40 protein-coding genes (1 of these 40 running past the window's edge) are annotated in these 44,039 nt (G+C 39.2%); 19 read left to right on the top strand and 21 right to left on the bottom strand.

The genetic code is table 11. The features are described 5' to 3' along the window. The first annotated feature begins 411 nt into the window (after positions 1-411). Positions 412-3,813 carry a gliding motility-associated C-terminal domain-containing protein gene (locus tag DBR40_RS13265; protein ID WP_124560232.1) on the top strand — a complete coding sequence of 1,134 codons (3,402 nt, stop codon included), beginning with the start codon at positions 412-414 and terminating at the stop codon, positions 3,811-3,813. Positions 3,814-3,890: 77 nt separating this feature from the next. Here DBR40_RS13265 and DBR40_RS13260 read toward each other — a convergent pair whose 3' ends face one another. The 3 genes from DBR40_RS13260 to DBR40_RS13250 all read right to left on the bottom strand — a co-directional run bounded on the left by DBR40_RS13260 (position 3,891) and on the right by DBR40_RS13250 (position 7,013). Then, complete coding sequence (locus tag DBR40_RS13260) at positions 3,891-4,643, bottom strand: hypothetical protein (protein ID WP_124560231.1); 753 nt, start codon at positions 4,641-4,643, stop codon at positions 3,891-3,893. A 393-nt stretch (positions 4,644-5,036) separates the two neighbouring features. Beyond that, a complete protein-coding gene (locus DBR40_RS13255) occupies positions 5,037-5,906 on the bottom strand; it encodes a 1-aminocyclopropane-1-carboxylate deaminase/D-cysteine desulfhydrase (RefSeq protein ID WP_124560230.1) in 870 nt (289 codons plus the stop codon). A 78-nt stretch (positions 5,907-5,984) separates the two neighbouring features. Then, positions 5,985-7,013 carry a DUF6588 family protein gene (locus tag DBR40_RS13250; protein ID WP_124560229.1) on the bottom strand — a complete coding sequence of 343 codons (1,029 nt, stop codon included), beginning with the start codon at positions 7,011-7,013 and terminating at the stop codon, positions 5,985-5,987. A gap of 94 nt (positions 7,014-7,107) precedes the next feature. Here DBR40_RS13250 and DBR40_RS13245 point away from each other — a divergent pair, with 94 nt between their 5' ends. The 3 genes from DBR40_RS13245 (at position 7,108) to DBR40_RS13235 (ending at position 9,856) form a co-directional block, all read left to right on the top strand. After that, positions 7,108-8,136 (top strand): RluA family pseudouridine synthase, encoded by a 1,029-nt coding sequence (locus DBR40_RS13245; RefSeq protein ID WP_124560228.1) that lies wholly within the window; start codon positions 7,108-7,110, stop codon positions 8,134-8,136. A gap of 3 nt (positions 8,137-8,139) precedes the next feature. Beyond that, positions 8,140-8,979 carry an aminotransferase class IV gene (locus DBR40_RS13240; RefSeq protein ID WP_124560227.1) on the top strand — a complete coding sequence of 280 codons (840 nt, stop codon included), beginning with the start codon at positions 8,140-8,142 and terminating at the stop codon, positions 8,977-8,979. 130 nt (positions 8,980-9,109) lie between these two features. After that, positions 9,110-9,856: a hypothetical protein gene (locus tag DBR40_RS13235; protein ID WP_124560226.1), complete on the top strand. Its 747-nt coding sequence runs from the start codon at positions 9,110-9,112 to the stop codon at positions 9,854-9,856. A 74-nt stretch (positions 9,857-9,930) separates the two neighbouring features. Here the strand turns inward: DBR40_RS13235 and fmt are convergent, their stop codons facing one another. Next, a complete protein-coding gene (gene fmt / locus DBR40_RS13230) occupies positions 9,931-10,839 on the bottom strand; it encodes a methionyl-tRNA formyltransferase (protein ID WP_124560225.1) in 909 nt (302 codons plus the stop codon). 87 nt (positions 10,840-10,926) lie between these two features. On the opposite strand from fmt, the gene DBR40_RS13225 reads away from it, so the two are divergent. Together DBR40_RS13225 and DBR40_RS13220 are read left to right on the top strand one after the other, a co-directional pair. Then, on the top strand, positions 10,927-11,970 hold the full coding sequence (locus DBR40_RS13225; protein WP_124560224.1) for a DNA topoisomerase IB: 1,044 nt from the start codon (positions 10,927-10,929) through the stop codon (positions 11,968-11,970). A 32-nt stretch (positions 11,971-12,002) separates the two neighbouring features. Continuing rightward, positions 12,003-13,862, top strand: a complete 1,860-nt coding sequence (locus DBR40_RS13220) for an ATP-binding protein (RefSeq protein WP_124560223.1) — start codon at positions 12,003-12,005, stop codon at positions 13,860-13,862. Between the two features lie 27 nt (positions 13,863-13,889). Here DBR40_RS13220 and DBR40_RS13215 read toward each other — a convergent pair whose 3' ends face one another. Continuing rightward, positions 13,890-14,096, bottom strand: a complete 207-nt coding sequence (locus DBR40_RS13215; RefSeq protein WP_124560222.1) for a hypothetical protein — start codon at positions 14,094-14,096, stop codon at positions 13,890-13,892. Positions 14,097-14,313: 217 nt separating this feature from the next. Next, entirely contained in the window at positions 14,314-15,465 is a 1,152-nt protein-coding gene (locus tag DBR40_RS13210; protein ID WP_233603883.1) for an exo-beta-N-acetylmuramidase NamZ domain-containing protein, read from the bottom strand. A gap of 285 nt (positions 15,466-15,750) precedes the next feature. On the opposite strand from DBR40_RS13210, the gene DBR40_RS13205 reads away from it, so the two are divergent. Continuing rightward, positions 15,751-16,971, top strand: coding sequence for an ABC transporter permease (locus tag DBR40_RS13205; protein WP_124560220.1), 1,221 nt, complete (start codon positions 15,751-15,753; stop codon positions 16,969-16,971). A 78-nt stretch (positions 16,972-17,049) separates the two neighbouring features. Here the strand turns inward: DBR40_RS13205 and DBR40_RS13200 are convergent, their stop codons facing one another. Both DBR40_RS13200 and truA read right to left on the bottom strand, forming a co-directional pair. Continuing rightward, on the bottom strand, positions 17,050-17,493 hold the full coding sequence (locus tag DBR40_RS13200; RefSeq protein ID WP_124560219.1) for a hypothetical protein: 444 nt from the start codon (positions 17,491-17,493) through the stop codon (positions 17,050-17,052). 30 nt (positions 17,494-17,523) lie between these two features. Beyond that, positions 17,524-18,330, bottom strand: a complete 807-nt coding sequence (truA, locus tag DBR40_RS13195; RefSeq protein ID WP_124560218.1) for a tRNA pseudouridine(38-40) synthase TruA — start codon at positions 18,328-18,330, stop codon at positions 17,524-17,526. A gap of 76 nt (positions 18,331-18,406) precedes the next feature. Between truA and DBR40_RS13190 the strand changes: the two genes are divergently transcribed. Then, positions 18,407-18,790: a YchJ family protein gene (locus tag DBR40_RS13190; protein WP_124560217.1), complete on the top strand. Its 384-nt coding sequence runs from the start codon at positions 18,407-18,409 to the stop codon at positions 18,788-18,790. 102 nt (positions 18,791-18,892) lie between these two features. On the opposite strand, the gene mazG is transcribed toward DBR40_RS13190, so the two are convergent. From mazG to mnmD, 7 genes are all read right to left on the bottom strand, one after another. Continuing rightward, the gene (gene mazG / locus DBR40_RS13185; RefSeq protein ID WP_124560216.1) at positions 18,893-19,699 is read right to left on the bottom strand and encodes a nucleoside triphosphate pyrophosphohydrolase; all 807 of its coding nucleotides are present in this window, start codon (positions 19,697-19,699) and stop codon (positions 18,893-18,895) included. Between the two features lie 50 nt (positions 19,700-19,749). Next, positions 19,750-20,199 carry a hypothetical protein gene (locus DBR40_RS13180; RefSeq protein ID WP_124560215.1) on the bottom strand — a complete coding sequence of 150 codons (450 nt, stop codon included), beginning with the start codon at positions 20,197-20,199 and terminating at the stop codon, positions 19,750-19,752. A gap of 63 nt (positions 20,200-20,262) precedes the next feature. Continuing rightward, on the bottom strand, positions 20,263-20,559 hold the full coding sequence (locus DBR40_RS13175; protein ID WP_124560214.1) for a hypothetical protein: 297 nt from the start codon (positions 20,557-20,559) through the stop codon (positions 20,263-20,265). Between the two features lies 1 nt (position 20,560). Continuing rightward, a complete protein-coding gene (locus tag DBR40_RS13170; RefSeq protein WP_124560213.1) occupies positions 20,561-21,670 on the bottom strand; it encodes an AI-2E family transporter in 1,110 nt (369 codons plus the stop codon). Positions 21,671-21,769: 99 nt separating this feature from the next. Beyond that, positions 21,770-21,973 (bottom strand): hypothetical protein, encoded by a 204-nt coding sequence (locus tag DBR40_RS13165; protein ID WP_124560212.1) that lies wholly within the window; start codon positions 21,971-21,973, stop codon positions 21,770-21,772. Positions 21,974-22,150: 177 nt separating this feature from the next. Continuing rightward, entirely contained in the window at positions 22,151-23,098 is a 948-nt protein-coding gene (locus DBR40_RS13160; protein WP_124560211.1) for an aldo/keto reductase, read from the bottom strand. Between the two features lie 146 nt (positions 23,099-23,244). Then, entirely contained in the window at positions 23,245-23,910 is a 666-nt protein-coding gene (gene mnmD / locus DBR40_RS13155; protein ID WP_124560210.1) for a tRNA (5-methylaminomethyl-2-thiouridine)(34)-methyltransferase MnmD, read from the bottom strand. Positions 23,911-24,010: 100 nt separating this feature from the next. On the opposite strand from mnmD, the gene DBR40_RS13150 reads away from it, so the two are divergent. Continuing rightward, positions 24,011-24,349 (top strand): MmcQ/YjbR family DNA-binding protein, encoded by a 339-nt coding sequence (locus tag DBR40_RS13150; RefSeq protein ID WP_124560209.1) that lies wholly within the window; start codon positions 24,011-24,013, stop codon positions 24,347-24,349. 59 nt (positions 24,350-24,408) lie between these two features. On the opposite strand, the gene DBR40_RS13145 is transcribed toward DBR40_RS13150, so the two are convergent. Then, complete coding sequence (locus DBR40_RS13145) at positions 24,409-25,191, bottom strand: DUF2625 family protein (RefSeq protein ID WP_199748335.1); 783 nt, start codon at positions 25,189-25,191, stop codon at positions 24,409-24,411. A 189-nt stretch (positions 25,192-25,380) separates the two neighbouring features. Continuing rightward, positions 25,381-27,417 (bottom strand): M13 family metallopeptidase, encoded by a 2,037-nt coding sequence (locus DBR40_RS13140; RefSeq protein WP_124560208.1) that lies wholly within the window; start codon positions 27,415-27,417, stop codon positions 25,381-25,383. Between the two features lie 429 nt (positions 27,418-27,846). Between DBR40_RS13140 and DBR40_RS13135 the strand changes: the two genes are divergently transcribed. Further along, positions 27,847-29,832 carry a heavy metal translocating P-type ATPase gene (locus DBR40_RS13135; RefSeq protein WP_124560207.1) on the top strand — a complete coding sequence of 662 codons (1,986 nt, stop codon included), beginning with the start codon at positions 27,847-27,849 and terminating at the stop codon, positions 29,830-29,832. Between the two features lie 147 nt (positions 29,833-29,979). On the opposite strand, the gene DBR40_RS13130 is transcribed toward DBR40_RS13135, so the two are convergent. Beyond that, complete coding sequence (locus DBR40_RS13130; protein ID WP_124560206.1) at positions 29,980-30,387, bottom strand: DoxX family protein; 408 nt, start codon at positions 30,385-30,387, stop codon at positions 29,980-29,982. Positions 30,388-30,605: 218 nt separating this feature from the next. Between DBR40_RS13130 and DBR40_RS13125 the strand changes: the two genes are divergently transcribed. The 7 genes from DBR40_RS13125 to DBR40_RS13095 all read left to right on the top strand — a co-directional run bounded on the left by DBR40_RS13125 (position 30,606) and on the right by DBR40_RS13095 (position 40,440). Further along, on the top strand, positions 30,606-33,272 hold the full coding sequence (locus tag DBR40_RS13125; RefSeq protein WP_124560205.1) for a valine--tRNA ligase: 2,667 nt from the start codon (positions 30,606-30,608) through the stop codon (positions 33,270-33,272). A gap of 146 nt (positions 33,273-33,418) precedes the next feature. Continuing rightward, positions 33,419-34,381: a DUF2157 domain-containing protein gene (locus DBR40_RS13120; RefSeq protein WP_124560204.1), complete on the top strand. Its 963-nt coding sequence runs from the start codon at positions 33,419-33,421 to the stop codon at positions 34,379-34,381. After that, the gene (locus DBR40_RS13115) at positions 34,374-35,438 is read left to right on the top strand and encodes a DUF4401 domain-containing protein (protein WP_124560203.1); all 1,065 of its coding nucleotides are present in this window, start codon (positions 34,374-34,376) and stop codon (positions 35,436-35,438) included. Before DBR40_RS13120 ends, DBR40_RS13115 begins: the two co-directional genes overlap by 8 nt. Then, complete coding sequence (locus DBR40_RS13110; protein ID WP_124560202.1) at positions 35,425-35,922, top strand: GDYXXLXY domain-containing protein; 498 nt, start codon at positions 35,425-35,427, stop codon at positions 35,920-35,922. Before DBR40_RS13115 ends, DBR40_RS13110 begins: the two co-directional genes overlap by 14 nt. Before the next feature lie 377 nt (positions 35,923-36,299). Next, a complete protein-coding gene (locus DBR40_RS13105) occupies positions 36,300-37,655 on the top strand; it encodes a Gfo/Idh/MocA family protein (RefSeq protein WP_124560201.1) in 1,356 nt (451 codons plus the stop codon). A 16-nt stretch (positions 37,656-37,671) separates the two neighbouring features. Then, positions 37,672-39,039 (top strand): DUF1080 domain-containing protein, encoded by a 1,368-nt coding sequence (locus DBR40_RS13100; protein ID WP_124560200.1) that lies wholly within the window; start codon positions 37,672-37,674, stop codon positions 39,037-39,039. A gap of 207 nt (positions 39,040-39,246) precedes the next feature. Beyond that, positions 39,247-40,440, top strand: a complete 1,194-nt coding sequence (locus DBR40_RS13095; RefSeq protein WP_124560199.1) for a Gfo/Idh/MocA family protein — start codon at positions 39,247-39,249, stop codon at positions 40,438-40,440. A gap of 119 nt (positions 40,441-40,559) precedes the next feature. On the opposite strand, the gene DBR40_RS13090 is transcribed toward DBR40_RS13095, so the two are convergent. From DBR40_RS13090 to DBR40_RS13080, 3 genes are read right to left on the bottom strand one after another with little or no spacing between them, the layout of a single operon-like run. Continuing rightward, a complete protein-coding gene (locus DBR40_RS13090) occupies positions 40,560-41,018 on the bottom strand; it encodes a type I restriction enzyme HsdR N-terminal domain-containing protein (protein ID WP_124560240.1) in 459 nt (152 codons plus the stop codon). A 29-nt stretch (positions 41,019-41,047) separates the two neighbouring features. Then, positions 41,048-41,395, bottom strand: a complete 348-nt coding sequence (locus DBR40_RS13085) for a hypothetical protein (protein WP_124560198.1) — start codon at positions 41,393-41,395, stop codon at positions 41,048-41,050. A 36-nt stretch (positions 41,396-41,431) separates the two neighbouring features. Further along, complete coding sequence (locus DBR40_RS13080; RefSeq protein WP_124560197.1) at positions 41,432-42,112, bottom strand: formylglycine-generating enzyme family protein; 681 nt, start codon at positions 42,110-42,112, stop codon at positions 41,432-41,434. Positions 42,113-42,220: 108 nt separating this feature from the next. On the opposite strand from DBR40_RS13080, the gene holA reads away from it, so the two are divergent. Both holA and DBR40_RS13070 read left to right on the top strand, forming a co-directional pair. After that, positions 42,221-43,243: a DNA polymerase III subunit delta gene (gene holA, locus DBR40_RS13075; protein WP_124560196.1), complete on the top strand. Its 1,023-nt coding sequence runs from the start codon at positions 42,221-42,223 to the stop codon at positions 43,241-43,243. Between the two features lie 139 nt (positions 43,244-43,382). Continuing rightward, a protein-coding gene (locus tag DBR40_RS13070) for a glycosyl hydrolase family 95 catalytic domain-containing protein (RefSeq protein ID WP_124560195.1) crosses the window boundary here: on the top strand, positions 43,383-44,039 show its 5' portion. It continues 1,602 nt past the right edge of the window; 657 of the gene's 2,259 nt are visible here — the first part of the coding sequence; its start codon is at positions 43,383-43,385; the stop codon falls past the right edge of the window.

Raw genomic sequence — 44,039 nt, 5'->3', positions numbered from 1 at the left:
TAATTTCAGGACGAGACAGTTCAAAGGGAAAGGAACTATTTACGCTATAGCTCGGCAATCAAATTGGCGGCCAGTTTGGCCCGAAACGAGGTGGCCAGTTTCGTTGAAATACACAGTTAAAAATCACAATTATATTAAAATTATGTTTTGTTTAATGTTTTTAAAATCAGTTATTTGTGATTTTTATGTTTGGTTTTTTTGAGAGTCTTGTAAACTGTTTAAAGTATGTTTATAGACAAATTTGTGTTTTGGACTTCACAGATGTGGAAAACTTTTTCAGGAAAAGCTTCTTATAGACTTGAATTTAAATTTTCTTTCTAAGAATGGATGCTCATTGTAAACTCATCGCATTGCTGGTTATAAACTGATGAGGTTTTGATATATTTGTGTATCTAATTTTTCTTATTAAATATGCGAAAGATCATCGCTCTTGTATTTGTTTTTATTTTATGTTCGTATGTTGCAAGAGCTGCTATTTTTACAGTAAGTAGTAGTGCAGATAGTGGAATAGGCTCATTAAGAGAAGCGCTACAATTGGCTGCAGCTAATGGTAGCGCCGAAACAGACTATATTTATTTTAATATTACTAATCAGCCTGTTCTGATTAGCATAGTGAGTCCATTAATACTTTCTTCAAACTTGGTGATTGATGCCACAACTTTGCCCGGGCCTGCTTTGGGATTATCCAGTGCAAAGGTAACTCTGAAAACCAGCGTCTCTTATGTTTCCGATGTAACCCCTATTGGTTTCTCAGGCACGAGTTTAAAAAACCTGGAAATCTATGGTTTTTACTTTTCATTTTTTGCTAATGCGGCTTCAAGATCGTCTACACCCATTTCACTCAATAATTGTGAAAATATTATTATCGGGGCACCAAATAAAGGAAATGTATATGGTAACATCGATGTTAATCTTAGCATGTTTAAATGTAATAAGATCAAAGTTTCAAACAATTGGTTTGCCTTCAATCCGGAGCGTACGGAGCTACTGGGAACAGCTTTTGGCTCTATGTTAAGATTTTATCAGTGCGATAATATTTTAATTGGAGGAGATACCAAAGCCGAAGGCAATCAGTGTGGATATATTTATAGGGGTATGCTAATTACAGGTATTGATCCATCTACACAAAGTGTACAGCAAAGAGGAGAGATATGTGTTATTAAAAATAATGTTTTCGGGGATGAGTTACTTAAAGGGGGCTTATCAGATCCCCATATCATTCAAAATTTTAAAAAAGTAGAATTGCTTAATAATTTTACTTCCATGAGCGCCGGTTTCAGTTTTAAGGATATATCGGTGGGGATGTTAATTCAAGGAAACAGTTTTGGGGTTGGCGCATTAAATACTCAAGGATCTTACGCGCATTCTTTGCTTGATTTCGATGCTTGTAATAATGTATTGATAGGCGGTAAAGATGCAGGACAAGCCAATATTTTAGCTAATAATAAATATGGGGGTTTTGGGCCAGGTATTTATGCAACTAATTGTGGAGATATTCTCTTGCAGAGAAATTCGATTTATTGCACAGCACAAAGTATTGTTTACAAACCAGAAAATAGTAAAGTAGAACTTCCTGTGATAAATATCACAAATTACAGTAATGGTGTATTAACCGGAACGGCAACTCCAAATTCTGAAATTGAGGTATATACGGATGGCGAATGTATGCAGTGTGAAGCTAAAGCCTATGCAGCAAACACTATGGCAGATGCCTCGGGGAAATGGACCATTACTATCCCTTCTGATATAGGTTTCACCGCTTCAGCCAGTATAAACAACCGAACATCTAAATTCCTTGGGCTTAGCTTTCTGGCAGGAAATGTTTCTGTTAAAAATACTAGTTGCGGTCTAAACAATGGATATATTAAAGGTTTAAAGGTTATTGGGGCAACGCGTATAGAATGGAAAGATAGTAAGGGCAATTTAGTTGGGAATACAGAAGAATTAATAAATGTTAAACCAGATATTTATACCTTTCAGGCTTTTTTGGGGACCACCTGTAAAACGCAAACCTTATCCTATTCAGTGAAAGATGGCCAACCGCAACTATTTACAGGCATTATGCTCATTAGTCCGGAGAACTGTAACAAGGAAGATGGTGGGATTAAAAATCTTTTTATTTCTAATCAAAACGATTTTACTACAAAATCATTTAAATGGATAGATGAAAAAGGGGAAGTAAAGGGAAATAGTTTGATTCTTAGTAATGTAAAAAGTGGTAAATACACACTACAGTTAACAACTGCTGATGATTGTGTGGCAACATTTGGTCCTTTTGAAATTCCAGCCAAGGGTGTGCCTTTAATCGATAAAGTTAAGGTTAATATTACTAAAGCTGGTTGCGGTAGTTCAAATGGGAGTATTACGAATGTTATCGTTTCAGGTGTGGGTAAAATTAAATTGGTTTGGAAAGATGAACAAAAAAACATCATTAGTCAGGAAAGTGAACTGGTTAACGTTCCTGGTGGAAAGTATTTTCTTGAAGTAAGTGATGAGGGGATATGTGGCGCTGCGGTTTACGATTTTGAAATTCCCATATTAAATGCTATAACTATAGATGATCAAACAGCAGATATACAAAATGCGAGCTGTATTGCAGATAATGGTCATATTAAAAAGCTTAATATTACATCTGCATCAACTGGTTTTAGTTTCAAATGGATCAATGAATCAGGTATACAGGTAGGGGATAAACAAGACCTGGAAAATTTAGCTGCCGGAAAATATACTTTAATCGTTGATAATGGTTACTGCACGGCAAACCGTACTTTTAATATTATCCGTCAAAGCTCCATAACTTATCCTGACTTTCCATTTATGATTACACCTGCAACCTGCAATTTAAATAATGGCTCAGTTAAAATAAATACTGCAGATTATCATGAAAATATTGAGTTTAGGTGGCTAGATAGGGAAGGAAAAGAAATTGGCAACAGCAATGAAATTTTAAATTTAAGTGAAGGAGATTATCAACTTTATCTCCGGGATGAAAACAAATGTGAAATTCTCTACAAAACATACGTCATTGAAAGAATTACACCGCTTTCAATCGATCCTGAAAGTACGCACATTACAAATGATCGATGCGGCATGGGTGTAGGTTCTGTCGCAAACATTTCTATAAAAGGTGGTATTTTACCGTATCATTATACTTGGAGAAATACTGATGGTGAAATTATATCTACAAATATTGGATTGGATAATGTTAAGGAAGGTCTTTACTTTTTAACGATAACAGATAATAGTAATTCTACCTGCTCCGAGCAAAGCTTTAACTTTACAATTTCTAATTCAGGAGAAATCATTAGTCCACCTATCGTTTATCCATCTTTATTATGTGCAGAAGGCGAAGGTATTATTAGGGCTAATGCCAATACCTCGGGAATGTTTAATCTATATGATAAGGCTACAAATGGAAAGTTACTAGCCAGTAATGAAACCGGTTTTTTTAAATTGAATATATTAAAATCTTCTACTTTCTTTATGAGTTTAGCTAACGGAACCTGTGAAAGTGAAAGGGCTGTTGTACCAATTATATTTTCAGAAAAGGCAATAGAAATTCCGAATTCAATTAGCCCTAATGATGATGGAGTTAATGACACCTGGCGAATTTCGAACATTGATCAATACCCTAAGGCCAGTATAAAAATTTTTAACAGAAATGGTAATGTGATTTTTACCTCTGAGGGTTATCAAAAGGAATTTGATGGAAAGACGAATGGCAGAGTAATAGCAGCAGGAGTTTATTTTTATGTAATCAATTTGGCTCCTGACTGTAAACAGTATAGTGGTAGTCTTACGATTTTCCTATAATAATATTTTAAGCTGAAAGTTTAAATCTAAATTCATTAGAAACTGTCTAATAGTAAGTTTTTATCGAATGTACTGGTTTAAAATTTGATCGATAGTTTTTCCGATACCAGGGCGTTATCCTTATAATACTCAAAAAACCAGTTACCGTCTTTTTTTAAAACCACTCCATTGGTACTGGTATTGCTGGCGATATAGTAATCGGCCACAGTTGTTTTTAGCAAGGTGAGTACAATCTTAGGGGCCGAATCAATCAGTTGGTAGCCATTGTTAATGGGGTGTGCATATAAAAGCGCCTCTGATTGTTTAGTGGTAGCTACGGCAGGTTGAGTGACAGGGGTGGGTGCAACTGTTTTTACTTCCGGTGCTGGTGTAGTAGTTACTGTAAAATTTGCTGCAGGTGTGCTGCCAGCTTCGTAATGTATGTCGCCGAAAGAGCTAAAAGCATCTCTCATAGCAGCATTGTACGATTGCTTGTATTCTTTTTCCCGGCTTTTACCTTCTTTACTTTTCAGTACAACGTTTCCTTTACAATCTTTAAGCACAAAGGTAAGATTGGTTACAAACATGCTATTGTGTTCCTCCACATCAATTACTAAAGCCTTACACCTGTCGGTTGCAATTTCGGAAGGTATTTCGGTGTTATCGTAATATACGGTGAAACCCTTATCTTCAAAAAGTGCCTTTGCAAGGGTATTCAGATTATACTGGTTGGGTTGTTTGAGAAAACTGAATTTCTCAGGAACAATTAAATATTTATAATTAACAGTATTTGACTGACCTTTTGCTGCAAAAGAAAGTGCCAAAAGAATGTTAAAAATATATGTTTTCATAACGGATATTTCGGTGAGGGATAAGATTCATGTTGAAGTTATGCAATGAAACAGAGAAAATCAAATTTGATACAAGTTAGCTTATTTAAATCATCGCTTTTTTTGTCTGTTGGGCGGCTAATTTTAATGATTTTTTGTATGCTGGTGTAGAGGTCAAGATTCTGTAATCCACGACTTTATTAACATTTTTTCTGTAATGTGTATAAATATTCATACTACATCTATTAATTTATGGTGTTGGTCTATTTTTGTCGCATTAAACCATAATGAGTAATATATTTATATCAAGAATCAAATCAACGGGACGATTTAGAAATCTTATTTAGGCTCCACAGCAATGCGGAGCCTTTGTTGTTTATTCTCTTGACCATGCAGTGGTTAAATATCTCCTGCCTAAAATTTATCCCGCATGCCAAATAAGCCCATTAAGCCTCCGGTATGGATAGCCAAAATACGCTCGTCCCGGTGCAATTGACCACGTTTTTCTAAATCGCAAATGGCATAAAACATTTTTGCAGTATAAACAGGGTCTAAAAGTAGTCCGGTTTGTGCAGTAAAGGTTTTAATAAAATGAATCAGCTCTGGAGTAGTTTTGGCGTAGCCGCCGAAGTGATAGTCTAAATGCAGTTCTAATTGTTTATCTGTTGTAGTATATCGGGCGATTTCGTCTCCTATGAACGCGCCACCTTTCAAAACTGGTACAATATGAAGTTTGGTTGGTAGTTGCTGTTCTTGTAAGCCTTTGAGTAAGCCGGCAGCAGTAGTTCCGGTGCCTGCTGCACAAAAAATATGATCATAGGTTTCCGTTAATTCGCCAATTATTTCGGCACAGCCAAGAGTAGCTTCTACTGATGCACCACCTTCATCTACAAAACAGACTTCCGCATTATCTGCAAAGCGACTTTCAAAAAGCTTGTGCCTATCCCGGTAACTTTCACGGTCGGTAAAAATAAGTTCCATACCGAATAGGCTACACAGCAACAGCATTTCGTTTTTTACAGCTTCGCCACGCACAAAAGCTGTTGACTTTAAGCCCGATCTTGCTGCGGCAGCGGCGGTGGCCACCAAATGGTTAGAATAAGCTCCGCCAAAAGTAACCAAATGTGTTTTGTTTCCGGCTTTCGCTTTGGCCAGTATGTATTTCAGTTTACGCCATTTATTGCCCGAAATATAGGGGTCTATCAGGTCGTCGCGCTTTACCGATAAATGGTTAAATGGAGCAAAGCTTACTTTTTGTACCGGACTATAGATTTTTTTAAACACATGTAAAAATAAAAAACACCCGGGTATTTCGGGTGTTTTTTATTTAATAGCTCGGTTTGTAACCGGTGGGTTATGGTTTTACTTACCCATGCCGAATCCAAAACCTGCATTAACTACACTGTATTTGGCCTGAGTATAAGAGGTGTAAAATTTAAAGAAGCCGAATTTTAACTGGAAACCTAAACTTCCCCGCACACCATCTATATCGGTTTGTTTAACCGCTATCGGGTCAACGTAGGTGGCATTGGTTCCTCCGTCGGTAAACTGGTAGGTACCTAAAGCTTTTAAATTGGTGTTGGAGGTTTGGTAGCCTACGCTGGCAAAAGGGGTGAAGAATAAGATTTTCTTCGAAACAATGGCGTCAAAGTTCACTCCATTAAATTTCGCGTCAATGCGTTGGTTAGAATTACCCGTATTGTTGATGTCTAAAGGCAAATCATATTTGTACTGTGTAAAACCTCCTGCTATGGCAACATCTACCGGAAACAGTTTCTCGGTTGTTGAGCCCATAAACAAAGGTAAAAGTTCAACCTTTGCCCCAAAACCGATCATCGATAAACTTCCTAAATCGCTGCCCAGTTTTATTTTAGGCATGGCCCTTAAGGTAACATCGATGTTTTTAGGTAAGCCCAGTGTTGCCTGTATTTGCAGTGCAGGTACCACATGGAAACCCACACCTTGTGGCAGGTTGAAAAATTTACCCGTAGGAATACCATTGCTGGTGTAAATTTGCATTTTGCCGCCTTCGTGGTCATCGCCAAAAGCAGTTGGGCCAATTGAAGAAGCTCCGGGAGCAGGTTTAATGTTGCCCAAACCCAGGGTATTCACATCGTAACTTCTGCCCGCTTGTGGTACAAAGGAGGCTGATGCCGATACCCGCACATCAAACTTTAAAAATCCTTTCGATTTGGCGGTGTTTGTCCAGCCATCGGTTAAACCCAAGCCCAAACCTTTATACAAAGGATCGAAATAGGCATTAATTAATTTGGTAGCATCGGCAGGACCCGAAACAAATAAGCTTCCAACATCCTGTTGTGCACTTACTTTTTGAGCTGTTACCAATAAAAATAAGGCACATAATGCCTTTAAAGCGTAGCATTTTCTCATATATAATAATTTGATTTAGAGTAAAGATAGAGCTGTTTTTCGCAAAACTGTAATCATTAAATAATTCTTGCTGTTAAAAGTTTATTTTTGCACCATGGAAAATGTGGTCGAATTGCAGGAATCGGAAGAGCAGGAATTATATGAACATTTAAAAATTATTGTCGATAAAGGGCAGTCTTTGTTGCGCATTGATAAATTTTTGATGGTTCGTGTAGAAAATGCCTCACGAAACCGCATTCAGAATGCAATTGATGCAGGTAATGTGCTGGTTAACCAGAAGCAAATCAAATCGAGTTATAAGGTAAAGCCTTTTGATGAGATTTCGATTGTTTTACCACATCCGCCCCGCGATACCGAAGTTTACCCGGAAGATATTCCATTGGATATTATTTACGAAGACAGCGATTTGCTGGTGGTAAATAAATCTGCGGGTATGGTGGTGCATCCCGGTTTTAACAATTATACTGGCACATTGGTTAATGCTTTGGCTTTTCACTTTGAGCAGTTACCGCAGTTGCCGGGCAATGATGGCCGCCCCGGTTTGGTGCACCGCATTGATAAAGATACTTCGGGTTTGTTGCTCATCAGTAAAAACGAGAAATCGATTACGCATCTGGCCCGTCAGTTTTTCGATCACAGCATTACGCGTAGGTATATTGCATTGGTTTGGGGCGATATCGAAAATGATGGTACCGTAACGGGCTATATTGGCCGCAGTGCGAAAGATCGCCGTGTGATGGATATTTATGATGATGAAGAAAAAGGCAAATGGTCGGTAACCCACTATAAAGTTTTAAAGCGTTTAGGCTACGTTACGTTAATTAGCTGCGAACTCGAAACTGGCCGTACACATCAAATCAGGGCGCACATGCAGCACATTGGTCACCCGCTGTTTAGCGATGCCATGTACGGTGGCGATAAGATTTTAAAAGGAACTACGTTTAACAAGTACAAACAGTTTGTTGAAAACTGTTTTGAGTTATTGCCCCGACAGGCTTTACACGCACAGAGTTTAGGTTTTATACATCCAACAACGAAAGAATATATGTACTTTGAATCGCCTTTGCCAGACGATTTTAAAGCAGGTTTAACTAAATGGGAAAATTATATCGCTACATCATAAAATATGCTTCAACAGTACCTTTTATTTAATGATGAATTTCATGCGACAGATACTCCTGTTTTAAACGCTTCTAACCGTGCTTTCAAATTTGGTGATGGTTTGTTTGAAAGCATGCGGATGATTAATAATAAACTGCAGTTTGCAGATTTACATGCCGATAGGTTAACCGCAGGTATGAAAGCCCTGAAAATGGACGGGCATGCCTTAATGGATGATTATTTTTTACGTCAGAAAACTGCCGACCTGGCCAAAAAGAACAAGTGGAACGGTAATGTGCGCTTTCGCCTTTCGGTTTACAGGGAAGGGGCAGGCGTTTATACTCCCGAAATCAATAAAGCCGGATATGTTTTGGAAGGGCTTCCCTTAACTGCTTCAACATACGAATTAAACAGCAAAGGCCTCATTATTGACGTTTTCGACGAAATGACCAAGCCAATTAACAAGCTGTCTAATTTTAAAACCTCCAACGCACTGCTTTACGTAATGGCCGGACTTTTTAAAAGCCAGAACCGTTTGGATGAAGCCATGATTTTAAACCAACAGGGTTTTCTGTGCGAAAGCATTAGCGCCAATGTTTTTGTAGTGTATAACAAGCAGGTGTACACCCCTGCATTAACCGAAGGTTGCGTAAGTGGCGTTATGCGCACAGCCATTATGCAGTTGTGCAAAATGAACGATATTCCATTAATCGAAGCGCAGATTAATCCTGAAATATTAAAAGCAGCCGAGGAAGTTTTTATTACCAATGCCACTCAGGGCATACAATGGGTGATGGGCTACGGTCGTAAACGCTATTTTAACGAAGTTTCGAAGGTTTTAATCGATAAGCTGAACGCTTTATAGTCGTAATCAGTGATAAGTTTATGAGGCAAATTTCTTTTGCTTCGTTGATGTTACGTTTTATTTCTGCCGATTTGTGTTTGCCTGAACTATATTTTTAGTATTATTGGTTACACACACAAATTTAACCGAAATGAAAAAATTACTCATTCTCGTAATGGCTTGCTATGGCCTGAACGCCCGTTCACAACAGCTGAACGAATCCAGAAACTTTCTGTACTTCTATTCAGATTCTACAGTTTATGCAAAAAAGATCAGCTTACGCCCCGATTTTAGCGGCGGGTGGTCGCTCCGGGCCGATTCAAGGCGGGTGCCGATAGCGCAGGTCAAATTTTTTAACAATGAGGATGGTTTCTTTGCCAATACTCGGAAACTCAATCTTTTGGGGCAAGCTTCCTTTGCCGAGCGGATAATTGAAGGTAAAATCAATATTTATCAGGAAGTGGTTTACGATGATGTTCCCATTGAAGCGGAATATTACGGCTTTAGAGATTACAGGCGACAAGTGGTGAACAACCGAATGTTTATGAACAAAAGCTATACCGACCTGAAAAAAGTAAATTACCGGAATTTAAACGAGGCCATGGCCGATAACCCGAAGAGTTTAGCGCTGTTAAGGCGGTACAGAAACACTAAAATTACCAGCATTGCCATGTACGTAGCAGCTGGGGCTGCAGTTATTGCCAGTGGGATTACGCTGATGTCGGAGGGTAAACAAATAGGTACCTCATTCGGCGGTATGCCCAAATATGCTGACCGCAGTTATACAGGTAGTTTTGTTTTGCTGGGGCTTGGCGCCGCTTTTAGTATAGGTGGTTATTTTATCGGCGAATCTGGTAAAAAAAATATAGAGAGGGCTGTCGATAATTATAACCGCTAGTGTTTAAAATGATAACCAGACAGCGCCTAATTAAGCCTGTCTGGTTATTTTATTTCAAACTTTGTAAATTAGCTTTACAAGCGCATTCCCCTCAAAAAATCTTCAATCAACATCCGTTTTTTACCTTCGTACTGGATGTCTAATAGTTTAATAAAGCCATCTTTAGCAGCAAATTTTAAATAGGTTTTGCCATCTGTTAAAAAGCCTCCGGCAACAATGCCCGGCTCTTTATTTTCTAATTCAGCCTTAAATACCTTTAATGTTTTATCGTTTAAAAAAGTAAAGGCGGTAGGGTATGGGCTTAACCCACGAATTAAATTATAAATGGTTTGCGCCTGATTGTTCCAATCTATTTTACAGTCGTCTTTAAAAATTTTAGGCGCATGCTTTAAATCGCCGCTTTGTGGCTGTGGCTGCTCGCTTACCTCGTCTGCTTCAATTGCTTTAAGTGTTTTTACCAACAGGTTGGCGCCAATGTGCATCAATTTATCGTGTAGGTCGCCGGCGGTTTCATCATCGGCAATGGCAACACTGTCGCTAAGAATAATATTGCCTGTATCAATTTCATGGGTAAGGAAAAAGGTAGTTACACCACTTTCTTTTTCTCCGTTTATAATGGCGTGATTTATAGGAGCAGCCCCACGGTACTGTGGTAAAAGCGATCCGTGCAGGTTAATGGTTCCTTTAGGTGGCATGTTCCATACCACTTCGGGTAACATTCTAAAAGCCACTACCACCTGTAAATCGGCTTTGTAACTGGCTAAGGTTTCGAGAAATTCGGCGTTCTTTAGTTTTTCGGGTTGTAACACCGGAATATTCTTTTCAACCGCATATTTTTTTACCGCACTTTCGTTAAGCTTTTGCCCGCGGCCGGCCGGCCGGTCTGGTGCAGTTACTACCGCAACAACATCAAAATTTGCTTGTACCAGTGCATCTAACGAAGCTACCGCAAAATCGGGCGTGCCCATAAAAACTATTCTCATAAGAAAGTGTTGTGTTTTAAAATAACGTGGCTAGCCACTTAAAGTTTTGCAAAATAACTAAAAATAAACCCATACTTATAGGTAAAAATGGTACAAGGTAAAGATGTTGTAAAAGCAAGTGGACTGGTGTATGTAACCGACAGTATGCCTGGTATATATCGGAAGGGTAAACCCGGTAAATTTCATTATGTGGATAAAGACGGGGATAAAGTTACTGAAGATAAACATCTCGATCGGATTAAAGCCCTCGTAATTCCGCCTGCATGGCAAGACGTTTGGATTGCAAATAAACCTAACGCTTATTTGCAGGTTACAGGAATTGATGCGGCAGGGCGAAAACAGTACAAATATCACCAAAAATGGACCAGTCGGCGATCTGAAGATAAATATTTTCGCTTACTCGAATTTGGTAAAGCCCTGACCAGAGCCCGGAAAAACCTTCAAAAAGACCTGCGCAGAAAAGATTTCGACGAATGTAAGGTATTGGCCATTTCGGTTGATGTACTCCAAAAAACACTCATCAGGGTAGGGAACGAAAGTTATAAGCAGCTTTATGGTTCTTTTGGACTTACCACTCTGCGCGATAAGCACGTAAAAATACAAGGAAGTAAAATTACCATGGATTTTGTAGGTAAAAAAGGGGTACAGCAGAAAGTAGAACTGAACGACCGGACATTAGCCCGATTGGTTAAAAAATGCAGGGACATACCCGGGCAGGAGCTTTTTCAGTTTTACACCAATGGCAGCGAACATAAAAGCATCGATTCGGGAAAAATAAATGCCTATATTAAAGAAATTACCGGGGATGATTTTACCGCAAAAGATTTCAGGACCTGGGGAGGAACACTCGAAGCCATGCGGCAGTTTGCCCAGTGCCAGCTTAATGAAAATGCCGATTTAAACAGTAAAAAAACAATAGTTGCCGTTTTAGATTGTGTGGCTAAAAAACTAGGCAATACCCGGGCGGTGTGTAAGAGTTCTTACGTTTACCCGCTTTTGCTTACCGCTTACGAGAACAATGAGCTGGAAAAATACCTTAAAAAGATGAACAACAATTCGCTTAAGGGTAACATTAGTCTGGAGCACAACGAAAAAGTGTTATTATCTTTTTTAAAAGCTAACAGCAAGTAGAAAAACCGTTTATATTTGTTTTTTATCTTGTTATGCAAATCAATCTCGACGATAAAGCCAATATTTTTAATACGCTTATAGAAGAGTCTCCAATGCCAATAGCGCTTTATGTTGGCGAAAATATGGTTATTCAGGTAGCAAACAGAGCTATGCTTAAAGCCTGGGGCAGAGATGCATCAGTAATAGGTAAAGAACTGGCCGTAGCATTGCCTGAATTAAAAGACCAGCCCTTTCTGAATATACTTAATCAGGTAAGAACTACGGGCGTTGCTTACGAGGCCAAAGAAGATAAGGCTTTACTTTTAAACGATGATGTACTCCAAACTTTCTATTTCGATTTCATATACAAACCGCTAATGGATACCGACGGTAAGGTATGGGGTATTTTAAATAATGCTACCGACGTTACCGAACTGGTAAATGCGAAGTTTAAAGTTGAGCAAAGTGAAGCCCTGTTCAGGCAGATGATTTACGATGCGCCTGTGGCCATAGGCATTTTGAGGGGAAGGGATCTCGTTATTGAAGAGGCCAACGATGATTTGTTAAAAATATGGGGAAAAAGTAAAGCAGTAATCGGGTTAAACCTTTTAGCTGGATTGCCCGAAATTATTGGTCAGCCTTTTCCTGAACTTTTACAAGAGGTTTACGATAGCGGTGTTGCCCATTATGGCTACGAAACAATGGCTCGGTTGGAGCGTAATGGCATTTTAGGCGATTTCTATTTCAATTTTGTGTACGATCCGATATTTGGGCAGGATGGAGAGGTTTCTGGTATTATGGTGGTTGCAAACGAAGTTACCGCCCAGGTAATTTCAAAAATGGACGCGGCCAAAAGTGAAGAACGTTTTCGCAATTTTCTTTATGATATACCGATGGCTACCGCTTATTATGAAACCGAAAATATTGTTATCAGGCTGGCAAATGATGAAATGCTTCGTTTTTGGGGTAAGGATAAAAGTGTAATTGGTAAAACCGTTATAGAGGCGATACCCGAATTAAACGTGCAGCCTTTTGTAGGGATTTTAAAGGATGTTTACCGTACCGGAATTACTTATCATGCCGATCAGGAAGAAGCCAGGATGTTGGTTAACGGTAAGGAAGAAAAACGCTGGTTCAGTTTTACATATAAACCTCTTAAAGATTCGGATGGTGAGGTGTATGCTATTATTCATGCAGCGATGGATGTAACTAAGCAAGTGCAGTTGCAACAGCAAAAAGACGAGTTTTTGGGTATTGCGAGCCACGAATTAAAAACACCTGTAACCAGTATTAAAGCCTACGCACAGGTTCTTGAACGCATGATCAGGAATGAAGGCGACGAGAAAAAGGCAAATATGGTGCGTAAAATGGATCAGCAGTTAAACCGGTTGACAGGCTTGATTGGCGATTTGCTGGATGTAACCAAAATCCAGTCGGGTAAAATGACCTTTAATCCGGTAGAATTTGACTTTGATGCTGCGGTTGAAGAAATTGTAGAAGAAATGCAGCACATCAGTTCTAAGCACAAAATTATTTGCGGCTTGGCAGGTAATGCAATTGTTTTTGCAGATAAAGAGCGCATTGGGCAGGTAATTACCAATTTTCTATCTAATGCGATTAAATACTCAACAGATGCCAGTGAGATAGCTGTAGCAACTTTTATTGAGGATAGAGAAGTTATATTAAGTGTTAAAGATTACGGCATCGGAATTTCGGCAGATATGCAACACCTTGTGTTCGATCAGTTTTACCGCGTAGATGGAAATTTACAGCATACCTATCCAGGGCTAGGCTTAGGCCTTTACATCTCGGCCGAAATTATAAAAAGCGAGGGTGGCAGGATTTGGGTAGAAAGTACAGCCGGGCAAGGAGCTACTTTTTTCTTTGCGCTTAAAATAAAATCGTTCAGATGATACAGTTACTGCGACCTGAACGATTATTTATGCTTTCGGGGCTTTCTTGATCGGGTGCACCGGCTGCTCTTCATTTTCGCGCTGTTGAGCCGGATTATTCGTTCTAACAGGTTTATTGGGTAAACTGTCGTTTGCTTTTCTTACTGTTTTGTGATCAACAGGCTCTCTGCCTTTAGGTACCTCTTCCTGGTAATTACTTCCGGGCTTAGTACTTTTAACTTTTGGACCGCTCATTTTGGTAATAATTGAATGAATAAATTTTGAATATTTAAGCTGATAAGTTGAATGTTTTAAGGTTTTAATGTTGATAACACCCAACGAAGTACTCTATTTAATAACAATGCTTAATCTGTTAAGTTTGAAAAATTGTTTTATCATTCTTCCATTCAATCAATCAGTCATTCAATCATTCTCTCATATTCCATCCTCCAATCATTCCCTCATCCAATAGTTACGGATAAAGAAGGTACTTCTTACGCATGGTTTTGTAAGCGCTAAGGCCTGGTTCCCAGCTGGCCCTGATTTCGGCTTCACTTTTTCCATCAATAATCTGTTGCCTGAAATCACCAACACCCACCAATCTTTCAATGGTACCCATTTCTTTGCTCAGCTTAGAATTAAAGAAATCTTCTTTTTTAGGCGATGCCTGATATAATGAGATTAACCACGATATATTAACTTGTTTGTTTTTGCGCAGCTCGGCTGTATCGTAGGTTCTTAAATCCAGTCCATAACAAGCCTGATCCTGAAACAGTGGCGTTTCTGACATGCCTTTAATACTTTTAGGCGTAAAGCTGAAATCGAATTTACCTTTTAGATAGGGTGCACCAACTACTGTAAACGGGAATTGAGTACCCCGACCATGGTTTAAGTAAGTACCTTCAAATAAACAGGTAGATGGATAAAGCAAAATAGCTTGTTGTGTATTTAAGTTTGGAGAAGGTTTAACCGGTAAAGTGTACTCCATATCGTGGTTATAATTGGCATTTTGGATAACTGTAATCTTACATTTCACCTTATCCTTTAACCAGCCCTCGCCGTTTAACATTTGTGCATATTCGCCAACGGTTAAACCGTGTGCAATGGGAATAGGCTGTATGCCGATACCCGATTTATATTTAGGATCTAAAATTGGTCCGTCAATTAAATAACCATTCGGGTTTGGCCGGTCTAAAATCAATAAAGTTTTTTTGTTGGCTGCACAAGCTTCCATTACATGTTGCAGCGTATTAATGTAGGTGTAAAACCGAACGCCAACATCCTGTATATCGAAAACCATGATGTCGATATCGGCAAGGTCTTCTGCCGTAGGCGTACTGTGTTTGCCATAAAGTGAGATCGCCTTTATACCCGTTTTAGTATCTACATCATCGTTAACCGTAACACCGGCACTGGCATTTCCCCTAAAGCCGTGCTCCGGACCAAATATTTTCTGGATTTTAACGCCTAATTTTAACAGGCTATCTACCGAAGTTTGTGCCCCGATAACGGAAGTAGGGTTAACTACCATGCCCACCCGTTTGCCTTTTAAAAGGGGCAGATATTTTTCTGTTTGCTCTGCACCTGTTTTAAGTTCAGATGGAAGTTTCATCTTCCTGATCATCAGTTTTTTGTTTCCAAGACCCTTGCCACCGGCAACTTCTTGTTCAAGCGGTTTGGGTTGGCCACAGGCCGATAAGGCAATTAAACTGGTTAAAGCAAAGCTGAGGTATTGTTTCATATCAGGTATTGTTATAATCTGTTGCAATTGCTATAAAACAATTGATTATGGTTATTGGTATTTGTTTTATGCCAAGGCTACATTATTTTTAAAGTTGGTTATTTATTTTTGAAAATGCCATTTTTAAAAAGGAATTGAGCATTTTTGTTACTTAGAAACCTGTTAAAATTGAATTTCGAATATTTTATAGCCGGGCGGATAGCCGTTAAATCAGAACGTACTTTTTCAAAGCTCATTGTTCGCATTGCGATAACTGGCGTAATGCTGAGTTTGGCGGTTATGATCCTTTCAATAGCCATTATTAAAGGTTTTAAAACCCAAATTCAGGATAAAGTGCGTGGTTATTTAGGCGATGTACAAATTACGCGCTACGACCTGAATAATTCTTTCGAGCATTCGCCATTTGCTTTAAGTGATACCGCTAATAACGATCTAAAAAACAATCCCAATATCGAATATTTTTATCCCTTCGCCACTAAGCCAGCTATTCTTTCTGCCAATAACGAAATAGAAGGGATTAATTTTAAGGGGGTAGATAAAAGTTATAACTGGAATTACATTAAACAACACCTTATTAGCGGTACTACCATCAATTTTGCTGATAGTACCAGGGCTATGCAAGAACTGTTGATTTCAAATTATACGGCCAATCGCTTAAAATTAAAAACAGGCGATGATTTTATCATGTACTTTGTGCAGAACCAGTTGCGCCCGCGGAAATTTAAAATTGTGGGTATTTACGATATCGGTGTAGAAGATATCGACAAAGGTTTTGTATTGGGCAACCTGAATATTGTTAAACGCTTAAATAACTGGGAACCTAACGAAATTGGAGGGGTAGAAATCAGGATTAAAGATTTTAGTAAGCTTCAGCCCGTTGCGGATGAGATTTACGAAAAACTACCACGTAATCTACGTTCTTTTTCTATTGAAGAAAATTTCCCTAATATTTTTACCTGGCTGGGGTTGCTAGATGTAAATACAAATGTGTTACTCATTTTAATGTTGATTGTAGGGGTAATTAACATGGTTACTGCCCTGTTGATTATGATTTTAGAACGCACTAACATGATTGGGATGCTTAAATCTTTTGGGGCAACAAACTGGAGCATCATGAAGATTTTTCTTTACAATGCTGCTTACCTGATTGGTATTGGGTTATTGCTTGGTAATATTTTAGGCCTGGGCCTTGGCTTCTTTCAGGAGGCTACGCACATTTTCAAACTCAACCAGGCTTCGTATTTTTTAGCCTATGTACCAATCGAATTTCATTTTATTGATGTGCTGCTACTCAATGTAGTTACCGTAGTGGTATGTTTAACTGTGTTGATTATCCCTTCGCTTTTAATCAGTAAAGTTTCGCCATTAAAGGCAATCCGCTTTAAATAAGGTATAAAAAAGCCTGGGTCATCAAATCAGATCATTTTCGATGCCCAGGCAACCTAAACCTAACTTTTTATTCTCTTGCTAGTTAATTTTTTTCAAAATGTATTCATATTGCAGGTAAGCGTATGAGGTAGCTGGTGAATTTTCGGTAGCAGCCTGCTTAAACTTCTTTTTGAGCGTGAGGTCGGTAGCATTGCTTTTAACCTCGTATTCTCCATTTAAAATCATATTCCAGTCAAAATCGGCGGTATAAATACCTTCATTAACAAAAACAGCAAGCCCTTTGTCAAAAGTATATGTACCTGATCCTGCTGTGGGTTTATTGGTGTTTTTGTATGTGATACTAAACTGCCCGTTCTTTAAAGAAGCAACAATAGGGTAGGTGCTCGGTACCGATTTTACACTATTGGTTACCACCAGTAAACCGGTATAATCGCCATTGTTTACCACATCAACTTTATCAGGCTTTTTACAGCCCAATGATAGGCCAAGGGTAAATAAAAGGATGGAGATTTTAGCTTTCATACTCCTTAAACGGAAGCTGAAAGCAAAACGCTACAGTTTAACCGAAATCCATTCAATTCCTTGCGTGCTATGCAAAAACTCGGTTCTGGGTGGCAGGTTTAAATAGGGGTAGGTTACTTTAGAAAGGTATAGGCCTGTAGGGTGCGCCGGATCTAAAGTTTTAGGTGTTTGCAGGTTAATTAGCAGGCTTTCAAATTCATCCAGGCTCAGTTCGCCTAATCCGGTTTTTAGGATTTTTCCCATTAAAATACGGATCATTTTACTTAAAAAACGGTTGCTTGCAATGTGAAAGCGAATGCGGTCGCCTTTTTCATTCACAAATAAATCGGCTTCCATTACGTTACAAATGGTGTGCTCGTATTTGTTGGGCTGGGTACAAAAAGCCCGGTAATCTTTGTATTGTGGTAGCAGATTAACCGCTGCTTTCATTTTTTGAAGGTCCAAATGCGGATCCTGATAAAAAGAACTCTGGTTGCTTAAGAAAGGATCTTTGTAAGTGTGGATAAAATAATCGTACCTGCGTTGAACAGCATCGAATCGGGCATGTGGCAGGCCTTCCATTGGAATAATATCGAAAACAGCAATGTTTTGCGGTAAAGCCTTGTTTAAGCGATAAAGCAGGTCAAAATCAAAGGTTTTTTCGATATCGGCATGAAAGAAAAACTGACTGGCATGTACATGTGCATCAGTTCTGCCACAACCAATAATGGGAACAGGCTGTTTTAAAATTTGTTCCAGTGCTTTTTCAATTACAGCCTGTACGCTAATGGCACCCGGTTGTTTTTGCCAGCCATTGTAATGCTGACCCTGATAAGCAATGTGGAAGAAGTATCTCATTATTTTGGATTGCAATTTTACGGAAATTTTGGCATCAAGGGCATTAAATTCCTAATTTGCCGCTCAAATAATCGAGATGAACATTACCAATTGTCCCTGCGGAAGCGGTTTACTTTACCAAAACTGCTGTAAACCATACCATTTAAAGCAACAAACTGCTCCTACAGCCGAAGCCTTAATGCGTTCGCGGTATTCGGCTTTTGTAGTGCATGATGGTGATTATTTGGTTGAAACCACACACAGCAGCAAACGCAAGGGCAATAGTAAAGATGCCTATTTAAAAAGCGCAAAAAATACCAAATGGCTTAAACTCGAAATTGTTGCAGCAACTTTTGATACCGTAGAATTTAAGGCTTATTATCTCAATAAGAAATTCCAAACGGAAGTGCTGCATGAAAAATCTAACTTCAGGTTAGAAGACGGGAAATGGTATTATGTTGACGGGAAGTTTTATGAGTAATTTAAATAAAAGCTTCATTTCGACTGGAGTGCAACGGAATGGAGAAATCTACTTTGATAGATCTCTCGGCTACGCTATACTCCGCTCGAGATGACGACTCGACTATACCTTTTTTGCCTCATTCCAATACACATCCATTTCGGCAAGGGTCATATCAGCCAATGCTTTACCATTTTCTTTTGCCTTACTTTCGAGGTACTGAAAGCGTTTGATAAATTTTTTATTGGTTTTTTCCAGCGCGTTTTCAGGATTGATGTTGATGAAGCGGGCGTAATTGATCAGTGAGAAAAGTACATCCCCAAATTCTGACTCGGCCTTTTCTACATCAATAGCGGTATTATCGGCTACGTTAAACTCCGATTTAAATTCCTGCAGTTCTTCCTCCACTTTTTCCCAAACCTGATTTTTATTTTCCCAATCAAAACCCACTCCACGTGCTTTCTCCTGAATGCGTGAGGCCTTAACCAGCGCAGGTAATGAACCCGGAACACCAGCCAGAACCGATTTGTTGCCTTCTTTGAGTTTAATCTGCTCCCAGTTACGTTTTACATCTTCTTCATTCTGCACTTCTACGTCGCCATAGATATGTGGATGGCGGTTAACCAGTTTATCGCAAACCCCGTTTAAAACATCTGTAATGTTAAACTCGTTGGTTTCTGAAGCAATACGCGAATAAAAAACCAGATGCATCATTACATCGCCCAGTTCCTTTTTAATTTCATCCAGATCGCCTTCCAAAATTGCATCACTCAACTCATAAGTTTCCTCAATGGTTAAATGGCGCAGGGTTTCCATGGTTTGTTTTTTATCCCATGGGCATTGTGTACGCAAAGTATCTAAAACAGTTAGCAGACGCATAAAAGCATCAGCAGGGTTATTGGCGCTGGCAGGAATAGGATTGTTTGGCATATTTTGTCAGTATTATTTACTTCAGAGAGGTAAAGTTAGTGCTTTAGCAATTAACGGACGCTAAAATACCAAACCCAGGCGATTAAGAAAAGCTGAAAAGGAATTCTGAACCATAAATATTTAGGGCCTGGGCCGGGTTTGTATAAATCTTCGTAATTGATGTGGTTTTTTGCTGCATAAATATTGGCAGGTATAATGGTCATTAAAAATATGATCAATGCAATGCCGGTATAGTATCTTATATCTTCAATTTGTAATGCAATGGCAAATAAAATCTCTAGTACGCCCGTAAATAGAATAATTTCTACTTTCTTCGGAATGAAAAGCGGGATCATGGCGGCCATACTGGTTTTAAACTTAAAGTGGCCTATTGCTGTAAAAAGCAACATTACACCCATAGCGATGTTACCGGCAAAAATATTTCCTTTATCGAATGTGGTATGACCACCAAAGGCAAGCAGGGCAACATAAACAACAAGTAATACGAATAAAGGTTTCATGCCTCAAATATGTAAATTAACGAGCAGATACGCTAAAAGCCTGGTGTAATGGAGTTGTAAAAATTACGAAATCAAATTAAAGGCAATTAATATGGTGGCTATAAAGAGCACCACTAATCCTGAAAGGAAAATAAAATCTGCACTTTTTTCCAGCCTTTGACTCACGGCATCGCCTTTTCTCATCGAAATAAAAGATAAAATACAGCTGGTCATAAAAAAGATAACGGCTGCAACGGCAAACTCATCAATAATAGAACTATCGGCCAGGTTTAGTTTCTTTAAAGAGGTGAGCACGATAAAACAAATCCCCAGTAAATTGGCCGAAGTACTTAAAATATGTGGCGAACGGTTTTCTGCCATGCTAATCTTTTTCTTCCAGTTTAATTTTTTTGGTGATGCGGTAAACCCGTTTTTTCTTCTCAGGTTTATGTTCTTCGCCCATTAAAATGCCCCAGGGTTTAAGGTTATCTATCCGGTCGAAAATGATTTTGAGCATAGCCAAATAAGGAATACATAAAAACATACCCGAAATACCCCAGATCATTTCGCCAACAACAATGCCGATAAAAGCAAATAGGGCATTTATTTTTACTTTAGAACCCACCACCAATGGCATTAAAATATTTCCATCAATGGCATGAACGCCAACAAAAGCAATTAAAACCAACAGTACTTTACCTGCACCAGCAGTGGCGAATGTAATTAAACAGCTAATGAGCAAAGCGAAGAAAATGCCCAGATATGGAACCACATTAAAAATACCTGCTACCAAGCCCAATAAAACCGCATATTTTACACCTAAAAGGCTCAATACGGTAATCATTAAGATGGTTACGATTAGCATTTGTAAGAACAAGCCAATGATGTATTTCTTAATGATATACTGGATTTGCGATACGATTTCGCTTACCTTCTCTTTGTGTTCTTCTTTAAAAACAGATGTTAAAAAGGTATACAATATCCTGCGGTAGTTTAGAATGAAAAACGTAAACAATAAGGTGAAACCCAGGAATAAGAGGGTAGAAGATAAGGTAGCCAATGTAGTGGCTACAATAGTGGCACTTGTAGCCAGGGCTTTTTCGGTACTATCGTTCAGGTAAGCCAGTTGTTTTTCTGAATTTACATGAAAGGTTTTCGAAATCCAATGCTGCAGTTCATGGTAAGAAACATCGGCTTTCTCTTTTAACAAAGGCCAGTCGGCCCATAAATCGCTCAACTGGTTGCCAAAAAAATATACAATTCCGCCAATTACAGCGATCATTAATATCACTGAAACCAGTGTTGATAAACTTCTTTTAAATTTAAACCGCTGTTCCAAAAAATTGGCTACCGGTAATAATAAAATCCCCATTAAAAAGGAGAAAAGAAGTGGTGCCAGAAGCGATTGCCCTAAAATGGCAATGTAAGTTAGGCTGATTAAGCAGAAGAGAACCAGCGCAAGTTTAGGCAGGAATGATAGTTTGTCTTTCATAAAAAAATTAAATCCTGTTTAATACAAATTGAGGGATTAAAAGTTTTAATCAATTCTATTGTAGGTTTAACTGGTAAATACCAGTACAAATTATTAATATTATCTGTCTTTTTTGAAAAATATCAGAATTATAAAGAAAGCAATCAGTGGTGTAGTGAAAATTGCTAAAAGGAGCGAACCAAAATACCCCAATGAGGTGTTTTTACCATAATTGGCCACCGCCAATAATATAGCAATACCAATAAGAATAACCAGGATTTCTATAATGCCTGGCACGGATGCCAAAATGGTGGAGATTGTCATAGATTTAGATTTGTTACAAATGTAAAAAATCCCTTAAAAGTAGTTAATAGGGTTGATAACTAGCGATCATTGTAAGATTGCCTGCCTGCTGCAGGCAGGCTTATCCAATAAATTAACGCCCAACGTAACAAATTTTAAGATAAACACGCTTAAGGGATGATTCTCCAGTAAAACTTTTTAATAAATACTGGCTTTATCCAGCAACGAAATATCTTCTGCGCTTAACTTTAAATTTGCAGCTTCGGTAAAAGATTTGAGTTGGTTTAAATCGGTAACGCTGGCAATTGGTGCGGTAACCGACGGATGATACAGCAGCCAGGCCAATGCTACCGATGCCTGTTCTACACCATGTGTTTCTGCAACCTGGTCTAATGCCCTGAGGATTTTAAAACCCCGGTCGTTCAGGTATTTTTTTGCACCACCTCCCCGCTGACTTTTACTTAAATCGGCTTCGCTGCGGTACTTTCCGCTTAAAAAACCACTGGCCAGGGCATAATAGGTAACTACACCTAAATTGTGCTCTAAGCAAATTTTTTCGTGTTCTGCCTCAAATCCTTCGCGATCGTATAAGTTGTAACCTGGTTGGTAAACTTCGTAACGGGGTAAATTATGCTCGTTAGAGAAGATTAATGATTCTTTTAAGCGATTGGCCGAAAAGTTCGATGCGCCGATCCACCGTACTTTACCGGCTTTAATCAGGCTATCGTAAGCGCTTAAAGTTTCTTCTACCGGTGTGTTTTCATCATCATAATGCGAGAAATACAAGTCGATATAATCGGTTTGCAGGCGAGTTAATGAATGCTCGACTTCGTTAATGATGTAATCTTTTTTGAGCGATTTGCTCTGGCCCATATCAGAGCCTACTTTGGTTGCAATAATTACATCGTGCCGTTTGCCGTGCTTTTTTAACCAGTTACCAATAATGGTTTCCGATTCTCCGCCTTTATTGTCGGGCACCCAGCGCGAGTAAACATCGGCTGTATCAATGCAATTAAAACCACTTTCGATAAAATGATCTAAGATTTCGAATGATTTTGCCTGATCAATGGTCCAGCCAAAAACGTTGCCGCCAAAAACAACCGGTGCTATATTTAAATCTGATTTGCCTAATATTCTTTTTTCCATGATGTGAATTTTATAATAGGATTAACAAACAGAATTAAATGCAGTTTTAAGAAAAGGTCTTGTTAATGTCAGTGTTTAGATAACATATTGATTAAAGTTTAACAACCATCTTCCCTCATCCATTTGCCATCTTGCATTATCCCGCCTTACATTCCCTTCACTGCCCTAAGCATTTCCCTTTTTCCAGGTGCACCGGGTAGTTTTTCGATGTTAAAACCACAGGCTTTTACCGCACGTTTTAATTTTCCGGTAATGGCGTAGGTTACAAAAGTACCACCGGGCTTTAAGAAACTGCAGGCATGTGCAATAATTTCATCGCTCCACATTTCGGGCTGGTGCTGCACAGAAAAGGCATCGTAATAAATGATATCGAATTTTTTAGGTGTATTAAATGCGGCTAATGTTGTATGTGGAATTTCGAGTGCGCTTAATGCCGATAGTGATTGAGGGGCTTGAAGAGCAGCTTCGTAGTTACTCATAAAAGTATTCCAAATGGCTTGCGGTACATAAGCCGAATAACCCGTTTGTTCAATTAATGCTGATGATAACGGAAAGGCTTCGATACTGGTATAATCGAGTTGAATATTATTTGATTCGCAGTATTCAAGGCTTAAAATAAAGTTTAAACCCGTTCCAAAACCAACTTCCAGAACAGCTATTTCAGGCTTGCCGGCAGAAGCAAATTTTAACCCCGCCGCTATAAACACGTGTTTGCTTTCCTGCAACGCACCATGTTTGCTGTGGTAATGTTCGCCTATGGTTTCGTTGTAAAGGGTATTGGAACCATCGGCGGTTGGGGTGATAATATTCATGGGGCCTAAAAGAATTAATGATTTCTATATTCATGGCAAAATTAGCATTTTCTATCTGCCTTTCGGCTTTTGTTATTAGCTTTGCTTTAAACCTTAAAAAATGGATATCGAAACCTTTAGAGAATATTGTTTGAGTTTGCCTGGTACAACCGAAGGCATGAAATGGGGCCATTTGTGTTTCATGATTGAAGAAAAAATGTTCTTCATTATCGCCATTGACGAGGATAACAGCTTCTCGATCAAATGTGATCCGGAAGAATTTGATGCCCTTACTGCCAGAGATGGCATACAACAGGCGCACCACATGGCTAAGCGCCAATGGATTCGTGTAGCTAACTTAGAGGTGTTTAACGATACAGAATTGAAAAGTAGGGTAGAGGCATCGCGCGCAATGGTACTGGCCAAACTGTCAAAGAAAACTCAGTCCAAATACGCTTAGTTTAAGTATCGGGGTACAGAACTCGATTGTGTATCTGACATTTTCTTTAGATAATCAGTTTATTGCTCCGTTTTAGGTTCCTCTTTTTTCGCTTCGCCGGCGCTTTTCAGCTCTTTCGATTTCATGATATTGAATTTGTACATTTCTTCAATGCCAACCAGTTTGCGGGTACACTTTTCAATATCAGTTCCTTCTTCCCATAAATAAGGACGAAAGCTGTAAGTTTTAGTACCATCTAAGTTACCAATAAACTGGTTCCAGCTACTCCAGCGAAGGCCTTTGTAAAACTTAGATAGGTCGCTGTCGAAACAGAAAACCAAAAACTCTCCGTAGCCTGCACCAAGTGGCTGCCAGGTTAAGCTGTTGGGTTCCAGGTAGTATACGTTTTTAATATCAGGGCCTAAGCCACCATAGTTAATGGCGAAAAAACCGCCAACGGCATCATCCGCTACCAGCAGATAAGGCATATTGTCGCCATATTCTTTAACGGTTTTGCCCTTATTCCAATCTGAAACAGAACGGTTTAAACGCTCACTTCCCGAACCTAAAATCCTGATCCAGCCATTGTCAACCATTATGCCTCCACTATTGTAAATTACCGAACCCAGGGTCGAATAAGTTGAAATTTGCGTATTGTATAACACTTCTTTGGCTTTTGTCGAATCAACGGACAGAATCTCGACTTTGTTTTTGGCAGAATCAATCCATTTTTTAACCAAGGGCCATGCCGGATCTTTTTTATTGATTAATTCTTCGGCAGTAAACAGTTTGTTTTGTGCAAAGCCGGTTAAAGAAACAAAAGTTAAAGCCAGGATGGAAAGTGTTTTAATTGCGCTTTTCATGGTATGATGGAATGTTTTTTCAAAGATAGAATGATATTTAACAATAGCCGAAAGGAGGACAATTAATTTTTGGATGTTTATCCGAAATCAATATAAAAATAAACGCCCCAATTAAAATCGGGGCGTTTACAATATAGGGATGAAATACTGTGCAGGTTTTGGCCTGTTGGCAAAGCCTTCCACCTTAAACTACCACATTCTTATCCTGTCTTCTGGTTTTTTATATAATCTATCACCAGGTTTAACATCGAAGGCGTTGTACCAGGCATCCATGTTTACAGGGGCACCAATGGTACGGTAAGGACCCGGAGAGTGCGGATCGGTTTTAATTAACTGGGCAGCACTCTCTGGTAAAATGTTACCTCTCCAAACTTGTGCCCAGGCAAGGAAGAAACGTTGATCTGGCGTAAAACCATCAATTTTTTCGTTGCTTTGGCCTTGTTTAGTCATTTTGAAAGCCGTGTAAGCTGCATTTAAACCTCCTAAATCGCCAATATTTTCGCCCATGGTTAATTTACCAATTACATGTACGGTATCTAATACGGTGTATGCGTCAAACTGTTCGCCAAGGGCTTTGGTTTTAGCGTCAAACTTAGCTTTGTCTTCTGCAGTCCACCAGTTTTTTAAGTTACCGGCAGCATCGTACTGGCTTCCGCTATCGTCAAAACCATGACTCATTTCGTGACCAATTACTGCACCAATACCACCATAGTTAACTGCATCATCTGCATTAGGATCGAAGAAAGGGAATTGCAAAATACCTGCAGGGAAAACAATTTCGTTTAGTGTAGGGCTGTAATAAGCATTAACCGTTGGCGGGGTCATGCCGAAGCGTTTACGATCAACAGGCTTGCCTAATTGATTTACCATTTCGTTATAGCCCCAAACACTAGCATTGCGTAGATTTTGGAAGTAAGTATCTTTATTAATCGCTAAGCCATCATAGTTTTTCCATTTTTCAGGGTAACCAACTTTTGGGGTAAAAGCATGTAATTTAGCCAATGCTTTCTGCTTGGTTTCAGGGCTCATCCACTCTAAGCCATTAATTCTGATTTCGAAAGCCTTGCGCAGGTTCACAATCATCTGGTTCATGCGTTCCTTAGCCTCTGGTTTAAAGTATTTAGCTACATAAAGCTGACCCAATAATTCGCCAATGGTGCCATCGGTTAACGAGGACATGCGTTGCCAGCGTGGCGTTTGTACTTTCTGGCCGGTTTGTGCCTGAGTAAAGGCGAAACTTGCTTTCACAAAGGGAGCACTTAAGCTTGATGCCGATCCTTTTAAAATGTTCCACTCCATATAGGTTTTCCAATCGGCTACCGAAACCGATTTTAACATACCATCTAAACTTGCCATAAACTTAGGCGACGAAACTAAAACGGTATCCTGGCCTTTAATTTTGAATTTCGGAAGGTAGGTTGACCAATTGATATCTGGTGTTTTTTTGTTCAGCTCGGCAACAGTAAGTTTGTTATAAGTTGCATAAGGATCGCGCATTTCTAAACGGCTCATTTGCGCCTCTGCAAATTGTTTTTCGATGGTAAAAACAGTTGCTGCTTTTTGTTTAGCCTCTTCGGCGCTGCTACCGGTTAAGGTAAACAGGGTAACCATATAAGTATTGTAAGCCTCGCGGATTTTAACACTGCGGGCATCGTCTTTTAAATAGTAATCGCGATCGGGCAAAGTAGTACCGCCCTGACCAACGCTAACCATATATTTGTTTACATTTTTACGGTCCTGGCCAACACCTACACCAAACATGGCGCCAGCTAAACCATTTACACGCATATAAGCTACCTGATCTAAAACGCCCTGGATGTCTTTAATCTGCTGAATTTTAGCTAAATCGGCTTTTATTGGAGTGTAACCTAATTTCTCGATGGTCAAACTATCCATCGCAGCGGTATAAAAATCGCCAACCCTACGTTTTACCGATCCTGCTGGTGCTGATTTGTCGGCTGCCGCATCTTCAACAAGTGTTTTTACAGCGTTGATGTTGAAATCGCGAAGTTCGTTGAAGGAACCCCAGCGTGTTTCTTTAGCTGGAACAGGATTGTTTTTTACCCAGGTACCACTTGCATATTGGTAAAAATCATCGCCCGGTTTAACCGATAAATCCATATTGGCTGGGTCGATAAATTTTTTGATGGTTTGTGCGTTTGCAGAAAAGCTAGCAGCAACTATACCCAGTGCCGCAAAATATCTTTTCAAATTTTGGTATTTCATTCGCTTAAAATAAGTTAGTTTATAATGCGAAATTTATGAAATACTAATTAATACTGTGGTAATATATTAGAAATATTACTTGTAAAACCAGTAGTAAATTTTTGCCAAGCCTAGCCGTCTGATCAAATCTGATGCTGAAAATGAGATTTTAATAGATTTCATCTGTTTATATATTTAATTGTATTCTTCAGATGGATCCTTTTCTGATTATTTTAATCGTTTGAGGATTCATTTTTTAAATCTTTTATACACTATTAACACTTTTTAACAAATTTTATTGTGTGACTGTAAAAATTATTGCTATTAAGAATGATTCGGGATAAACCATTTTATTTTCCATAAATTTGATTTCCGATCGTTTTAATACAGTATAATATGTGCCAGACTTATAGCGCCTGGTGTTAAATAACGAGTTATAGTATAAAAATAATGAGCCACTCACACGATAATCACGATAACTGCTGTAGCAGTAAAGCACATTCTGAACCCAAAAATCAACCTCATAACCATTCACATGGTGAAGGCGATGATCACGATCATGATCACGGCGGCGATCCATCTGCATTTCAAACCTACCTGCCCGCTATTGTTACCCTGGTAATGTTGCTGATTGGGATTGCATTCGATAATTTTCTTAAGGTACCCGTTTTTCAAACCATCAGGCCATATTGGTACATTTTGGCTTATTTGCCCGTAGGTTTACCGGTTTTACGCGAAGTTTGGGAAACCTTTAAAGCTAAGGCCTTCTTTACCGAATTTTCTTTAATGTCTATCGCTACTATTGGTGCCTTTGCTATTGGAGAGTATCCCGAAGGCGTAGCTGTAATGCTTTTTTATACCATAGGAGAGCTTTTTCAGCTGGCAGCAGTAAACCGGGCAAAAAGAAATATTTCGGCCTTGCTCGATGTGCGTGCAGATGTGGCACATGTTTTCAGAAACGGAAAATATGAAAATGTGAATCCTGAAAAGGTAGCCATTGGCGAAACTATACAGATTAAAGTGGGGGAGAAAATAGCCCTGGATGGCGAAATGTTATCCGAAAAAAGTAGTTTCAATACCGCTGCATTAACCGGCGAAAGCAAACCCAGAACCATAAATAAAGGTGAAAGTGTTTTGGCCGGGATGCTAAACCTGGATAGGGTTATCGAAATAAAGGTAACCAAAGTTTTTGCCGATAGTGCTTTATCGCGCATATTGGAGATGGTGCAAAATGCTACCGCGCGCAAAGCGAAAACCGAACTCTTTATTCGCAAATTTGCCAAAGTTTATACCCCTATCGTGTTTTTTCTGGCACTTGCATTGGTTACAATCCCCATCCTGATTTTAGGCAGCGATTATCATTTTCAGACCTGGTTGTACCGGGCATTGGTTTTTCTGGTTATCTCTTGCCCTTGTGCCTTGGTTATTTCTATTCCCCTTGGTTATTTCGGTGGTATCGGGGCTGCGTCGGCAAACGGTATTCTGTTTAAAGGATCTAATTTTTTAGAGCTCATTACCAAGTTGGATACTGTTGTGATGGACAAAACCGGAACACTTACCAAAGGTGTTTTTAAAGTTCAGAAAATAGAAAGTACAATTAACGAGGCAGAGTTTTTAGCACTACTAACTGCTGTTGAAGCAAAATCGACCCACCCCATTGCCAAAGCGATTGTAGAGTATGCCAATGGAGCAGATCTTCATCCGGCCACTAATTTGGAGGAAATTGCCGGAATGGGTTTAAAGGGTACGGTAAATGGCAAAACGGTTTTAGCAGGAAACGCGAAACTTTTAGTGAAATTCAATATTCCATTCGATCTTAAAATACAAGAGATAGAAGAAAGTATTGTAGTGGTGGCTATTGATGGGCAATATGTGGGTTATGTTTTAATTGCCGACGAGATTAAGGAAGACGCTGCAGCTGCGGTTAAACAATTGCACGAAAATGGTGTAAAGCAGGTGGTAATGCTCAGCGGCGATAAAACTACTATTGTTAAAAAAGTAGCCAGACAGTTGGGTATCGATGAGTATTATGGCGATTTATTGCCGGAAGATAAAGTAGTGAATCTGGAAAAAATTAAAAGTGATAAAACCAGGGTAGTTGCTTTTGTTGGCGATGGCATTAATGATACGCCGGTATTGGCCATTAGCGATATAGGCATAGCCATGGGCGCGATGGGGAGCGATGCTGCGATAGAAACAGCTGATGTAGTGATCCAAACCGACCAACCTTCTAAAATTGCTATCGCGATTAAAATTGGCAAGGCTACCAAAAATGTGGTGATCCAGAATATTACGCTCGCCTTTGCTGTTAAAGCCCTTGTTTTAATTCTGGGTGCCGGTGGATTGGCCACCATGTGGGAAGCGGTTTTTGCAGATGTTGGTGTAGCTTTGCTGGCTATTTTAAATGCAGTGCGGATTCAGAAAATGAAGTTCTAATGTCAGCTGTTTTTTGATCTTTAAGCAATTAAGGTAGTTAAGAAAACTACATCCAATTTTAATGCTATTAACTTATTGATGTTGAATGAAATACATGCTAAAAAAGAAAGGTGAGCATACTTATATATTTTCAAAGATTTAGATTAATTACTGTTTTGATTCAGGGTGGTTCGCCGTGTTAAAAAATACAATTGCGGTTAATACACAAATTAATATAAAATTATACTCTACACCATTTCTTCCACCGCCTACCACAAACCAGCCTTCTTTAAAGTGCACCATAATAATGCCCATTATTAAAACAAATATGCTGGCAAAACAGGCCACACGAATGTATTTGTTAAAAACCAGCAGTATTGCGCAAAGTACATGCGAGAGTTTAATGCTCCAGGCAAGGACAAGGCCAAAAGGGGCAAAGCCGACTTTGTTCAGATATAAATTTCCAAAATCGTTAATACCGCCATCAAACATGCCAAATACGCTGTGCGATAATAAGATAATGGCTACGGAATAGCGTAAAATGGCATAGCCAATACTTAAGTTTTTAGCGTTCATATAGTTTATGCAAGGGGTTAAAAACATCTCCAGGCAAATACTAAAATACAAAAAGCAACACCAACCCAAAAATAGAATGTTAGTCCAGCCTGCCAAGAAATCGAAAATAGGTAGGCTTCAGTATGTAATGATAAGGTGTTTAGCTGCTTTAGTCTTTCGGTTTCCGCTTTGGTCTTTCAGCTTAATTAGCTATTTTTGGGCTTTTATAACAATTTTTCATGAGCATTTCCACCAAGTACAATCCTGCAGAAACAGAAGATAAATGGTATAGCTACTGGCTATCTAAAAAGTTTTTCCACTCAGAACCTGATGAGCGCGAACCTTACACTATCGTAATTCCGCCACCAAATGTCACAGGAGTACTGCACATGGGGCACATGCTTAACAATACCATTCAGGATGTTTTAATCCGTAAGGCCCGTATGCAGGGCAAAAATGCCTGCTGGGTACCCGGAACCGACCATGCTTCTATTGCTACTGAAGCCAAGGTTGTAGCCATGTTAAAAGAACAAGGGATTAATAAAAAAGACCTTTCGCGCGAAGAATTTCTAAAATACGCCTGGGAATGGAAAGAGAAGTACGGTGGTATTATTTTAGAGCAATTGAAGAAACTAGGAGCAAGCTGCGATTGGGACCGTACACGTTTTACCATGGAGGAAGATCTTTCTGAAGCGGTTATCGATTCGTTTATCCACCTGTACAAAAAAGGCTGGATTTATCGCGGTATCCGTATGGTAAACTGGGATCCTGCAGGTAAAACTGCGGTTTCTGATGAAGAAGTAATCCGTAAAGAAGTTAACCAAAAGCTGTATTATATTAAGTATCTGATTTCAGGTACAACAGATCAGTTTTTAACGATTGCAACCACGCGTCCTGAAACCATTATGGCTGATGCGGCGATCTGTATTAACCCTAACGACGAACGTTTTAGTCACTTAAAAGGTAAAAAAGTATTCGTACCGCTGGTTAACCACGAAATTCCGGTTATTGAAGATGAGTACGTGGATATCGAATTTGGTACAGGTTGCTTAAAAGTTACTCCGGCACACGATTTAAACGATTACGAGCTGGGTGTAAAGCACAATTTACCGGTTACCGATATTCTAAATGATGATGGTACCTTAAACGAACTGGCAGTTATTCTGGTTGGCGAAGACCGCTTTATTGCGCGTAAAAAGATTGCCAAAATGCTCGAAGAGGCTGGTCATTTAGATAAAGTTGAAGATTATAAATCGCAGGTGGGCTTTTCTGAACGTACCGATGCTGCAATTGAGCCTAAACTTTCGATGCAGTGGTTTGTGAAGATGAAAGAAATGGCACAACCGGCGCTGGATGATGTATTAAATGGAGAGGTAAACCTGATCCCGAATAAATTTGAAAATACCTACCGCCACTGGATGGAAAATGTACGCGACTGGAATATTTCGCGTCAGCTGTGGTGGGGACAGCGTATCCCGGCCTGGTACGATGATAAAGGAAACTGGGTTGTTGCCAAAACCAAAGATGAAGCTTTAGAAGAATTCTGGAAGAAAAAACATTTGGACGAAAGTTGTTCAGATGCTGAGAAAGCAGGCTTTAAGCACCAGTTAGAGCCATTTTTACGTCAGGATGAAGACGTAATGGATACCTGGTTCTCATCATGGTTGTGGCCAATTTCTGTTTTTGATGGTTTTAAAGATCCTGACAATAAAGACATTAACTATTACTATCCAACCAATGATTTGGTTACGGCTCCTGAAATTTTATTCTTCTGGGTGGCGCGTATGATTATGGCCGGACACGAGTTTATGGGCAAAAAACCATTTACCAATGTGTATTTAACCGGTATTGTACGCGATAAGCTGGGGCGTAAAATGTCTAAATCGCTGGGTAACTCGCCCGATCCGATTGGATTGATCGAAAAATATGGTGCCGATGCGGTACGTGTAGGTATGCTCATGTCATCGCCGGCGGGTAATGATTTAATGTTCGATGAAAGCTACTGCGAGCAGGGCCGTAATTTTGCTTCAAAAATATGGAATGCCTTCCGTTTGGTTAAAGGTTGGGAAGTAGATGCAAACCTCGAAAACCCAAATAAACAGGCTATTTTGTGGTTCGAAAACCGCTTTAATGCCGCTTTAGTCGAAATTGAAGATAACTTTAAACAATATCGTTTATCGGAGGCTTTAATGACTACCTATAAACTGGTTTGGGACGATTTCTGTGCCTGGTATTTAGAAATGGTTAAGCCTGCTTACCAGCAGCCGATTGATGCCGAAAGTTACCAGGCTACGGTTGGTTTCTTTGAACAGATTATTAAACTGTTGCATCCTAATATGCCTTTCTTAACAGAAGAGTTGTGGCATGATGATTTGTTTGCTGCCCGCGGTGAAATGGATTGCTGTATTGTTGCCGAATTTCCAAAAGGAGGGAGCATTGATGAGCAGTTGCTGAAAGATGCTGAGGTAATTAAAACTGTTGTTGCCGAAATCAGGAATGTACGTAACCAAAAACAGATTTCGCCAAAAGAAGCTTTGCCATTAAGTTTGAAGGTAAACTCTGATATCGATTATGAGAAATGGTTAAATATTGTTTTCAAACTGGCCAATGTTTCGGAAGCCGAGATTGTGAACGATAAAATTGTGGGTGCAACGGCATTTATGGCTGGTAAGGATGAGTTCTTTATTCCACTAACCGAAAATGTAGATGTAGATGCGGAGCGCACACGCTTAAATACTGATTTGGTGTACTTACAAGGTTTCTTAAAATCGGTTGATTCGAAACTAAGCAACGAACGCTTTGTGCAGAATGCAAAACCCGAAATTATTGCCAACGAACGCAATAAAAAGGCCGATGCTGAAGCTAAAATTAAAATTATTGAAGAAAGTTTAGCGATTTTAGGATAATCATATAGTCATCAATACCTGTAAGGTTTTTAAAACCTTGCAGGTATAATACCCAAAGCCTCTTAGCAGCGAATTGCTAAGGGGCTTTTCCATTTTTCTAATAAATTCATGAATAAATAGTATTTTGGTGATACCAAATAGATTATATGACAGAACCGGGAGTTACCCGTCGCACACTGCAAATCATTGCCCGGAATAGTAATTTGTCGGCTGAGGAGCTTGAGACACAATTTAAAGAACAAGGCATTTATGCAGATAAAAAAGGATGGGCAAAGTATATTGAAATTGCATTAATTGGTATCGGTGCTGCTTTTGTTATATCAGGTATTATTTTTTTCTTAGCTTATAATTGGCATTTGCTACAAAGGTTTCTAAAACTGGGTTTAGTACAGCTTCTGGTTATTGCAACCGTACTGACATCATTCGTTTTTAAAAGAAATCAATTAGTACGGAGTGTATTATTAATGAGCGCTTCAGTTTTGGTTGGTGCAATGTTCTCTGTATTTGGTCAGGTTTATCAGACTGGAGCAGATGCTTACGATTTCTTTTTAGGGTGGACGGTGTTTATAATAATATGGGCTCTGGTTGCAGATTTCCCTCCACTATGGCTATTGGCTATGGCATTGATTAACATTACCATTTCGCTTTATGTAGATCAAATTGCTCCATATTGGCCATCAGATCTCAAATATTTATTGCTTTTTGTTTTAAATAGTGTGGTTTTAATAGTAATACAGTTACTTCCTTCTGCTTTAAAAGCATCAGTTCCGAATTGGTTAATAAAGGTTATTTCTTTGAGCATCGCAACGTACATAACAATAGGGGCAGCTCTAAATATTTTTGATAAAGACCATCAATATTGGTTTATCTTTTTTTTACTTGCCTTTATGGTTTATATGCTTGCGGTTTATCACAGTTTTAAGCATAAATCATTGTTCCATTTGTGTATTGTACCATTGAGTTTACTTATTATCATTTGCTGCTGGATTACTGAAAGCCACCATCAGGAATACGGTACGTTGTTTTTCTTTATGAGTGTTTTCGTAGTCGCCAGCATTACTCTATTGACGAAATTATTGGTTAACTTAAATAAATCCTGGAATGAATAACTTACAAATTGTAGATCATTTTATTGCCAGTATTGAAAGAAAATCGAAGCCTGATTTTACAATTGATAACGAAAAGTTTGAAAAAGAAATATCGAAAGATAGCCAGACATATAGTGGTTTAGGAATTAAAATTCTCTCTGTTTGTGGAGGCTTACTGGGCTCCTTGCTTTTTTTAGGTTTCGTTACCTTGAGTATTTCGGAATCTCCGACAGCAACATTTATTTTTGGCTTGATAGTATTAGGCGGGGCCGTATTGTTGGATAAAATATCAAACAGCACTGTATTGGATGCTGTTTGTATTGGCGCATTTCTATCTGGATGTACACTCCTGGGCTACTCAATAAACCAAATGACCGATTCGGCTAACCTCACTATTTTCTCTTTGCTTGTAATTGCTGTAGCTACAGTTGCCAGTACAGAAAACTATATGCTCAACTTATTTGGACTTTTAATGTTTAATTCTTGCTTATTTGCATTTATTGAAACTAATAATGTTAATATTCTTATTCATTTCTTAACCGCTTTTCTGTGCATTGGATTTGTTATAATTAATTTGGTGGAGCATAAAGCACTTGTGAGATCTATTTCTGTAAACAAGCGATACCCGCCCTTTCGGATTGGCTTTTTAGTTTCGCTTAGTGTGCTGTTAATTTATTTCGCAATATATTTTGCTAAGCCATCTTTCCCATACCGTTGGGTTTCTTCACTTATTATTATGGCTGCTACCATTTACAACATAAGTTCCATTATCGATTTTTTAAAACTTAAAACTGGCCAATTCATCATTTACATATTTGCTATAACGATTTTGGCTTCGGTAATTTTTGCACCTTCAATTTGTGGAGCGATTTTAATTTTGATTGTTGGTATTCATGTAGGTCACAGGTTAACGATCGTTTTCGGGATAGTTGCATTGTTCTATTTTGTTGGACAGTTTTATTATGATCTCCAATATACCTTGCTCACTAAATCAATCATAATGATTTGCACCGGAGCCTTGTTGCTTGTTGCTGCTTATATTTTTAACAGACAAATTAGATCATATGACAAAGATTAAATCTATATTCATTGTAATCAATTTGCTACTTCTGATTGGTTATTTTAATTGGTCTATCTATGCTAAGGAAAGAATATTGAGTGAGGGCAAGCTTGTTCTCATTGAACTTGCCCCAGTCGATCCGCGATCATTGATGCAAGGTGATTACATGCACTTAAATTATAAAGAGAATACTTTCTTAGAAAAAGTAAAAATACCTAAAAGAGGTTTCTGCCTATTAAAAATAGATTCGAATGGAATAGGACATCGAATCGCTTTAATAAAAGATATGAGACCGTTAGGTAATGATGAAGTAGTGGTTAAATATTTTTTTGATGGAAACGAATATTGGCCCTCAATCCATATCGGTGCCGAATCCTATTTTTTTCAGGAAGGAAAGGGGAAAAAATATGAAGCGGCTAAATACGGCGGCCTTAAAATAGATCGAAATGGCAATAGCATCCTTGTTGGCCTTTATAATAAAGATTTGAAGCTGATTCTATAATTTTTGTACTGCCAAAAAGAACTATTTCCAAAGCTTAAGAAGTACTCTTTCATAGGCTTTTGTAATCCAACCAACTGATTTGTTCTACGATAGTTTCGGTAGGCGTATATTAAACAGGCTGAAACAGTTTCCCCTTTTATATTCAAAACCTAAATTATTATTTCAAACGTTTTCCTAAATAATAAGCTTGTTACAATTTAATTAAAAAAGGCTTCAAATCGCTTACTGGATAAGCTCAGAGCAGATTAAGCTTTATTCACTGAAATAATCGTTTCAAGAATAATACCCGCTGAGTTTTAGTGCATCTTATTTAAAATACTATTTTAGCTCATTCGATATGGTTTGATGAGAAACCGTATTTGTTAATATAGCCAAATATGGAAAATTCCAGAAGGAAATTTATTAAGCAATCTGCAATATTTGCTGCGGCAACCTATGCCGGTACTATGGGAATGAGTGCTAAAAGTTATGGGCGCATAATTGGCGCAAATGATAGGGTACGGGTAGGCGTTGTTGGGTTTTCCGACCGTTTTAAAGAAACGCTCCTGCCTTGTTTTATGAACCATAATAAAGAACTGAACTTCGATATTGTTGGCCTTTCTGATTTATGGAATTACCGCAGGGATTTGGGCATTGCCCATCTAAAAGCAAAATTTGGTCACGATATTAAAGCCTGCCGCAACAACGATGAGCTTTATGCAACTAAAGATCTTGATGCGGTAATTATCAGTACAGCCGATTTTCAGCATGCTTTACATACCATTGAGGCTGTTAAAGCCAATTGCGATGCCTATGTAGAAAAACCTTTTGCCGAAACCATGGATGATGCTAAAGCAGCTTTTAAAGCGGTTAAAGCAAGTAAACAGATTGTGCAAATTGGTTCGCAGCGAAGAAGTGGTGAGAATTATACCAATGCAGCAAAATTTATTCAGGATGGTAAGTTTGGCCCCATAACCGCTGTAGACCTGGTTTGGAATGTAAACCAGCCCGGCAGATGGCGCCGACCCGATTTAGTGGCTAAGTTAAAAGAAGAAGACATCGATTGGAAGCGTTTCCTGCTTAACCGCCCGGTTGAGGCTTTCGATCCGAGAAAATATTTAGAGTACAGGTTGTTCTGGCCCTATTCATCAGGGATGCCCGGGCAATGGATGAGTCACCAGATTGATACTGTACATTGGTTTACCAATCTAAAGCATCCGCGCAGTGTGGTAGCCAACGGAGGCATTTACACCTGGAAAGATGGCCGGAGAAACTGGGATTCGATGGTGGCTGTATTCGACTATGGCCAGCCCGATACTACCGATGGCTTTCAGGTAACCTTTACCTCGCGAATGCAGAATAGCGTAGGTGATGTAGGCGAAGTATATTATTCGAACGGTGGTGAGCTTAACCTCATTACCAATAAAGTTTCGCCAAAGGGCGGATTGAGAGAAAAAGAAGCCGCTGCAATGGGCTTAAAAGCTAACCTTTTACCGGAGTTTGATTTAAGTAAAACCGAAATCAAAGCAGCAACCGGAGCAAATATGGGCGGCGATCCGTTAACCTCGGGCCACATGCGCAACTGGATGGAATGTGTGCGCAGCCGTAAAACGCCAAATGCGCCTGTAGAGGCCGGTTATTCGCATTCAATTGCCAATATCATGACTAACGCTGCGGTAAGAACTGGCGCAAAAGCCACCTTTGATGAAGGCAGACAAGAAGTAATCGCAAACGGAAAAGTATTTAAATATTAATTATCCAAAACCAATCATGTCAAAAATTAAAAAGTATAGCATTCTTGCTTTTTCTCTAATTAGTTTATCGGCGGCAGCCCAAAAAGCCAAACCCCTGTTTGATGGCAAAACCCTAACCGGCTGGAAATCGGTGGCAGGTGTAGCCCCATACAAAGTTGAAGACGGAATGATTGTAGGTACCATGACCAAAGGAACACCTAACTCATTTCTGATTACCGAAAAAGAATACGGCAATTTTATTTTAGAACTGGATGTAAAACTAGAGGGCGAAAGCACCAACTCTGGTATTCAAACCCGTAGCCACATTAAACAGGAAGCCAATAACGGCAGAGGGATGGTTTTTGGCCGTCAGGTAGAAATAGATCCATCTGCAAGGGCATGGAGTGGTGGTATTTACGATGAAGCCAGAAGAAGCTGGTTATACCCTTTAGAATTAAACCCATCAGCAAGATCTTTGTATAAAAAGAACGAGTTTAACCACTACAGGATAGAATGTATTGGTAACGAAACCAAAACCTGGCTAAACGGACAGCCGGTAGCCTATGTAATCGATACTTTAGATCAGTCGGGCTTTATTGGTTTGCAGGTTCATGGTATTGGCAACAACACCGAAAACGATGGTAAGAAAGTTTATTTCAAAAACATCAATATCCAAACAGAAGGCCTTAAAGCCAAAGCTTTTCCAAAAGGATTTTACGTGGTAAACTTAACACCAAATACTTTATCACCTTTCGAGAAAGCTAATGGTTACAAATTGCTTTTTGATGGCAAAACCAATGCTGGCTGGATTGGCGCTTATAAAACTGCATTTCCTGAAAAAGGATGGAAAATTGCCAATGGTACAATCAGTGTTGAACCTTCAGGCGGTGCCGAATCTACCAATGGTGGCGATATTGTAACCAAAGAAGAATATGCTGCTTTTGATATGTCGTTTGAGTTTAAACTTACTCCCGGTGCCAACAGCGGTGTTAAATACTTTGTTACCTTAAGCGAGAAAAATACAGGTTCGGCAATTGGTTTAGAATACCAGGTGCTGGATGATGTACTGCACCCGGATGCTAAATTAGGTCGCGATGGAAACCGCACTTTAGCCTCGTTATACGATTTAATGACCGCTAAAAAAGAATCAAGATATTTACGTCCTATAGGTAGCTGGAACAACGGCCGTTTGGTGGTGTACCCTAATAACAAAGTAGAACACTATTTAAACGGAGTTAAAGTTTTAGAATATACACGTGGCTCAGAAGAGTTTAAAAAACTGGTAGCCATTAGCAAATATAAAGACTGGAAAAACTTTGGTGAGGCGCCAAAAGGCCACATCCTGCTACAAGATCATGGCAATAAAGTAGATTTCAGGACCATCAAAATAAAAACCTTAAAATAAGATCTTAACTCAAATCAATCTAAAAAACTACTGCGAAGTACAGGGTATCAATTACTTTGTACTTCGCATTTATGCATCATGGCATTTTGGTTTAAAACCTCTTAAAGCCTTTGGTTTGCATGTAAAAAATTAGAGAGCTCGGGCATTGCCTATTCACTTTTTACTACCTTTAAAACATAATTTTTAAAATAAAATACAATTTATATCATGCATCGTCGATCTTTTGTTAAACATACCACGTTATTGGGCTCTGGTTTATTGGTTGGTAATCAGGTTTTTGCTGATTTATATGCTGATCAGGTTATCAATGTGGCCATGATTGGCTGCGGCGACAGGGGCAAAGGTGTGTTATCGGTAATTAAATCGATGCCTGCAAAATATAAAATTGTAGCCTATTGCGATCTGCTCGATTTTAGGCTTAAAGAAACCGAAAAGTACGTTCCGGCTAATGCAAAGGCTATAAAAGATTACCACAAGGTTTTAGATGATAAAAGTATAGATGCCGTTTTTATTGCAACACCACTAAGCGAGCATTTCAAAATTGCAAAAGATGCTGTGCTTGCCGGAAAACATGTGTACGTAGAAAAAACCATGACTTACAATATTGAGCAGGCCCTGGCGCTCAAGAAGCTGGTTAAGCAACATCCCAAGCAGGTTTTTCAGGTAGGTTACCAATACCGTTATTCGCCTCTGTACTTTAAGGTGAAAGATATGATTCAGAGCGGCTATTTGGGTAAGGTTACTCAAATCGATTGTCGTTGGGACCGCAATGGTAACTGGCGCAGGGCAGTGCCCGATCCGGCTTTAGAAAGAAAAATTAATTGGCGCATGTACAAAGAGTATTCGGGTGGATTAGCTGCCGAATTACTTTCGCACCAGATTGATTTTATTAACTGGGCTTTCGAAACACAGCCCGATGAGATTATGGGCTCGGGTGGTATTGATGTTTTTAAAGATGGCCGAGAAACTTACGATAATATTCAAGCCATTCTCCGTTATAACGAAAAAGGCATGATTGGTAACTTTGGCGCCACCTGCGGCAATGCGCACGATGGTTACCTGTTTAAAATAAAAGGTACAAAAGGTTCAGTTTCACTACTTACCAATACTGGTTTATTCTATCCCGAAGAAATTGCCAAAAAAGAACTGGGTATTGTAGATGGGGTAACGGGTGCAACTAAAATTGTGATAAATAAAGATGGGGGCATCCCGATTTTAGATAAGCCAACCATCGATGGGACCAATTATGCACTCGATGAATTCTACAAATCGATAACCACCGGCAAAGAACCCGCTTCTAATATCAATACCGGTACACAGGCAGCCGTATGTGTGGGGATGTGTAATGAGGCTATTTATACTGGCGAAAAACAGGTTTGGAAATCAACGTATAGTGTTTAGCGCTCCGTTTAGATGATCCACTACGCCGGATCTGATAGCTATCGGATCCGCTCGAAATGACGATTGCAGTATTGTGCTTTCTGCGCCTTCCGTGTTATCCGTGCCTTCCGTGGCTAAAATTATAATCCCAAATATTCCGGCATTTCCTCCGCAAAGTTAAAGCTGCCTTTCTCCAGATCCATCTTTGCATAAACATGCTGCAAGCCGTTGGTTAGTACAATCCACCTGGCCTGGTGAATCGAATTATACCGCGCAGCCTGATCAAAAACCGATTGTGTAATTTTTACTTTCGGTGCTTTGCATTCAATCAGCATCAGTTTTTCGCCTGCCGTGTTGTATACTAAAATATCGCTCCGTTTTTGCAACTGGTTAAGTACCAAACCACCCTCAATCTGGATCAGTGTACGCGGAAATTTCTTTGATGAAATAAGGTTTTGTATAAAATGCTGGCGCACCCATTCTTCGGGCGTTAGCACCAGGTGCTTTTTCCTCAGCTCATCGAAAATAAAAACCACATTATCCTTTCTCGTAATCTTAAAAGGATAAGGCGGAAGGTTTAGTGGGGTAGGGGTAAAAATTTCAGTTTTCAATTTCAGTTCTTTAGCATTTAAGACCAACGGTGTGCACAAAATCTACATTGCTTAGCTGAGGGTGTTCTCGCTAGTTTACCACAATCGGGACAATTGTTTAAAAATATCTTTTCCTGGTTTAAAATTCTTTTAGCTACCCTTATCTCAAAAGAATCGTAGCCATCTTTTAGTAAGTTTAATATGCTTTTATTCTCAGTAAGCCAGCCAGCTTTTTTATAAATATTTAGTGCACTGGGTGTTATGGCAGGGTCAGTATCTAATCCAAGTTTAATCAGAGAATGGGTGTGTCGAATCGCCAACCTCTCCTCTGCAGTTAAGCACTTGGAAAAATAAGTCACAATGTATTTTGCCGTATCCTGATCCATTTACTTCAAAGTTATGGCTTTTAAGTCATTTACGATTTACATATTCCTCGCCAGCCTGAACCCCAAATCTTCTATTTTAAATGATTTGGGATGGCTGCGCCGGCGGTTAGTGGCCATACAACCCCTTTCCTCATCGCTCCAGCCACCACCACGGATAATGCGGTAAGAGCCGTACACGCTTTCATCGTAAATATCAGTGCACCATTCCCAAACATTGCCCAGCATATCATACAAGCCCCAGGCATTGGGCGTTTTGAGGCCCACCTGTTGGGTAGTTTTTCCGGAGTTTTGTTTATACCAGGCAATGTGGTCAAGTTCGCCATACCTGATGCCGTTGGTACCTGCTTTACAGGCGTATTCCCATTCGGCTTCTGTAGGCAACCTAAAGCCATTGGCGGTTGGTTTAAACAGCACTTCGTCGGCTTCCCGGTCAAAAATATAACAAGGGTTTAAATCATTTTTTTCAGATAAGACATTGCAAAATAATACTGCATCGCGCCAGGTTATGGTTTCTACCGGATGGTTATCTCCGGTAAATGTAGCCGGCCTGTTGCCGGTTATTTCAAAATAAAGCGCTTGTGTTACCGCGTATTTCGCTAAGTAAAAAGGTTTCATCTCAACAGTCCAGCTTTGCTTAATCCTGTCGTCTCTCAGCACAATTTCGCCTGCAGGTATTTCTACCATGGCAATAGGTAAAAGGTTTGTATCGTGCACCATTGTTTTTCTGTAGCTGATCTGTTTATAAATCCCAAAGTTAATATTATGTGCATAAACAAATCAGTTAATTTCTTTAATCGTTCAACCTAAATCGTAATTTTACAGGCCATGACAGCTGCCGAAATTATCAAAGATATTAAAGCCCGAAAATTTAAACCCGTGTATTTACTGCATGGTGAAGAATCATACTATATCGATCAGGTAACCGATTATATCGAAGATAAGCTGTTAAACGATGCCGAAAAGGGTTTTAATCAAACGGTGCTGTACGGAAAAGATACCGATATGGCTACGGTTTTAGGTGCAGCGAAGCGTTACCCCATGATGTCAGACTATCAGGTGGTCATTGTAAAAGAAGCGCAGGATTTAAAATGGGGCAAAGAAGATGGTGGCAGCAAAGAGGGCGAATTTGTGCTCAATTATTTCGAAAAGCCTTTACCCAGTACCATTTTAGTGCTGGCTTTCAAATACGCCAATTTCGATAAGCGTAAAAAGATTTATAAAGCCATTAGCAAAAGCGGCCTGATCTTTCAGTCAGACCCCGTACGCGATTATAAACTGGTACCCTGGATTGAAGATTTCATTAAAGAAAAAGGGTATAAAATCGATCAGCAGGCATCGGCCTTAATGGCTGAGTATTTGGGTACAGATTTATCTAAAATCGCCAATGAGATCGAAAAACTGATGCTCAATGTGCCTAAAGATCAAACCATCAATACCGATCTGGTACAAAAAAATATCGGTATCAGTAAAGAGTATAACGTTTTCGAGTTACAGAAAGCGCTGGCTATGCGCGATGTGCTGAAGTGCAATAAGATCATCAATTATTTCGGCAGCAACCCCAAAGCAAATCCTACGGTTATGGTACTGGCCAATTTAGGTGGTTATTTTACCAAGCTGTTAAAATATCATTATGTACCCAATAAGGCCGATGCGGCATCAGCATTGGGTGTACCTCCCTTTTTTATCAAAGATTATGAGGTAGCTGCCCGAAACTATAATACCGGTAAGGTTTTTCAGGTGATAAGCCTGCTGCGCGAGTACGATTTAAAAAGCAAAGGATTAGACAGTACCGGTAATGTTGATGATGGCGAATTGTTAAAAGAACTCGTTTTTAAGATTGTACATTGATCTTTTTTTCGCAAAAATCTATTTTATATTAGCCGTCAAACGTTTGCGTAATTTTTAGGCTATTCTATTATAATTAAATATCGGTATTTTAGAAATTGATACAGTAAACACAAATGCTAATCATTTCTAAAAGAACCAAATGAAAACTAAAGTCACTATCCTCTTACTGCTTATCTGCTTTTCTTTTGCAGGTTACGCACAAAGGTTAAAACCTTACAATCTTTCCTTTCCTAAACTTGCCGATAAGTGGGATGAAGCCATGCCACTCGGTAACGGTATGCTTGGTGTATTAATATGGGAGAAGAACAATAAACTTCGCCTTTCTTTAGATCGTGCCGATTTATGGGACGAGCGCAAAGCGATGGACATCTCTAAATTCAACTTCAAATGGGTTGAAGAGCAGGTACATAAAAACAATTATGCTGCCGTACAAAAACTGGGCGATGAACCTTACGATAGGAGCCCGTTCCCAACTAAACTGCCTGCTGCCGCTATGGAGTTTGATCTGGCTAAACTGGGTAAAGTGGTAGCCAACGATCTCGATATCGAAACCGCTTTAAATACCATTAAATTCGATAACGGAACCGTATTTAACTGTTACATTCATGCTACCGAACAACGCGGCTATTTCAGTTTCAGCGACTTAAAAGCTACCGATTTGTTGCCAGCCCTGATTGTACACAATTACAGCAATAACCAAACCGAGAAAGGCGATAATAGCCATGCTGGTGTAGGTTTGCAAAAACTGGGTTACGGCAAGGGCACGGTTGTAAACACCGCCAATAGCGTACGTTAC

Source organism: Pedobacter sp. KBW01 (genome assembly GCF_003852395.1).
Lineage (GTDB): Bacteria > Bacteroidota > Bacteroidia > Sphingobacteriales > Sphingobacteriaceae > Pedobacter.
This window is presented reverse-complemented; position numbering and strand designations above follow the sequence as displayed.

What these genes read in the sequence shown, in the direction of transcription:
- DBR40_RS13160 (WP_124560211.1), bottom strand. Translation starts at nt 23,098, where the DNA reads ATGGAAAAAAGAATATTAGGCAAATCAGATTTAAATATAGCACCGGTT.
- DBR40_RS13265 (WP_124560232.1), top strand. Translation starts at nt 412, where the DNA reads ATGCGAAAGATCATCGCTCTTGTATTTGTTTTTATTTTATGTTCGTAT.
- mazG (WP_124560216.1), bottom strand. Translation starts at nt 19,699, where the DNA reads ATGCCAAACAATCCTATTCCTGCCAGCGCCAATAACCCTGCTGATGCT.
- DBR40_RS13165 (WP_124560212.1), bottom strand. Translation starts at nt 21,973, where the DNA reads ATGACAATCTCCACCATTTTGGCATCCGTGCCAGGCATTATAGAAATC.
- DBR40_RS13125 (WP_124560205.1), top strand. Translation starts at nt 30,606, where the DNA reads ATGAGCATTTCCACCAAGTACAATCCTGCAGAAACAGAAGATAAATGG.
- DBR40_RS13170 (WP_124560213.1), bottom strand. Translation starts at nt 21,670, where the DNA reads ATGAAAGACAAACTATCATTCCTGCCTAAACTTGCGCTGGTTCTCTTC.
- DBR40_RS13115 (WP_124560203.1), top strand. Translation starts at nt 34,374, where the DNA reads ATGAATAACTTACAAATTGTAGATCATTTTATTGCCAGTATTGAAAGA.
- DBR40_RS13095 (WP_124560199.1), top strand. Translation starts at nt 39,247, where the DNA reads ATGCATCGTCGATCTTTTGTTAAACATACCACGTTATTGGGCTCTGGT.
- DBR40_RS13240 (WP_124560227.1), top strand. Translation starts at nt 8,140, where the DNA reads ATGCTTCAACAGTACCTTTTATTTAATGATGAATTTCATGCGACAGAT.
- DBR40_RS13080 (WP_124560197.1), bottom strand. Translation starts at nt 42,112, where the DNA reads ATGGTGCACGATACAAACCTTTTACCTATTGCCATGGTAGAAATACCT.
- DBR40_RS13085 (WP_124560198.1), bottom strand. Translation starts at nt 41,395, where the DNA reads ATGGATCAGGATACGGCAAAATACATTGTGACTTATTTTTCCAAGTGC.
- DBR40_RS13245 (WP_124560228.1), top strand. Translation starts at nt 7,108, where the DNA reads ATGGAAAATGTGGTCGAATTGCAGGAATCGGAAGAGCAGGAATTATAT.
- truA (WP_124560218.1), bottom strand. Translation starts at nt 18,330, where the DNA reads ATGAGATACTTCTTCCACATTGCTTATCAGGGTCAGCATTACAATGGC.
- DBR40_RS13180 (WP_124560215.1), bottom strand. Translation starts at nt 20,199, where the DNA reads ATGAAACCTTTATTCGTATTACTTGTTGTTTATGTTGCCCTGCTTGCC.
- DBR40_RS13220 (WP_124560223.1), top strand. Translation starts at nt 12,003, where the DNA reads ATGCAAATCAATCTCGACGATAAAGCCAATATTTTTAATACGCTTATA.
- DBR40_RS13260 (WP_124560231.1), bottom strand. Translation starts at nt 4,643, where the DNA reads ATGAAAACATATATTTTTAACATTCTTTTGGCACTTTCTTTTGCAGCA.
- DBR40_RS13120 (WP_124560204.1), top strand. Translation starts at nt 33,419, where the DNA reads ATGACAGAACCGGGAGTTACCCGTCGCACACTGCAAATCATTGCCCGG.
- DBR40_RS13130 (WP_124560206.1), bottom strand. Translation starts at nt 30,387, where the DNA reads ATGAACGCTAAAAACTTAAGTATTGGCTATGCCATTTTACGCTATTCC.
- DBR40_RS13200 (WP_124560219.1), bottom strand. Translation starts at nt 17,493, where the DNA reads ATGAAAGCTAAAATCTCCATCCTTTTATTTACCCTTGGCCTATCATTG.
- DBR40_RS13100 (WP_124560200.1), top strand. Translation starts at nt 37,672, where the DNA reads ATGTCAAAAATTAAAAAGTATAGCATTCTTGCTTTTTCTCTAATTAGT.
- DBR40_RS13210 (WP_233603883.1), bottom strand. Translation starts at nt 15,465, where the DNA reads ATGATCAGGAAGATGAAACTTCCATCTGAACTTAAAACAGGTGCAGAG.
- DBR40_RS13215 (WP_124560222.1), bottom strand. Translation starts at nt 14,096, where the DNA reads ATGAGCGGTCCAAAAGTTAAAAGTACTAAGCCCGGAAGTAATTACCAG.
- DBR40_RS13175 (WP_124560214.1), bottom strand. Translation starts at nt 20,559, where the DNA reads ATGGCAGAAAACCGTTCGCCACATATTTTAAGTACTTCGGCCAATTTA.
- mnmD (WP_124560210.1), bottom strand. Translation starts at nt 23,910, where the DNA reads ATGAATATTATCACCCCAACCGCCGATGGTTCCAATACCCTTTACAAC.
- DBR40_RS13135 (WP_124560207.1), top strand. Translation starts at nt 27,847, where the DNA reads ATGAGCCACTCACACGATAATCACGATAACTGCTGTAGCAGTAAAGCA.
- DBR40_RS13145 (WP_199748335.1), bottom strand. Translation starts at nt 25,191, where the DNA reads ATGAAAAGCGCAATTAAAACACTTTCCATCCTGGCTTTAACTTTTGTT.
- DBR40_RS13190 (WP_124560217.1), top strand. Translation starts at nt 18,407, where the DNA reads ATGAACATTACCAATTGTCCCTGCGGAAGCGGTTTACTTTACCAAAAC.
- DBR40_RS13235 (WP_124560226.1), top strand. Translation starts at nt 9,110, where the DNA reads ATGAAAAAATTACTCATTCTCGTAATGGCTTGCTATGGCCTGAACGCC.
- DBR40_RS13140 (WP_124560208.1), bottom strand. Translation starts at nt 27,417, where the DNA reads ATGAAATACCAAAATTTGAAAAGATATTTTGCGGCACTGGGTATAGTT.
- holA (WP_124560196.1), top strand. Translation starts at nt 42,221, where the DNA reads ATGACAGCTGCCGAAATTATCAAAGATATTAAAGCCCGAAAATTTAAA.
- DBR40_RS13110 (WP_124560202.1), top strand. Translation starts at nt 35,425, where the DNA reads ATGACAAAGATTAAATCTATATTCATTGTAATCAATTTGCTACTTCTG.
- fmt (WP_124560225.1), bottom strand. Translation starts at nt 10,839, where the DNA reads ATGAGAATAGTTTTTATGGGCACGCCCGATTTTGCGGTAGCTTCGTTA.
- DBR40_RS13250 (WP_124560229.1), bottom strand. Translation starts at nt 7,013, where the DNA reads ATGAGAAAATGCTACGCTTTAAAGGCATTATGTGCCTTATTTTTATTG.
- DBR40_RS13105 (WP_124560201.1), top strand. Translation starts at nt 36,300, where the DNA reads ATGGAAAATTCCAGAAGGAAATTTATTAAGCAATCTGCAATATTTGCT.
- DBR40_RS13225 (WP_124560224.1), top strand. Translation starts at nt 10,927, where the DNA reads ATGGTACAAGGTAAAGATGTTGTAAAAGCAAGTGGACTGGTGTATGTA.
- DBR40_RS13150 (WP_124560209.1), top strand. Translation starts at nt 24,011, where the DNA reads ATGGATATCGAAACCTTTAGAGAATATTGTTTGAGTTTGCCTGGTACA.